Raw genomic sequence first — 57,671 nt, forward strand, 5'->3', positions numbered from 1 at the left:
ACGGCAGCCTCATGGGCGAGTTCACCCGGCCGGTCGATCCGGCGGACGCGGCCGCGGAGGCGGAAGAGGCCGAGGCCGGCGGCGGGCAGCAGTTGGCCGGGGGCGGCCTGTCCCAGGGCGGGCTGCGGGACCGCCACCTGTACCGCCTGGCCTCGATCATCGACGCGTTCCCGGTGGGATCAACGGCGCCCTCCTTCGTGCGACGGGAGCCGTTCGGCGGCAATCCCATGGCGCCTGATTCGGTCCAGCAACATCGGCGGACGCCCCAGCTGGCCGCCCCGCCGTCCGTCCAGGCCCCTCCGGCCCCCGAGCGCCGGCCCGGCTCCCACAGGCTCTCCCTGAGCGTGCCCTCCGCGGCCGAACAGCTGCCCGGCTCCAGTGGGTTGTCGGCGACGGAACAGGGGCCGACGTCGAGCGGGCTGTCCCCGGCGCACGCGACGCGACGTGCGCGGAGCGGATCGGCGCAGTCGCCCACCACGCGCGGCCGCCGGAGTTCGAGTGTGCGCAGCGCCCTGGAGGCGCTGAGCCTGCGGCGGGTCCCCGAGCCGCGGCAGGAGGACTTCGCCGGGTTCCTGGAGCGCACGCTCGCGGAGATGGGCGCGTCCGCCGCGGGCGTCGGCCGTCAGGTCGAGGTGGAGCCGGAGGGATGGCTGGGCCGGGCCAGGCGGGAGCATCCCGTGGCGGCCGCGGCGGACGGTGCGGCTCTTCGCAATACGCTCAGCGGCCTGCTCGGCGGATCCGACGTGGGCGACGCGTTCTCCGACGAGGCGCTGAAGGACATGTTCCAAGGGGCACTGGACGGGGCCGCCCAGTCCGTGGCCGGCCAGCGGGTGGGAATCCGGGTCACCGCCATCGCCCCTCCGGCCGGCAGCACGGAGTCCACCGGGAAACGGACGCGGACCGGTCACGTGACGTGGGCGCCGGAGGAGTCCAGCGACTCGGCGAAGCGTACGGCTGCGGACCTCCTGTCGTCTGTGAAGGTGCCGGTGCACCCCGGGGTGACCCTGTCGGGGGGCCTGGCCGGGGACACCCGGGAGCACGCGGTCACCGCTCGCAGCGGCGGCCAGGAGAAGGTGTCGGCGACCGAGTCGGGGGTGACGGCGGACGTCGGCACCCACGCGGTGACGTTCGAGGTGTCCGTGGGCGCGCACAAGGCCCAGGTGACCGTGCCGATGGAGCTGTCGTGGGCGCGGCCCCGAACCGGTGCCGGCTCGCACGCCGATGTCGCACTGGGCTATCCGCACCTGCGGGCCGGAGCGGGGGGCCGCGAACGCGCCGACGCGTTCAAGTCCGCGCAGCGCGCCGTGGAGAAGCTGCGGTACGCCTTCTTCCACGGTCTGAAGGGCCTGCCGGAAATGGTGGTTAAGGGCCCCGCCGGTCCGTTCGAGTCGCCGGCGGAGCAGCAGAGGTTCGACCAATGGGTGGCGGGCCTGCGCCAGCCCCAGGTGCACGAGGCGCGCGGAATGCTCAGGGAGCCGGCGCGGGCCACGTTCGGCTTCAAGGGCGGCCAGCACGAGGTCGTGGTGGCGCTCGCGCCCCCGCGGAGCACGGCGCCGGGAAGTGCCGCGCTGCGCGGCGAGTTCGCCGATCGCAGCGAGCGCAGTGTGACGTACACGCACACGGACGAGGCGTCGGAGACGGTCCGCAGCGGCCACCGGCACAGCCTGGGCGGCACGCTGGGCGCGGAGACCGGCGACCCGCTGACGAACCTGGCGCTGCCCAGTGTTTCGCTGAAGCTGAGCGGTGAGCGCTTCACCACGGAGGTCGACGACGCGGTCTCCCAATTCCGCACCGAGTTGTCCGCGACGTACCGCGGGGACTTCGACCACTACGAGGCACCGCTGGCCTACGTGGTGTCGGTCGCGGGCGAGTCGTGGCGGCTGGAGGGCGGCGTCACCCTGTGGCTTAGCTCGTCCCCCTCGACCCCCGCCAGCCCGGGGGACCTGCCCGCCGGCCTGGACATGAAGGAGATTCCGGATTACGTCAACGTGCGCCACGAATTGCCCGAGGAGGTGGTGGCCGACATCGCCAACGAGGCTGTGCACCTGCTGAACCTCGGCCCGGCCGCGGAAAGGCGCACCGTCAACGAGTTGAAGAACTTCCTGCGGCGCAAGGGAAACGTGTCGGCGCTGGTGGACGGCGACGAAGGAGTGATGTTCACCCCGTCCGCAGGCGGACGCCGCCTCTATCTGCGCGGCACGGTGGACCGCAAGCTCGGCAGCTACGAGGGCCCGGCCGGCGACCTGCGTCTCGGCAGGGGAGTCGTCACCGGGGCCGCCCGCCGCAGCGGCCGCGGCCACGGCCGGTCCGCCAGCGCCGAGCTGACCTTCGACGGGCTGCCCGGGCCGCTGGAGACCTCGGCGGCCATGCGGTTGTCGATGGACGCTCAGCACACCGACGGGATCGCCGTAGAGGTGGCGCAGGAGCGGTCGTGGCAACCGGGCACGGTGCCCCAGCGTGTCTCCTATCCGATGACGGTGAAGGCGCGGGTGGGAGAGACCTCCCAGGGCGACGACTGGCAGGAGCTGGAGCAGTATGCCGCCCGCCCGCACCAGGTGCGGATCGTCGTTCCCGGGCCGGCCGACAACGTCAAGCACTTCACCGCGGACGTCGAGTCGTCGACCATGGAGACCCCCTGGCGTCCCGCGCGGCCCGAGGACCTGATCCGCGACGGCATCGCGCTGCCCACGTCGGCGGACGTGGAGGTGATGAAGCCGGTCGGGGCTCTGCGGTCGACCGCGGCGGGCATGCTGGACGAGATGCCGAAGGCCGGCGGCTGGCGCGGCAAGAGCGTCCGGCTGGCCGCGCACGGCCTGCTGGGGGAACAGGCCGAGACGCTGAGCGAGGACCACGGGGGCCTGCCCGGGCCCATGGCCCTGGGTCTGTGGGCACGCCGGGACGTCCGCCAGGCCCGGTTCACGGCGACGACGAATCCGCGCGCCGGAACGGACTGGCTGTCGCTGGAGAGCCACAACGACGGCGGTCCCCTCGGCGGCCAGGACGTCTTCGGCCACGTGGGCCTCGGCGAGTTCCTGCGCAATCCCCGCATCACCCGCAGGGACGAGGCCCGGACCTTCCGCCTCACCGAGGACTCCACCACCAAACTGCCCTCCTCGGACGAGCGGTCCAAGGCCGTCGAGGCGAGTGCGACGACCGGCTACACGTTCGAGGCGGGAAACTTCTCGGCGGCCCTCACGGCCAAGGCCCAGGCCGGCTTCACGCATGGCCACAAGGATTCCGCCGAGGACACGGTGCAGACCAGGACCGAGACCACCTTCACCGACCGCGCCTACCGGGTGGTGTTCGACACGACCCGGGTCCTCCAGGCGCGGGCCGACCGCACCTGGAGCGGGCCCCGGACCGGGGAGCACGGGTCGACCGGCGCACCGCACGCCAAGGTCAGGGACGTCCCGGATGCGGTCGTGGTCTGGATCCCCGCCGGCGAACTGGCGTCGCTCGGAGTCCTGCCGGACGAGCAGATCGCCAAGCTGCACCCGGAAGACCAGGACCGCTACCACCGTATGCACGCGGTCCAGCGCCCGTCCGGGCCGGTTCCGAAGCCGGGCCTGCGCAGGGCCCCCACCCTGCCGCTCTGGCAGCCGCCCACCGACATCGGGCACGGCATCGGCACCCCCGACCTGCACCGTCCGGCCGCGCTGACCGACTTCGTCGACGTCCTGAACAAGGCGATGCGGGACTGGCGGGCACAGCAGGATCCGCAGCTCGCACAGGGCGCGCCGCAACAGGTGTTCGTCGACATGGCCCAGCAGCTCGAACAGCAGATCTTCGACCGGGCGGCCTCGGGCGGGCTGCCGCAGATGCTCAACCAGGCGCTCAACGGCGGGCTGCCGCTGTTCGTCCAGGCGTCGAAACAGCACCAGGGAATCACCTGGGAGCAGTTGGTCCTGGTCAAGCTCACTCTGGGCGCCGGACACCACGACTACACGCTGGACGACTACAGCACGAACACGACGTACGCGACGAACACGCAGACGCGCAGGGCGGTGACGAACACGCTGAGCGCCGGCGCGTCGGCCGACGCGGAGCCCGCGGTGTCCGACCTCGGCACGATCGGCGAATTCGTCGCCGAGCAGCTCGCCGGGCAGGTGCCGCTCGACCCCACGGCGGCCGGCACGGTCTCCCGCGCCTGGGGGCCGGTGCGCGAGCAGGGCGATCAGCAGACCATCACCGTCGAGCAGTCCGGGGGCGCCCACCGGTTCGTGCACGCGGTCACCGTGGAGTTCCAGGTGCACACCTGGCCGCATCGAGGCGTCCGCGGCAAGCTCAACCAGGCGCTCGGCCTGTCGGCGGACGAAAGCAGCACATGGTCCTCCAAACCGCGTCAGCTGACCGACGCGACCGACGTGGTGCGCCTGACCGTGCCCATGGAGGAGTACCACGCGGCGGCGGGAGCCGATCCCATCGCCGAGCAGTCGGTGTCGCTGCGCGAGCAGTGGAGCCAGGGCGCCACCCCGGGCTTCCCGCCGGACGCCCTGGTCCTCGTAAAGCCCTTCCAGGCCCCGCGTCTGCACGACTACGTCAGCGGCCTCCTGCTGGACGCCGATCCCGCGCACTCCGGCCGTCTGCAGGTCAGTGCCCGCCGCGCCGAGCCGCTGATGCACCAGACCGACGCGGTCCACCTGACCCACGCCTTCGTGCTCGCCCTCGCGCCGGACGGGCACCACATCACCCTGCACGGCCGGACGTTGAGCGGCGCCACCATCAAAGTGGACCTGTTGGACCTCAAGGTGTACGACACCAGTGACACCACCAAGGTCTCCGGCACCCGGTCCGCGTTCGACCGCACGATCGCGCCGGGCGCCGCGACCGAGCTCTCCGGCAGCCTGGCCGCCTTCCCCGAGGAGCCGGCCTTCCCGGGGCTGCTCCCCGACGCGGTCACGCAGGGGATGGCTGGCCTCGCCGTCGAGGGCGCTCGCACCGGCCGCCGTCCCGGCGCCGTGACCGAAAGAACCAAGGCCGCGCAGGGCGGCGGCCGCACACAGAGCGCGCGGATGCCCGGGTTCTATCTGGTACGTGCCACCGTCCCCACCGCCGTCACTCCCGTCTACCGGCCCAAGGTGCCCGAGGCCAGCCGGCAGCAGCCGCTGACGAGCGCCGCGGACGGGCACGTGTGGCTGTACGCCAACGGCCCCGCGCTGACCGCGATGGGCGTGACCCCGCCCGGCGCCGCCACCTGGCAAACCGGCGAGGCCGTGGAGCGCCGCCTCGTCGACGGGAACAGGCAGTGGGTCGGATCGGCCGTCCTCAACGGGACGGACTACGCGCGGCTGGCGGGGGCCCTGCCGAAGCTGCCCGCGTTCAGGGAGTACATCCAGTGGTCCCGCGACGTGGCGAACCGCAGGACGGCGGTCCGCCGTCCGCTGCCCACCACCGATGCCTGGCTGGTCGGGCACGGCGACACGGTCTTCGACGAAGGCGGGCTGAATGCGTTCGCGGAAACCGTCGCCCGCAAGAAGCTGAAGTCGATGACGGTCGCGGCGTGCACGACGGCGGCGTCCCTGGCCGCCACCGCGCCGGTGCTGCAACGCGTCGCCGACCGCACCGGCGTGACGATCCACCAGTTCGAGAGCGGCTTCGCCATCGTCCCGGGTGGACCGGGCGGCCGCCAGACGGAGATCCACGTCGCCGAGGACGGGCAGGGCAGGCCCGCCTGGTACCGCACGTTCGTGCCCGGTGCCTCCGCACCGGTGCCGGCCGGCGGCAAGGACGCGAAGACCGAGCACGCACCCGCCGGACTGAGCTACCCCGACCCGGAGTTCTGGCTCACACCCGGCACGGCCGTACGGGAGGCGCTTCCCGGCACCGACAGCCAGGAGACAACTCCCAGCACCGGGGGTCAGGCGGAGCCTTCCGGCGCCGGGGGTCAGGAGGCGACCGCCGCAGCGACGGAGACCGTCGGCGCCCCGACCGAGACTGCCGGTGCCTTGCCGGCCCCCGCGGTGACCGAGACTCCCGCCGCGCCCAACCTCGTCGCGGTGTACGGGCAGTACGACCCCGAGAACGCGACCGCCGTCATCGACGGGGAGCCGCTGGACGCCGAGGGCACGGCGGAGTGGATCCGCGAGAACACCTCGTGGCAGGCCGGGCAGCCGGTCGCCCTGCTCATGCCCGCGGCGGCGAGCCCGCGGCCGGAGGACGACACGGTGTTCGCCGAACAGGTGGCGGACCTGCTTGGGGCGCCGGTCGTCGCGTCCCGAGGCGCACTCGAGGACGCCGCCACGTGGACGGCCATCACACCGGAGGAACAGCCGCCGGAGCAGGGCCCGGAGCAGGGCCCGGGGCAGGGGGAGACCCGGCCGGAGCCGTCACCGCATCAGGCGCCCTGGTACATGGAGCGAGGGGCGCTCGGCGCGGCGACCGTTGTCACGGTCCACCCCTGGGCGGACGAGGCCCGACTCGACGGGGCGGCACAGCAGGCCGCCGGCGCGGCGCTCCGGCCGGAGGACGGTCCGGCCCTGCGCACCGGCCTCCAGGACGTGCTCAAGGACGTGCTCGCCACCGAGTCCGAGGAGACCTGGCAGCAACTGCTCAACCGCGGCAGGACGCTGGTGCTGGACGGCAGGCTGGTGTGGCTGCGCCCGGTGCCGGCCGCCCTCGTGCCCGCCGAGCAGCCGGAGGAGGGCGAAGTCCAGGTCTATGGGACGGGCTACGCCACCACGACCACGAGCCTCGAGCTAGAGCATGAGGTCGAGAAGGGCATCGACGCGGCCATGCTGTCGGTGCTCTCCATCGCCTCGTCGGTCGCGAGCGCGTTCCTGCCCGTCGTGCCGAGACTGACCGCGAGCGTTGCCAACACCCGGTCGTCCGGGTGGAAGCGCACCGTCGTCGTGGGCCGCAAGCTCGAAGCGAAGAAGCAGACCCGCTTCGACGGCGGGGTACGCGTCCTGGTGTTCGTCGACGGCGTGGAGCGCGGGAACGCGCCGGTGTTCCCCGGCCTCCTCGCCCTCGACGTACCGAGCGACCTGGCGAGCGCGGACGCGCCGCGCCCGGATGCCGAGGTGCCGTTCACCGCTGGCACCCGCAGCCGCAGGCGCCGGCCCGGCACGGCCCGCGAGGTGCTCAACGCCATCGACCTGATCCCCGTCGCCGCCTCGCTGCAACGGCGGCTGCTCGGCGCCGACCTGTCGGCCACGGCCGTCCGGGCGGCCATGGACTCTGTGCTCGACCTCCTCAACGAACAGGCGGTACGCGACCGCAGCCGCCTTTTCGGTGGCAACGGCATCATCACCGAGAAGGTGTCCGTCCGGGCCGGACGGAACGCCGCCGGGCTGCCGCAGTCGTTCGAAGCACACTTCGTGATCCGCGGGGAAGTCGAGCGGGTCCAGTACCTGGGAGACGTCCAGGCGAAGATCCGCGAGGACTCGGGCAGCACCCTGAACATCACACAGGGCCGGCACAGCACCAGCAAGGCGGCGATCGGCGCCGGCTTCGACCTGACCGGGCTGCACAACCCGGGGGATCACTCCAAGGCATCCTCACGTGCTCCCATGCTCACCGTCACTCCCCTCGGCGGCGGGCGCGACACCGGCCACCGGATCGTCGAGCAGTCCGGCGGGCAGACGGTGCTCAAGCAGAAGGGCCTGCTGAGCCGCTACCTGGCGGGCCAGGCGATCACTGTGGAGATCCGCTCCACCACGCACACCGTCGCACCGGTGCGGGAAGAGGTCGACAGCGAGGTCGCCGTACCGCGTGCCGACGCGCCCGACTTCGAACGGCGGCTGCTCGGCGCGGTCCGCACGCCGGCGCTGCGCGCGGCCGGCCAGACCGACGACGGGCCGGTGAGCGCGCAACCGCACGTGCGGGCGCTACTGCGTGAAGCCGCGCTCCCGCTGCCCGACTCCGCGTACCAGCGGCCCGCCCACCTCGATGCGCCGCTGCCAGCCCCGCACCCCCGTGAACCACTGGCGCTGGCCACCCGGCGCGGGCTCGGCTTCGGCCGGCAGATCGCGCTGCCCGGCGCCGAACTCGTACACGACCAGCTACGCGCAAAACTCGTGGAACTGGACAAGGCGCACACGGGAGGCAGCAGCACCGACTGGTCTCAGGCCGACCTCGACCTCGCCAACTGGTATGGCCGGCCCACCCTGGAGACCGACCTGCCGGCGCTGATGTACGGCATCGACCACACCGTGACCATCGCCGGCCGGAAGTACCAGGTCTTCGCGCAGGCCCATGTGCGCGAGCGGATCGGCGGCGACCCCAAGAGCTATCCGCTGACCGTCGACACCCGCGGCCTGCAAAGCGCCCAGGTGACCGGACACCGCGGCGCCAAGTGGGAGCCGAAGATCGGCGCGGGCGCCTCGCTGCAGCGTTCCTTCGGGGAAGAGGTCCGCGTGCAGTTGTTCTCCCTTCGTGACGAGGGCGGTTACGAACAGGGCCACGGTCACGACGTCGGCGGCACGATGAAGTCCGGCTGGCGGACCACGACAGAGGGGGACATCGACGAGCACGTCTACGACGTCGTGTACGAGCTGGCCGTGCGGCCGGCCGGCGGCGCGGCCGAGCGCTGGTGGATCGACCGGCCCGACCCGGCGGAAGCCTGGTGGGTCCCGCGGCGGCCAGGCGACACCGTCGCCCGCGTCGTCGTCCCGCACGAGCACGTCCCGGCCGAGCCGATCGACCGGCAGACCCTCGAACTGGCCGGCCGCACCGAGGAACTCCTCTTCTGGCCGGACGACGACTTCGTCGACTTCGGCGCCGGCGGCACCTCGGGGGTGGTTCCCGCCTTCTTCCTCCTGCCCGAACTGCCACGGATGGCGGCCAGGATGTACGGCCGGGCCAACGGCCTGCCGGACCGGTGGGCGGAAGACCGCTTCAGCTGGCCCGGCGCGATCACGAGGATGGGTGAGCCCTCCAAACTCGCCGAATTTTTCGCGGCCGAGACCGGTCCCGGCCGGCTGATCGATCTGCCAGTCGGCAAGGACGGCATGAAGCAGGCCCTCCGGCTCCGGCTGCGCGGCTACCGGCCGCGCCCCCTCAGCCCCGCCGAGTCCGTCGAGTTGGAGCACTACGCCCAGGGCAGCGTGGACCACAAGCGCGGCCGGGAACACGGGTGGGGCAACGGTCTGGAGGCGGCCGCCGGACCGCTGGGCCACGTCGGACACGGCTTGCTCAGCAGGCCGGGCGATGGCCACGAGCAGACCAAGCCCGAGGGAGGCGAGCACACCGCGGCCGAGGGCGAGCCGACCGAGACTGGGGACGGGCAGACCGGGACCGAGGGCGGGCAGCAGCACAAGCCGTTCGCGAGCATGGGAGCTCACTTCCAGGCCAAGGTCAAATGGGCCTGGAAGCGGCAGAAAGCGCTGGAACAGGCCGGAGTGTCTGTCTCCCGGGCTGTGTACGGCGGTACCCAGTACGGCTTCCGGATGGACCCGGTGTTCGAGGTGACCCTACTGCGCTGGAAGGGCGACCACGTCACGTCGACCAGCCGCTACCTCCGCGTACGGGAGGCGCTCGACACGCTCGTCCCCGAACGGCTGGTCCACGACCTCGGACTCGCCGCACTGGCAGGGCTCGCACCGCTGGAGACGCCGTCGCCGCACGTGCCGCGCCACGTCCATCCCGCGCTCCTGCCCGGCACCGGCTACCCCGAGCGGCTGCGCGGCGGCGACGTACTCGACTGGCTCAAGACGACACTGACCTCCCGCGGAGTCCTGCCCAAGAAGCGGAACGGCGTCGAGCGGGCGAACCTGCTGCTGCACGAATTGGAGGCGTCCTTCGGCAACGAAGCGCTGCGCGCCCAGTACACGATGCTGCTGAGCGACGCCGGCGTGGTGCGCTGGCTGCCGCTGCCGCGTCCGTTCGGCGCCACCCGGTATCTCGGCATCAAGGTCACCGCACAGGTCCTGCCGCAGAGCTCCGACCGTCCGCGTCCCGAGGTGGATCTGACGCTGCGGGCCCAGGGGCAGGACGTGTCGTCGCGCAAGAAGACCCGGGAGACCAGTTACTCCGTGGGCGGCGAATTCCACGTCCAGGGGGGCAAGGACACCGGTCTCGGGGGCCTGGAAGGCGGCGGCGGCTACCGGTGGGCCACCGAGCGCTCGACCGAGGACGCCGAGAAGACCCAGAAGATCTTCCGCGTCAACCCCGAGAAGTCGCACGAGTTCGAGCATCCGCTGGTCTTCACCGTCCAACTCGCGGTCAGCACCGAACTGCCCGCGATTGCCGTCCCGCTGCGGGCCGCGCGGGCCGGTCTGCTGCATGGCGCCGATCTCCTGCGGTACGGCAGGGAGGCGGCCGACTTCTGGTACGCGGCGCGGCCGCTCGCCTGGTCGGACGAGGCGCGCATGGCTGGCGACATCCGGGTCCTCGTACCCGCCCACCTGGTCCAGGACGGGCCGGCCCCCCGCATCGAACCGGTCTACGGCACCGGCGCCGCCTGGCATGTGCTCCCGATCACGCCGGACCTCTCCTCCGCGGACCGCGACAGGACGCCCACCACCCCGCGGGAGGTGCTGGCGCAGGCGCTGCACCCGTTCGCCTTCCCCGCCGCGGCGGCGGTGCACCGGTGGGCGGCGCTGGCCGCCGCGCCGTTCAGGCCGCCGACTGACCTGTCGGCGGACGGCGCCTGGCGGATCCCGGGCCTGGACTTCAGCACGGTTCGCGGCCTGCGCTACCAGAACTTCACCAGCGCCGCCATGCTGCTCCCCAACGTCCTGGAACTGCTGGCCCACGTGTACGAGGCGCCGGTCGGACGCGACTACATGGTCACCCGTGGCACCGGCAGGGGCAATCTCCGGGCGGGTGACCGCACAGCCCTGGTGGGCATGAGCATCCGCAAGGCGGAGGTGATCGGGCCGAAGGACGGCGCGGTGTTCAAGGCACGGCGGTACGTCCAACTGGACGAGGAGACCGTCAACGCGGTCAAGAACAGCGGCGGCTGGTTCTTCTCCCTCGGTCCGCAGGCCGCCGGCGGCGAGCCCGGAGAGGAAGCCTTCCTCGCCATGGTGCCGGCCGACGTCTCGTTCGACGACTCCACGGAGTTCGAAGGGCGCCGCGACGGCATCGAGATGGACAACCGGATCGAGATCCGCCGGTTCCGCTACTACAGCTTTGACCTGGAGCTCCAGTTCCGGGGGCCGCGCGGCATCCTGCGCGTCCAGGCCCCGGGCGGCCTCTACGGCATGCTCCCGGTGGAGAAGGAGCCCGACGCGACCGGCACATACCGGCTGGCCGACGGCCTGGAGGAGTCCCTCCCGGACATCTTCGGCCGGGCGGCGACCGAACCGCCGGCACCGGCACAGCGCGAGATAACGACCACGGCCAAGCGCGGGCTGTCGCGTGATGAGTTGCTGGGGTTGATGCGGCGAGTGGCCGGCGAGGCGGCTCCGGTCGAGGGTGTGCCCTTGCAGGACTGCGTGCAGCGGTTGGCGGCGTTCCGGGACGGGTTGTTCCCGCAAGGAGTGCGCACGGCCGGTGTGGTGGACGACGCGGTCGTGGGGTCCGCGGCGGTTCGGGCGGGACTGGTGCCGGGCCCGGGCTGGCGGCGGGTGCGCTCGTGGGAGTCGGTGCGGGCGGCGGTGCGGGATGCCGGACCAGGCGCGGTCGCCATGGTGCTGGCACTGCGTCAGGGTGAGGCGCTGGGGCACGGCTTCGGCCTCTACCACGTGGCGGAGCCGGACGGCGGTCCCGAATGGGTGGACCTCCAGGCGCGTGCGGGTCGGGAGTTGCCGTCCGGGCCGGCGGTGGCGGCCAACGACGCGTACGCCGTGGTGGTCGACGCGTCGGGTCGCGTCCTGCCGGATGCGCTGCCGGAGTTCCAGGAGTCCTCGTCCGACGTGCACGCGGTGCTGGACGCGCCGCTCGTCCACGAACACGGCGCGCTGGGTCTTGAGGCGGAGGACGAGCACCGCCATATATTTCCGCCCAGTACGCCACGGGTGAAGAGCAAAAGGATCCTGGCCGAGGAGCCTGGAATTCAGGCTGTGTATGGATACGCTTTCGTGCCCGGCCGAGCCGGGGACCGGCCGGACGACGTCCACGGCACCGAAGACGATGACCGCGAATTGGTCACCGATTACACGGTGCTGGACAGACGGCCGCGGCCGCGCCCGCTCTTCACCTCGGTGGGCGAAAGGAGGCAGACGGCCCTCGAACCCGGCGGCGACAACGGCGCTGGCCTGGTGATGCCCGTGCTGTCGCTCGACGAGGTGCCACAGTCCGACCATCCGGCCCTGTGGGCGTCCGCGGACCGCACCATCGCCTTCAACCCGCTCGGCGTCAGCCGGGAGTTCTACGCGACGCAGCGTGCGGTGGACGCGGCCAACACCGCGCTGCGCGCGCAGGGCGGTGGCGTCCACCTCAGCGTCGATCCTGACATGGCGATCATCATGAGCGGTGAGGACGCCGGTCGCTCGCCGTTGTTCTTGGTGACGCCCGTCTTCCACACGGTGTCGGGTCGCTCTGAGCAGACGACCTGCCGGGACTTCGCCGCGATGGTCGCCGGAGGGGAGAAGGTGTCACACGCTGTCTTCCGTGGACCGGATGCGCAGGCCACCGTGAAGGCGCCGGTCAACGCGCAGGACGGCATGGAGGTGACCGGCACCCATCACTTGGCGGCGTCGCTGACGGAGGTCACGCGCGGCAGAAGCCCGTGGGCGGAGGTGAGCCCCGCATGGGCGGCAGCGCACATGGCGGAGGACCACCGCCCCATGGGTGGGTCCGACGGACCCGGCCCCGGCCGTGACTACGGCCGCGCGCTCGGCTGGGCGGCCGCGGCGCAGCCAGCACGGGATGCCCTGGCCAGGGCCGGACGGCTGGCCGGCTTCAACGAGCACGCATGGGCCGAGGTGGGGGAGGGATACCTCTTCCAGTCGATCAGGTCGTCGGACGAACAAGGTCGACCCGTATGGGGCATCAGCTACGCCCCCGAGCCGCGGCCAGTCAACGGGTTCGGCTATCACTTCGCCGTAGTGGTGCTGGAGAGCGAGGATGGGCGCAACCAGATCGTTCTGGAGAACAGCGCGCGGGTCAGGTCGAGCCGCGAAGCCGTGATGGCGGCGGTGGCCCGGAACGTGGCCGCCCTCTCGGTGGAGAACCTGGAAGCGCTGGAGAGGCGTTTCTCTGAGCTGACGGCCGGTCCGCAGCACGCGGGCCGTGAGACAGACCCGCGCGACCTCGTCCTGCTGATCCAGGCGCTGAAGGCCGCCGTGCACGCGACGAGGGCGGTTGCGGCCGCCGTACCCGGCACGGACGAGTTCGTACTGGCGAAAGCGACACAGAAGGGAGCCCTTCAGCTCGCGCAGTTCAGGACCCACCTGGCGAGAACAGGCATGCGAGATGAGGATGCCTGGTCGTTCCGAATGTACGGGCGACGCCCGGGTGAGACCCCGCACGAGGTCCGGGCGGACTTGCGTCACCCGGGGCGGACACGTTCTGCGAACCTGCTCACACTGGTCGTTCTGCACGGTCATAAGGTGCCCCAACTCCTCGCCGGCCCCTCTTTGAAACCGGACGTGTTCCACCGCAACCTGCAGCAGCTCGCCGCTTCGCTGGCCACCATCGGACTCTGGAACCGTCGGCACGGCCTGCCGCTGCCGGAGACGGTCATCCAGGGAACTGCCCCTCTGTACCCGCTCCTGGCCGTGATCAAGGCGGGCTCGCAGCGACGAGCCGTACGCATCGCCGGACGCGAGGCGGCGAAGGTCAGGAACCAGCTGCTTCGACTGCTGGAACAGGCGCTGGCGGACCGCCAGGACGGTCGTCGGCAGGGCGCGTTGACCGCGCACGACTTTCCGGTGCGGGTAGGCACGGGCCTGCGCGAGTCGACGCCTGGGCAGAGGACTGATGGATGGCAGATCTCTATCGACGTCGACGCCGATCGGTACGCCAAGCCGCTCCCGCCACGGGAACGGCGAGCGTTCCTGTGGCGGTCCACGGACCAGGCCCTGGTGCGGGCGCGCCCGGCCACGCCGGCAGAAGCTCGGGCCACGCGGCCGGCCACACCGGGCGCCGCAGGCCTGACGGCTTCGGCGTCCGAGAGTACGGACGCCTTCTTGCGTCGTGTGTTCGGCGCGCAGGTCCGGGAGCGTGCGGACTATGAACGGCTGCGCGCCGCGGTGGCCACGGTCGAGCGATTGGGGGGAGACACGGCGGCAGAAGCCGTCGACATCGTGGCCCGGCGGGTGTTGTACCTGCCGCGGGACGAACGTGTCAGCTCGCGGCAGCAGGCGGAGCTGCTCGTGCTGGTGGCGCACGCGGAGGCCGAGCAGCGCGCCGGGACACTGGAGGCACTTGGCGCCTTCAACCTGGAGCGCAACCACGGTGTTCTGCGCCCGCAGACCCTGCTGCCAGGCGCGGACGGCTCGAACCTGGTGCGCGACCTGACGGCAGTCGCGCCGCGCGACCTTGACCTGACCACCGTCCGGGTTCTGGGACGCGATGGCTCGCTGCGTCCCCCGACCGCCGCCGCGTGGCCGACCGGGAGCCTGTACGTACTGCTGGCCGACGGCGGTCCCCACCACGTCGACGTGCCCTCCGGGGAACGCCGGCTGAAGGTGCCGTGGTCCGATGTCGCCGAATTGGTAAGGCAGGACCTTGCAGGGTCCGCACGGATGGGACAACCCCTCGTGGAGTTGGGCGGAGCGGCTGCACCCGAGAGGGTGCGCGCGGTGGTCCTGGCGGTGCCGTCCGCCGGAGAAGGGGTGCCGGAGGGCCCACGCGCAGTCGCGGACGCGGCCGGGGCGCCGGCCTGGGCGACGGACGGGCTGGTGAGACTGGTCCGCGATGACGACGGCCTGACGAGCCTCGCCCTCGTCGAGCCCGTCGTGGACACCGGGCGGCTGGGAGGGTGGATCCCGAATCCGCCCGGCCTGCGGTCGACCGGGCCCGAGGGCGCCGTCCGCACGGTGGACGGCCGAGTCGTACCGGACAGCCAGGTGTACACGGTCACCGAGGTCAGCCGTGACGGGCAACGGCTCGTGGGCCGCACCACCGCTCCCGAGACAGAACTCGGCGGCACGCGGGAGGAGACCTACCGTCACCTCTCCGAGGCTGTCGGCTTCGTCCGCGTGGTGCAGGGGCCTGATGAGGATGAGGAAAGCGACCTGCAGCCGCTGCCGTGGGGCGACGACGCCTATTACCTCGGATTCCACATGGAGGAGACGGCCGTCCGTGAAGCCGGGCGAGCAGCCGTCTTCCAGCTGGCCGACGGGACGAGCGCGGTCGTGAACATGGCCGAAACCGCCGGGTACTTCAAGCGACGTGCGAGCTTCCAGGCACTGCCCACCGCACGTCCGCTGGTCGTCAACAGCTGCTTCGTCGCCGCCGATCCCGTCGGCGACAGGCTCGAGATGCCGCGCGCAGGGCAGATCCTGGCGAACGTCCTGGGCCGCGACCTGTGGGCCACCAATGCGTACCTGGGATTCACCACGGTCAACGGGCAGCCGAGGTTCGGGCTGGTCGCGACGAGTCTCGACGACCCCCACGTGTTCGTGACGCGTTTCCTCCCGGAGCCTGACGCGGCGGAAAGGGTTGACCTGGGGCGCCTTGTCTGGCCTACGGCCGGGGTGGACGACGATCAGCTCGCCGAGCGGGTGCTGCGCTGGATCCGGGGTCTGCGGGAAGCCTTCGGCGTGGACACAGCCGACGACGAAACCCTGTTCCTTGACCGGTTGAGGGGGCTGGCGGCGCTGGAGGAGATGCGTGCCGTCGACGGCTATCCCGAGCCGTTGACCTGGGCCACGCTCGACCGGCTCGTGCTCGACTACTTCTTCGGCCACGACCTGCCGATGCCCGCGTTCCCCGAGGCACTCGACCAGGTACTGACTCAGGCACGCGCGCACGCGTCCACGGGGGCGGCCGTGGGGCTCGCGGACTTCTCGGGATTCTCCGGCCTGGAGGCCGCGGAGTCCGGGGAGTCCAGGACGTCGGTACAGGAAGCCACGCACGTCGCGCCCGGAGTCTTTTCGGGGGATCCGGGGGCCGAGGGAGTCGAAGCCGCCGAGGAACGTGCCCGGGAACTGCAGGCGTTCGCCCTTGAACGGGGCATGGCCGAGGAGGACGCCGCGGAGTGGGGTGAGCGCCTGTCACCCGTGATCGGCAGTGCGGATCAAGCCGCGATTCTGGCGGCCAACCTGGAGTTCGGCGAGGCCGTCGCGGCACTGCGCGGCGAAACGGTGCCGGATGGAGCCGCGGTGGTTCGTCCCGCGGTTTCCGGCGCATCGGCGGCCGCTCCGCAGGAACAGCCGGTGGTGTCCGGCTCCGCGCGGTCGCTGTCGATCCAGCCGCGGTTGAGCGACACGTTCACGTTCGACGCACCGGACGGCGTGCCCGCAAAGGCGCTGGAACAGTTGCAGAGTGCGCTGAGCAGCGCGGACCCTAGCCTCGTGACGCAGGGCGAGGAGCTCGCCGACCGGCTCGGCGCCGAGGTGGCCGAGACGGTCCGCTCCCATTGGGCCGCCGAGGGCCGGCACCCAGCGAACGTCCGGCTGGAACTCCACATGCGCAGCGCGCACCACATGGCCGCGGCGATGGTCCTCTCCCGCGTCGTCGCCAACGAACTGGACCACCGCGTGTACGTCACAGTCGACCGGATGAGCCCGATCGAGATCTGCCCGGCGGAGGCCCCGCGCGCGTAGCCGGCGGCCGCGCGTGCACGGGTGCGAGTAGTCGAGGCTCCGTGAATACGCGCAACCAAACCTCTTTCATCCCGTCTCGCAGGTGGAAATGGGCTGGTGGTCAGGGGCGTGGCAGGGCAGGGCCCCTCGCCCCGGTCAGGATACGGAACCAACAGGGCCCCTCGGTCGCCGGTGTGATACTGAACGTCACCAGGCTTCCCGACACCTCGTCGTTCGATGTGGGTGCCGCGCTGGGCGTCCCCGCCGTCACCGCTCACCGTGCGCTGACCACGTCCGAGGACGGCCCCGATCGGCTCGCCCCGGGTGCGCTCCGGCCTGACCGTGCTCGTTGCGGGGGGCGCCGGCGCGGTCGGCAACGCGGCCATCCAGCTCGCGAGGTGGGCTGGCGCCATCGTGATCAGCACGGTGAGCAGCGACGAGAAGGCCACGCTCGCGAAGGCGGCCGGCGCCCAGCACACCATCAACTACCGTGAGGGTGACCCGGTCACGGCCATCCGTGACCTGGCTCCTGGTGGTGTCGACATCGTCGTCGGGGTGGCCCCCGCGCAGAACCTGCGCCTTGACCTCCAGGTGATCCGGCCCCGCGCGACGATCGCGATCTATGCCAGGGAAGGCGGCAGCTAGGTCGCCCTCAGCGTGGGTCAGGCGTTGTCCACCAACGCGCGCTTCCAGTGGGTGCTGCTCTACACCGTCGGAGGGGCGGCACTGCTCGCGGCAGCCGAGGCATCACCGCAGCGCTGGCCGACGGCGCCTTCGGCGTCGGCGAGGAGCACGGTCTGCCCTTGCATCACTACTTGCTCGAGCAGACGTCGGAGGCTCACGCCGCCGTCGAGGGCGGCGCCGTCGGCAAGGTGCTGATCGACGTGTGCGAGACGGCGTGGCCGTAGTACTCCGCGTCAGCGAGATGCAGGCGACAGGCACGCATCGAAAGACGCCGCGGCCTGCCAGGGCTACCGCGGAGGCCCTCGTCATCACCGACGACATGCTCCGGCACCGCGCGAACGGCGAGACAGTCGAGAACATCCAGCCTGGCCTGCTCATTCCCACCGGCCGTCGCAAGGGACACAGCGCCAGCCTCCGCCGGGCGCTGGCGGGGCACGAGAAGGCCCAGGCATACCCCGAGGTCATCGAGACCGCGCACGCCGACTTCGCAGTCCTCCAGCAGCACGGCCGCAACCTCGTGTAGTCACTCAGCGTTACTCGCCACCTGGCGGCTGGGCCTGACCAGGCACGCCAGGGCGGGCGGCGTTCGCCGCCGACCTGATCGGCCGGGACCTCACCGCTCCCTCCCGGGATGCGGCTGGTCGGTGACATGACCGAACTCGACACACTGGAGAGGAAGTTGTATCTGGCGACCTGCATCGATCTCGTGACGTGGGAGATGATCGGCTGGGCGCTGGCAGGCCATCACCGTGCCGAGCTGCCGGTCGCCGCCCTGCGGATGACGGCCGGACGCAGTGGCCTGGAGGACGGCTACATCATGCACATCGACCGCGGCAGCGAAGGCGGATTCCCTTGATCACGGAGGTGCGCGATGCGGCGAAACCAGTAGCAGAAGGTGCCGGAGGTGCCTGCTGGAGCGCGACGGCAGATGGGCGGCGCATCGGGCGGTGAGACTGCCGATGCGTTCACCAGGTCGGTCAGAGCCGTCTCGTGCAGTGCAGTGCCACTCTTGGCGGGCGGATCGCGTCGGAAGCGACAACGGCAGAGGCCGCGGCGCCCGGGCACATGGCCCGGGTGCTGGACCTGTTCGTGGACGTCCTAGACCCGGACGAACTGTGGACGCTTGATCTCCGAGAGCGTGCTCGCCCGCGTCGAGCACGCACAAGGCCAGACGACGAGCGCCCGTCCGGCGGGCCGGGCGCTCTCACGGACCTCGCAGCGCGCGGGGAGGGAGCGTCTGACTTGTTGAATCGAGCGCAGGCGCTCGGTCCGCAGCAGTGCTGAGGGGATCGGCAATCGGGGATGTCAATGGTCTTTGTGCTCCTTTCTGCCCGCAGTGAAGTTTCTACTGGCTTCGACGACTGCGGTGCCGTGCGCCGACTCGATCTCCACCTGCAGCACGGTCGCGACCCGGCCGAACGACCAGTAGAAGCCGATGACTTGCATCGCCTCGAGGATCTCGCGGTTGCTCAGCACGACGCGGACCGCGTCGAAGACTTCGTCGGAGACGAAGGGGCTGCGCACGACCGCGGCGGTGAAGTTCACCACCGCCCGGTCGTCGGCCGACAAGCGGGGCGAGTCGAACTCGAGCCGGTGGATCGCTTCGCGGATCTCCGGATCGACTCCGGCCGACTCGGAGATCGGAACGTGCTGGACGAACTCGTATTCGGCCTGACCCGCAGCCGCCGTCGTCAGGATGATCAGCTCGCGGCTCCGCGCCGGAAGCTGGAGCCCGGTGTACTGAGCCACGCCCTGACGGATGTACTGCTCGATCGTAGAGATCGAATACGACATCATGTTGAAGTTCCGGTGCTCCGGGATTTTCGCGAGGAAGTCCTGGAGGTCCTGGGGGAAGGTCGAGCGGTCGGGGTAGGGCAGACGGGCCATGATTTCTCCATGTCTCGGGTGCGATGACGACTGAGTCGTTTTCGCACACGTCACCGCAGGTCCCGGCACTAGGTGATGCTGCTCAAGACCCCGCGGTCGTCCTTGTGCGTTACTGGCATTGGGCAGGGCCTGCTGCGCTCCCAATGCATTGGGTCGATTCAGTGGTGCCCGAGGAAGACGACTGCGCCCACTGGGTACGCGCGTAGGTGTCAGGAGCGAAGGGTGCGCAGGCCGTTGCGGATTTCGCTGACCAGTGTCTCGGGCTGTTCCAGGGCCGCGAAGTGCCCGCCCTTGTCGGCTTCGCCGTAGTGGATCAGATTGCTGTAGGTGTCTTCGATCCAGCTGCGTGGCACGCGGGGGATGTCCTTCGGGAAGACGGTCGCCGCGACCGGCAGCGTCACCTTCGGGCCGGCGAAGGTGCGGGACTTGTTCTCCCAGTAGATGCGGGCGGAGGACGCCGCGCTGTTGGTGAACCAGTAGAGGGAGATCGTGTCGAGGATGTCGTCGATGCTGAGGGCGTCTTCGGCGAGCCCGTGGTTGTCGGTCTTGGACTGGTACTTCTCGTAGATCCAGGCCGCCTGACCTGCGGGGGAGTCCGCCAGTGCGAATCCGACGGTCTCCGGCTTCGTGCCCTGGAGGTGGTTCGACCCACCGAGTTCGCCGGCGTAGAAGGCGAGGGTCTCCACCGCGTCGCGCTGCTCGGGCGACAAGTTTTCGGGCATCTGCGCCGGAAAGGCGTACTGCGTGTTCAGATGAATTCCGATGAGTCCCTCGGGTCGCATGGCCCCGAGGTCGGTGGTGACGACGCCGCCCCAGTCGCCGCCCTGTGCTGCCCACTGCGTGTAGCCGAGGCGCTTCATCAGCTCCGCCCACGCGCTCGCGATGCGCGATGCGGTCCACCCGGTCTCGGTGGGCTTCTGGGAGAACCCGAATCCGGGGAGTGACGGGATGACGACGTGGAATGAGTCGGCGGCGTCTCCTCCGAACGAGACCGGATCGGTCAGAGGGCCGATCAGGTTCAGGAAGTCGAGGATCGAGCCCGGCCATCCGTGTGTGAGGATCAGCGGCATCGCGTTGCGGTTCTTGGACCTGACGTGGATGAAGTGGATGTCCAGCCCGTCGATCTCGGTCAGGAACTGGGGGTGGCGGTTGAGTTCGGACTCCAGGCGCCGCCAGTCGTAGCGGTGCTGCCAGTGGTCGACCAGGGACCTGGCGTTCTCCACGCGCACCCCTTGCGACCAGTCGCCCACTGTTTCCGGATCGGGCCACCGGGTTCCGGCCAGTCGCCGCTTCAGGTCGTCGATCTCCGCTTCCGGGATCGAGACGCTGAACGGGCGGACCAGGGCTGAGGCGTGCGGCGTCGGTGTGGTCATTGCCTTCTCCTGTTCTCCTGCGCTTCGAGGCGTAGTGCGGCCTTCCACTGCACACAGGTGTACAGCGAGACCCACTGTACATCTGTGTGCAGTGGATCTCACTGTACATGGGTGTGCAAAAATTGTGAGATGCCCGCCAAGTCCTCCCGTGCGCGCTCGATGATCGAGACGCGCGATCGCATACTCGACGTCGCCCTCGCCCTGCTGGGAGAGAAGCCGGACGCTGGGATGGGTGAGATCGCCGCCGCTGCCGGCGTCGTCCGTCGCACGGTCTATGACCATTTCCCCTCGCGCCTCGACCTGGTCCGGACACTCACGGAACGGGCCGTCGCCGAGATGACAGCCGTGCTCGCCGAAGTCAACGCCTCCGACGCGGAAGCGGACGCGGCGTGGGTCGAGTTCATCGCCCGCCTCTGGCCGGTGGCGCACCGGTACCGAGTGCTGCTGGCGCTGCGCCGCGGCGAGTACGGCGAGACGATCCACGGCCTGCTCGGGCCGGTCGACGAACTCCTCGCCGACCTCGTGCAACGGGGCCAGGACGGCGGCGTGTTCGCGCAGTACCTGCCGGCTGCCCTTCTGAGCCAGGTCGCTTACGGCGTCGTGTTCGCCATCGCGGACAGCGACCTGTCGCAAGGGACCCTCGGCGCCCGAGCAGCGACGATCACGAGCCTGCTGATGCTGGGAGTTCCCGAGACACGCGCCATCGCTCTCGTGACCGACCAGCCCTGACCCGCGGCACTTCGAAAGAAGCCGCGGATCGTCCTGGGATGGTTGACTGCCAGAGACTCACCAAGGGATGATCTTGGCCTGGGAACGCTGGCTATGGTGGGCCACTCGACAGAGCGCTGACGCGGTTCTCATACATGCTGCGGGCCTTTCGCTGGGCCGGGATCACCGGGAGGACGCCCTGGCTGCCGTCGAGGAGCTGGCAGCGGGCGAGGAGTCGGCGGTGTACGGCGGGAACGACGGGTGAGGCGCGGCGTGTAGTCCTGGCCGCGCCGTACGGGCACCCTTTTTGGGGTGACCGGCAGGTCCGGAGCGGGAGCGCCCTCCTCGGCGGCGATGTGCTCGGGCAGGCGGTCGGCGATGGCCGTGCGGATCGCGCCGCGGCTGACATGGTGGTCACGGGCCGGGACTGCGGGACGGCGCGCGCCCTTGCTGCCCCTGGCCTCGGCGGCGCGCAGTTCGCAGTAGGCGTCGATCATGTTATCGGGGCGCCTGTGCTGGGAGACCTTCGCGAACTTCCGGGACAAGGTGACCGCGCCACCCCGGGCTGTCGGTTTACCTGCACGACAAAACCGGCCCGTCGAGGCGGGGGCCGAGCTGCGGTTCACCGACCTGCGGTGATTCGAAGAGCCGCATGGTGGCCCCTTCGCCGCGCTGGAGCAGTCGGAGTCGCTGCCCGTGCCACAGCCTCCAGAAGCCTGTCAGCGTGGTTGCCGAACTGCGCGACCTGGGAATCGGCTTCCCCTCCGGGCGAATCCGACCTGATCGAGCACGACGCGTGTTCCACCTCTTCGCCACCTGCGACGTGGCGTCCGAGGCCGAGCAGTGCAAGCCGGACGGCCGCCTCCACCGGCTGCCTCGGCCCGACGTGAATGCGCCCGCCCAGGAAGCGAGTTGGCCGAGCAGGGCGGAAGCGGCGCGGTTGCCGATGCCGTGATTGACCTCTCCCGCAGCCGCCACATAAGATGCCCGCACGCACTCTATTGGAGGGTGGCTTGTCCGCGTCAGCTGCGCTGTCGTGGCCTCTGGCCTGGCCCTTCCGTTTGTGGCGATGCAATGCCACCCGCCACGACTGCTGATGCTGCCGTCGAGAGTGAGCCGAGCCGCTGAGTCATGGGTCGCCGGGCCGCTCGACAAACTTACGGAGACATCATGACCGAACGTGAACGATCCGAAGAACCGGGCGACGGATTGTCCCGTCGCGGCCTTCTCGGCAGGGCGAGCGCCATGGCCGTCGGCGCCGCTGTCGTGTCGACATCCTCGCCGGGCGCGGCATTCGCGTCCGACACCGCTGCTGCGGTGCCGCCCGCCGTCGGCGAACACCTGGTCGACGTACGCCTCAGCGTGAACGGCCGCCCCGTACGACTGCGGGCGGATCCCCGGTGGACACTACTGGACACGCTGCGGGAACGTCTGGAACTGACCGGCACCAAGAAGGGCTGTGACCGAGGGCAGTGCGGCGCATGCACCGTCCACGTGGACGGCCGCCGGGTACTGTCCTGTCTCACCTTGGCCGCCGCGGCGGACGGCAGCCAGGTCAGGACGATCGAGGGCCTGGCCGACGGCGATGAACTCCACCCGATGCAGCAGGCGTTCATCGACCATGACGGCTTCCAGTGCGGTGCCTGCACCTCTGGGCAGATCATGTCGGCCGTGGCCCTGGTGGACGAGGGGCATGCGGCTTCTGACGACGAGATCCGCGAGTACATGTCCGGCAACATCTGCCGCTGCAGCGCCTACCCGTTCATCGTCGACGCCGTCAAGGCGGCCAGCAAGGTGATGCGCTGATGCGCGCCTATGACTTCGCGGCCCCGCGGTCCGTGCGTTCCGCGCTCGACAAAGCCGACGCGGGCTCCGCCTACCTCGCCGGGGGTACCACCCTGGTGGATCTGATGAAGCTGGAAGTCATGACGCCGAGCCGGGTCGTGGACATCAACCGGCTGCCGCTGCGCGGCGTGAGCCTTGACCGGGAGGGGCTGCATATCGGCGCCCTGGACCGGATGAGCGACGTCGCCGAACACCGGTTGGTTCGCACGCACTACCCGGTCATCAGCCGCGCCCTCGAACTCGGCGCCTCCCCGCAGCTGCGGAACATGGCCAGCATCGGGGGCAACCTGCTGCAAAGGTCCCGGTGCGGCTACTTCCGGGATCTGAGCACCCCGTGCAACAAACGCGAACCAGGAAGCGGCTGCACCGCGCTGGAAGGCCAGAACCGCACCCACGCCATTCTCGGCACCAGCGATGCCTGCGTGGCCACCCACCCCAGTGACCTGGCCGTGGCCCTGATCGCCCTTGACGCCGCGGTCCACCTCAACGGATCGGGCGGCCCCCGAACCGTGCCACTGGCGGACTTCTACCTTCTGCCCGGCCAGACCCCGCACCTGGAGAACACGCTGCGCCCCGGCGAACTCATCACCGGCATCACGGTGCCGGCGCTGCGGTGGGCCGTCAACTCCACGTACCTGAAGATCCGCGACCGGGCGTCGTACGAGTTCGGGCTCACCTCGGCCGCGGTCGCGCTCAACGTCCGCGGCACAACGATCGTCGAGGCCCGCGTCGCGGTGGGCGGCGTCGGGACCCGACCCTGGCGACTGCACGCGGTGGAGCACGCTCTGGCCGGCCGCCCGCTCACCGCGGCCACCTACGAGCAGGCCGCGGAGCATGCGACCGATGGCGCCCGGCCGCTGCGACACAACGCCTTCAAGATCCCCCTGCTGCGCCGTACGTTGGTGCGCGCCCTGACCGAACTGGGAGACGCACGATGACCACCACCTCCCCGGTAGGAGCCGAGATCGACCGTGTGGAAGGCCGGGCGAAAGTGACCGGCGCGGCCCGTTACGCGGCGGACCAACGCGTCAATGGCAAGGCGTACGGCTACCTTGTCCAGTCCACCATCGGGCTGGGCAGCATCAGCTCCATGAACACCGCGCAGGCACTGGCCGCGCCGGGCGTGATCGCCGTGTACTCGCCCTTCAACCCGCTCAAGTTGTACGCGCGGCAGGGCGATTCGGCCGAGCGCTACGTCCCCCTCCAGGACGACAAGGTGCGCTTCCGAGGTCAGATCATCGGGCTGGTCGTCGCGGAAAGCTTCGAACAGGCCCGTGACGCGGCCGCCCTGGTCCGCACCCAGTACCGAGAGGAAGGCCACCCGCGGACTTCGGTGGCCGCTGCCGCGCCGGGCACCACCGTGCCCAGCGACGCCGTCGGCTACCCCGGCCCGCCGAGCAAGAACACGGTGCTGGCACCGGGCGTCGCCTCCATCGACGACGCCCTTCGCGACAGCGCGGTCACGGTGGAGAGCACCTTCTATCAGGATCCGCAGAACCACTGCGCAATGGAGCCGCACGCCACGATCGCGGAGTGGCGCGACGGCCGCCTGACGGTGTACGTGGGCGCGCAAGGGCCGCAGCAGTACGCCGCCGCCCTGGCCGGGCGGCTGGGCGTCGAATCCGACCGCGTCCACGTGGTGAGCCCCTATGTCGGTGGCGGCTTCGGCGGCAAGTACAAAGTGTGGAACGACGCGCTCGTCACCGCGGCCGCCGCCCGCGACCTGGGACGGCCGGTCAAACTGGTGGTCAGCCGCGAGCAGGCGTTCATCCTCAACGGGCACCGTCCCGCGCTGCAGCAGACCGTCAAGCTGGGAGCGTCCCACGACGGCGTCCTGAACGCGGTGTGGCACGAGACCGACTCCGAGGACTCGGTGGTCGGCTACTGCCCCAACCTGCCGGCAGAAGTCACCCGCGCCCTGTACAAGACACCCAACCTCCACTTCGACCAGCGGCAAGTCACCCTCGATCTACCACCCATCTCGTCGATGCGCGCGCCCTGGGCGACACCCGGGGCGTTCGCGCTGGAGACGGCGATGGACGAACTCGCCGTCAAGACAGGCGTGGACCCCTTGACGCTGCGCCTGCGCAACTACGCCACCACATCCCCTGAAACGGGCAGGCCGTGGTCGAGCAAACACCTGGACGAGTGCTATCGCGTCGGAGCGGAACGCTTCGGCTGGGCCGACCGCAGCCCGGTGCCCGGTACCCGCGTCGACGGAGAGTGGCTGGTGGGTATGGGCATGGCGAGTGGGATGCTCAGCGCGACGCGCGCTCCCGCGTCCGCACGGGTACGCTTCCGCGACGACGGCACGGTGACGGTGGCCTCCGCCATCTCCGACCTGGGCACCGGCGCCACGACGATGCTGGCCATCGTCGCCGCCGATGCCCTGGGTGTCTCGCTGAAGACCGTCTCCGCCGAACTCGGCGACTCCGCGCTGCCTCCCGGCGTACCCGCGATCGGTTCCATCGTGACGGGCTCTACCGTGCCCGCCGTTCAGGCCGCCGCACGCGACGCGATCACCGCGCTGATCACTCTGGCCGTACAGGACGCGGCGTCCCCCTTCCATGGCAAGAACAGCACCGACGTCCACTACCAGGAAGGCCGGCTGGAAGCCGACGGCCGCTCCGTAAGCTTCGCCCAACTCCTGCGTGCCGTCGGCAACCCCGCGGTCGAGGCCATCGCAACCACCGCTCCTGGGGCCGAAACGACCCGGTACGCCATGGACAGCTTCGCTGCCCACTTCTGCGAAGTGCGCGTCAACCGGTACACCGGCGAACCCCGCGTCAGCCGCTTCACCACCGTCGTCGACGTCGGCCGGGTCGTCAACGCCAAGGCCCTGCGCAGTCAACTCGTCGGCGGCATCATCTTCGGCATCGGCAACGCCCTCCTGGAAGTCAACGCCATCGAGGACAACGGGCGGCTGGCGAACAGCAGCCTCGCCGACTACCTGGTACCGGTGAACGCCGACATCCCGGCCATCGACACCCACTGGCTGGACTACCCCGACACCGTCTTCAGCGAGTTCGGCTCCCGCGGCATGGGAGAACTCACCACCGTCGGGTCCTCTGCCGCAGTGGGCAACGCCGTCTACAACGCCACCGGCATCCGCATCCGCGACCTGCCCATCACCCTGGACAAACTCATCGCCTGAGGCGACCGCAAGGGCACGCACACCGCCATGAGACCTGGGACTGGTCCAACCCGCACTTCAGAGGAGGACACCATGCGCGATCTGGCCATCGACCTGCTCGACTGGCAGCAAGAGGGAGTAACTTACGCGGTCGCCACCGTCGTTTCCGCGCATGGCAGTGCGCCGCGGCTGCCAGGGGCCGCCATGGCCGTCCACCCAGACGGCCGGGTTGTCGGCAGCGTCTCGGGCGGCTGCGTCGAGGGTGCGGTCTACGAGCTGGCACAGGAAGTCCTGACCACGGGCACGCCGCGGCTGGCCCGCTTCGGCTGGACCGAGGACGACGCCTTCGCGGTCGGCCTCACCTGCGGGGGCTCCATCGAGGTCTTCGTCCAGGCAGTTTCCGCGACGGAGCCGTTCTCGTGGGCCCTGCGGGCGAGTGTGACCGGTTCGCCGGTCACACTCGCGCGGGTGCTCAGCGGCCCGCTCGCCGGGACCGCGATCGCCGTGTCCGGCGACGGAACCCATGGCGGCACCGGCGATCCCGGGCTCGACGCTGCCGTCACCGCGGACGCGCGGGCCATGCTGGTCGGCGGCCGCACGAGCACCAGGGACTACGGTCCTCACGGGGCATGCGACGGCGACGAGATCAGAGTCCTGTACGAGCCGTGGATGGCCCCGCCCCGCCTCCTTGTCTTCGGAGCCCAGGACTACGCCGCGGCCGTCACCCGGGTGGGACGCTTCCTCGGCTACCACGTGACGCTGTGCGACGCGCGGGCCATCTTCGCCACGCCCAGGCGGTTCCCGGATGCCCATGAGGTCGTCGTGGACTGGCCGCACCGGTATTTCGCGACGACGGCGACAGATCGTCGTACGGCGGTATGTGTGCTGACCCATGACGAGAAGTTCGACATCCCGCTGCTCGCGGACGCGCTGACGCGTGACATCGCGTACGTCGGCGCTCTCGGGTCCCGGGCCACCCACGCCGCCCGGCTGGACCGGTTGCGGCAAGTGGGGCTGACCGCCCGGGAACTCGTCCGGCTACGTGCCCCCATCGGCCTCGACCTGGGCGCCAGGACACCCGAGGAGACCGCCGTGGCCATCGCCGCCGAACTCGTAGCCTGCCGCCACGGCGGCACGGGCCGACCGCTCTCCGCACTCGACGGCCCTATCCACACCCGGGGGGACACGGGCCCTGACGCCGACCCGTCCGCATTCGCCGGCCACCTCGTCGCACCCCAGGAGCTTTGGCCGTAGGCTCCCGCGAGACAGGGCTGTCGCCGATGTCATGGCCGCTTACGGCCAAGACCCGTCCGGCGAGCGGTTGCCAGCGGCAGGACGATGGTGTCGACGATCTCTTCCAGCGTCGCGGACGGAACGGGACCCATGAGCCGGGTGATCTCGACGCTGAAGAGGTCGAAGGGCAAAGAGCGGATCCGCGGGGTGAGCGCCTCTGGTTCGACCTCACCACGTTCTACGGCGCGTTCCCAGATCTCATCCAGATTTCCGGCCATGAGCCTGATCAGCGTCTGGGGGGATGTCCCCGACTCCTTCGCGAACGTCGCGAGGCGCGTCTGGAACACCGTCGCCATCTCACCACGAATGCCCGACTTCTTCTCCAGGTACTCAAGCAGGTCTCCGCGCAGAGTCCCGGTGCTGGGCACGGTCGAGCGGTTCTGCTCAAGCCAGTGGCGTATGGCGGCGAGCACCAGCTCCCGGCGGTCACTCCAACGTCGGGCCAGCACGGGCCGACTGGTTCCCGCGCGTTCGGCCACCGACTCCAGACTCAGCTCCTCGTAGCCCTTCTCCAGGAGCTCCTCCCAAGCAGCGGCCAGCAAGGCGCGGTCGAGTACCTCACCCCGGCGGCGGGTCCGCTTGTCCGGCACTGCTCCCCCCATGAAACTGACTTGCGTACTTGGTGTTCGCCAGTGAGTCCTCACTATAACCGGCCGTTTCGACGTGGTCGCAGAGTGCGGGCGGGCCGGCCCCGGAGCGATGGTGGGCGGAATGGCGTCGGGTTTTGCGGCCCGTGCCTTGCCACTGGGGCGGCATTCGTCCCTGACGGTGGGGCGTCGCCTCACGCGAGGCGACGCCCCACACCCGCCCGGCGGCCTCGGCCCAGTCGGGCAGGACAAGGAGACAGGTAGGAGGGGTGCTGGAACCGGTTTGCAGGGTGACGGTGCCGTCGTCGACCGCGTCGGGACGTTCATCGGGACCGTTGTACAGGAAGGGCCCGAGCCGGTGTTCGGGCCGTCATGACCGGCGCCGGCCCATACGTAGTCATGCGCTTGCACGTCGAGCGTGAGCGTGTAGCCAGCAGGCAGGCGCAGGCTCGCCGGCCAGATCTCCACGTCCACCTCGTACACCGTGCCGGGCTTGAGACACCTGCTGCGATCGTGCGAACCGCCGGGACAGGTGTGGGTGAAGGGCTCGCTGTGAGGCTCGCAGCCGGCCCTGGGAGCCCGGTATGTGCGGGTCGTTGGCCCCGGTGAAGACGATCTCGGTGCCGTCGGGGCGACAGCGCGCACCGCCAGGAATAGGTCCGTGTCGGCAGTCCCATGCCCGCACGACAGGAAGCGCCCGGGGAAGGATCACCCGCAACCAGCCGACCCCGCGTCAGCGATTCAAGGACGCGGTGCGCACCGCGGCCTGGCTCAGCTTGGCCGCGCTCCTTCGGGCGAACTGGGCTGCCGGGCACCAATCTCGGCGTAAGAAGGGCATGTGTGCAACAGGCCGGACCGGGAGCAGATACGCGAGTACGTGTTCGCGAACCTGTGCCGGTGCACCGGCCGCTCGGCGATCACCGACGCCGCGGCCGCAGCGGGCGACTCCCGGGAAAGCAGAGCAGTGTGACCGAGAGCGGAAGCTCTGTGGACCGGCTGGAGGAGACCGCCGTGCCTACTGATCTGCCCGGATGGGATCCTCGGCGGGCGCGGTGCCAGCGTTCGCGACCGGACTTCGTCTGGGACCCTGCTACGCGGGTTCGGGCTTGTGTCCTCCCAGGGCCTTCACCAGGAGCGCGTGGAGTTGCCGGCGCTCATCCTCGTCCAGGCCTCGACAGCAGTTCGCCCCGGGCTTTGTTTCCGCCTTCCGCTGGATCTGTTCGAGATAGCGCCTGCCGGCCCGGTTGATGGTCTCAATGGCAACAGCCTCTGGTGCAGCAGCCAGGTGGTCTACCCGGAATCCTCATCCAGGTGTGCCCCGCCGCCCACCTGACGGATGGTCATCATGGGTCCGCCGGGCAGGTGTCAGATCTGCTTCACAGCCGGTCGGCCGGGAGGAGGCCGGATGCCGTGCGTCGGCGGCGACGACGCGATGACGACTGTGGACATCGCAGGGCTCAGGCTTCGCGTACCGCATTGCTCACCACACACTTCGCCGGGACCGGACGAAAGCCCGTGCCCCGGCGAAGTGTTGTTCAACTGGCTGTCAGCCCACCGCACTCGCCCTCTGGGCCGCAGTCAGGTCCCAAGGCCGGACTGCCCAACCGTTCCCCCCAGGAGACATGACCCGCTTCGCGTGGCTGGTGAACACCGGCTCCGCGTCGCTGGTGGACATCCGCTTCGCCAGGCCGCCGGTGGCAACCCTGACGGGCGCGGCGTTGTGTGCGGTGGGCGCGGCAGTGGCGTTGTGGGCCGGGGCCGCGGAGGCGACACCGACCGTACCTACGGCGGCCAGAGCGGTTCCGACGATGACGCTGTACATCCTGCGGCGGCTCTGTGTGATCTTACGGTGACTCGACAACGGTCATCCTCTGTCTCGGTCTTGGGCTCCCACTCGTGGCGCGAAAGCCCTTGTGTGAGAGGAGTACGGCGGCGGACACGGACCGGTTGCACGCACCTGGGAAGAAAGTTTTCTTGCCTCACCGTGCAACCCCGCAGGCCCGCTCCACGTACGTACTACATGCGGGGAGCATGCGAGTGAAGGGTCGGCAAGAGTGAGGAAAGCCGTCCGGGAGCGGGAGTTCCGGGAATTCGCCGAGGCTCGGCAGACACAGCTGAGACGCAGCGCCTACCTGCTGTGCGGTGACTGGCACCAGGCACAGGACCTGACTCAGACCGCCTTGATGAAGCTGTACGCGGCCTGGGGGCGGGTCACCCGGGACGGCAACGTGGACGCGTACGCCCGTACCATCCTGACCCGCACCTTCATCGACCAGCAGCGCAAGCAGGGCTGGCGTGAGGAGTCGGTGAGCGAGCCGCCCGATCTGCCCTCCACCGCCTCGGCCACCCCGGAGTTGCGATTGATGATGCAAGAAGCCCTGATGGAACTGCCGCCCCGCTACCGAGCCGTGCTGGTCCTGCGGTTCTGGGAGGACTGGACCGTCGAGCAGACCGCACACGCCCTACGGGTGAGCCCGGGGACGGTCAAGAGCCAAAGTGCCCGCGGACTCGCCCGGCTGAAAGACATCGTCGAGCGCCTGACCAGCGAACGGACCGGCAGGTGAGACCGGATATGGACAAGCACGACAGCGACGCCCTGCACACCGCCTTCGAGATGGTCCTCCGTTCGCACCCGGCGCTGCCGCTGCCCAGCGTCACCGACGCCGCGATCGCGGGCGGTCGACGCATCCGGCGCCGCCGGACCGCGCTTGCCGCTGTGAGCGCGCTGACGGTTGTTTCCACGGTCGTGGTGGCCGTTGCCCTGACTGGAACGGACGCCGAACGCACCACGCCGCCTCTAGCCCCCATCGGCACAACCGGCCCGGCTGCCCCTGCGACGCCCCACCCGACCGCGCCCGCGCCGAAGGACTCCGATGCGGCTTCCCCCTTCCAGCCGACGGCAGGAGCCACTCCGCACCAGAGCCAGAACGACCCGCACGGGACGGTGTCGGTTTCGGGGGGCCGGGGCGCGGCGGCCCGGCGGGTGGGTACCCCGTGACGGCGGCGCATCGCGGCGACGGCCGACAATGGTTGGGACAGATCGCCGGCAACGCAGCGCGATGTGCCGCCGGATGGGTATGGGCAGCTGTACCTGCCCGGCGACGCCGCGCGGGGCCGACCCGGCCGGAGCCCCAGCAGCAGATGGGTGTCGGCCGAACGGCAGGCGTCGGCCAGGATCTTGCGGATCGCCTCCGCGGTCCAGGCCCGGCGGGCGTCGTCGGAGCGGTCGACGTCGAGCGTCGTGGCGGTCAGCCCCGCCGCCGGACGCGTGCCCGAGAACGGCTCAGGCACCGTCGACCACCACAGGGGCACTTCCCGCCCCGATCGCCAGCACGGTCTGGGTGGGCACCTGGCGCCATAGCGGCTCAGGGTGCGGCCAGCCCTGGGAGGCGACCAGGGTTCGGCCGTCGGACGAGCGGTAGTACAGCTGGAAGTACGTTTCTCCGCGCCGCTGGATGACCTCGGACCGTGGGTCGTGTTCCTGGTAGGCATAGAGCGAACCGGAGGTGAGTAGGAGGCAGTTGAGGGACACATAGCCGTCGGCGAGCAGCCGGACGTCGGCGGCCGCCTGCCGTACGGCCTTCGCCGGGGACACACCGGAGTCCATCCGGGTGCGCACCGCCAGGTAGTAGCGCTCGCTGTCGGTCTGGCCCTCGGCGGCGGCAAGCAGGTCGGGGGCGATGGACGGTTCGAGGCAGTCGCGGGGTTGGTAGTCGCCGTTGTGGACGAAGGCGGCGCGGGTGTCACCGAAGGGGTGGGTGTTGCCGGGCGAGACGGGCAGACCCGGGCTGGCCAATCGCAGGTGGATCACGGCCATGTCGGTGACGCAGGTCCTCAGCCACGCGCGCAGCCGGTCGCTGGTGTCGCCGCGCTCGGGTGCCTTGGTGGTGTGGATCGCGCCATTCAGGCCACGGTGGGCCACGCCCCAGCCGTGCTCGTGTTCGCAGGCGAGGCTCAGGAAGGGCTCGATGTCGTCGCCGATCAGTTCGCCGACGGGTGCGGGCTCGTCGGCGACGATGCCGAGGAAGCGACACATAGCGGGATCTCTTTCTGCGCGGGTCGTGGCGGCTCACGGTCGAGAGCGCCCGAACGGGCATGCGGGGGAGTCGATGCCCAGGTCGCGGGACCGCGGGAGGCAGAGCCGGGCCCCTGGGGGAGAAGCAGGGGCCCGGCGCCTGGTGCCGGGCCGATGACCGATGGACCGGTCCGGCCGGCGGTCAAGCGGTCAGCCGGGCGATTTCCGCCCGGCCGACGAGGGGGCGCCGCCCAGACGCCGTTCCACCCCTCCGGCGGTGGCGGCGAGGGCGGTGTTGACGACGACGTAGACAAGGGCGACGACCAGGTACGCCTGGACGACGGTGTGGTCGTACTCTCCGAGCACCTTGGCGGCGTTGAGCAGTTCGAGGAAGCTGACCACGTAGCCGAGGGTGCTGTCCTTCAGCAGCCGCACGGTCTGGCTGATCAGGGCCGGCGCGGTCTGCCTGATCGCCTGGGGCAGGACGACCAGGCGCATCGTGGTCCAGTGGCTCAGACCGAGCGCCTGCGCGGCCTCGGTCTGGCCGCGCGGCAGGGCACGCACACCTGAGCGGAAGATCTCCGCGAAGACGGCCGTGTTGGTGAACACGATCGGCCACACCAGCTGCCAGAACAGCGGGACGTGCAGGCCCAGGTTGGGCAGGCCGAGCAGGAAGGCGTAGATGAGCAGCAGCAGCGGTATCGCGCGCAGCACCTCGACGTAGACCGCCGCCGGCCAGCGCAGCAGCGGGGTGTGGGAGAGCCGGGCGAGGGCCAGCAGGGCGCCGAACGGCAGGGCGATGACGCCGCTGACCAGGGTGACGCGGACGGTCGCCCACAGCGCGGTGAGCAAGTAGTGGATCACCGGCCACTGGCCAAAGATCCTCCACTGGCCGGCGTGTAGTTGGCCGTGGGCGGCGAACTGGTGGACCACCGCCCAGACCAGGGCGGCCAGGATCACCAGCGAGACGGCGCTCGCCACGGCGATCCTCCGTCGGCCGCGCGGGCCCGGAGGGTCGAACAGCCCCTCGTCGGGGCCGGCCAGGCGTTCCAGCAGAGCCTTCGCTCGCCTCGGCGCCGCGGATGCGGGTCGGGGCCCGGGTATGGTGCCACGGTCGCCGGCCACCTCGCCGGCCACGGCGGACTGTCCCTTGGCCAGGAGGGGAGTCATCGGCTCACCGCCAGTTTCCGGTCTAGGGCGCCTGCCAGCCAGCCGACCCACAGCGCGACGGTGACGTAGGCGAGGGCGGCAGCGCCGAAGGTGAGGAGCGGCTGGGCGTACTGCTGATCGAGCAGTTCGGTCTGCCCGGTGAGCTCCTGGGTGACGCCCACTGCGGCGGCGAGCGAGGAGTTGAGCGTCACCGCGATGAGCAGGGAGGCAGCCGGCTGGATGATCGAGCGTGCGGCCTGCGGGAGGACGACCAGACGCAGCGTCTGGCCGAATCCCAGGCCCAGCGCGCGGGCCGCCTCGATCTGCCCGCGGGGCACCGCGCGCACGCCGGCGCGCAGTACCTCGCAGAAGAAGGCCGCCCAGTACAGGCCCATCGCCGTGACGGCGGTCCACTGCAGCGAGTAGACCACCCCGATCTCCGGCAGCCCGAAGACGAACAGGGTGAGCAGCACGAGCAGGGGGATGCTGCGGACGCCCCCGACGTACAGCCGTGAGAAGACGCGCAGCGGTAGGACCGGGCTGATCTGGCACACCGCGAGGGCGGCCCCCAGCAGGGCGGCCAGGACGAAGGTGCAGGCGCTGATCTCGGCAGACACGCGCAGTCCGCTGCCGAAGACCCCGATGTGGTCGACGATGAGTCCCACGGGGATCAGCCCACGGCAGGCGGGGTCGGGACTGCGCCCGGCACCTCGGTGCCCACGGTGGCCTTCCACACCTTCGCCCAGGTGCCGTTTGCCTCCACCTTCCGCAGCCAGGTGTTCACGAACTCCCTGAAGTCCGGCTGGTCCAGGGGCAGTCCGATGCCGTAGGGCTCCTTGGTGAACGTGCCGGCCAGCACCTGGAGGTCCTTGTTGCCTGCTGCGTTGCCGGCGAGGATGCCCTGGTCGAGGACGTAGGCGTCGGCACGGTGCTGGCTGAGCGCCTGGGTGCACTCGGTGTTGGTGTCGAACAGCTGGATCTTGGCCTTGGGGGCGGCCTTCTTGATCGCGGTGGGTACGGTGGAGCCGGACTCGGTGACGACGGTCTTGCCGTTCAGGTCGGCGAGCGAGGAGATGCCCGCGGTCCCCTTGCGGACCTCGATGGCCAGGCCGTCCTGGTAGTACGGACCGGCGAAGGCCACCTGCTTCGTGCGTTCCGGGGTGATGGTGTACGTGGCGAAGACGGTGTCGACCTGGTGGCTCTTGAGCAGCGACTCGCGGGTCTGGGCGGTGACGTTGACGAGCCGGGTGGAGGGCCGGCCGATGATGTATTTCGCCAGCAGTTGCGACATTGCGGCGTCGAAGCCCGCGACCTTGCCGGTGGTCGGGTCGAGCAGCGAGAACAGGGCCGCGGTCTGGGTGCCGCCGACCCGGAGGGTTCCGCGGGCCTTGATCTTGGCCGCGGTCGACTCGGGCTTGATGTCGGTGGCCGGCTGCTCGGCCGCGATGAGGGCGGCGACAGAGTCGGAGTGGCTCACGACGGCGGACTTGGTGCCGCCCCCGCCCGGCACGGCGGAGGTGCCGGAGGAGGAGCAGGCCGTGGCGGCGAGCGCGATCACGGCGAGTGCGCCAGCGGCAAGGGCTCTGTGCCGGGCGGTGTGCGGCAGGGACGCGGTGGCCTTCATGAGGGTCCTTGTCTTGCGTGACGTGACATGACGGAGCGGGAGATGAGGGGACGGGCGAGGAGCTGTGGGACGCGACTCGGCGCGATGTGACCCGGAGTGGCTCGGGACCGCGGAGTCAGTGCTGGAGCACCTTGGACAGGAAGTCCGCGGCACGCGCGTGACCGGGGTCGGCGAAGAACTCCGTCGGCGGGGCGCTGGTGAGGATGCGTCCGCCGTCCATGAAGACCACCCGGTCCGCGACCTTGCGGGCGAAGCCCATCTCGTGGGTGACCACGATCATGGTCATGCCCTCGGCGGCCAACTCGGCCAGGACGTCCAGGACTTCCTGGATCATCTCCGGGTCGAGCGCGGAAGTGGGCTCGTCGCACAGCAGCACGGACGGTTCCATCGCCAGGGCTCTGGCGATGGCGACGCGCTGCTGCTGGCCGCCTGACAGTTGGGCCGGGTGGGCGTCGGCCTTGTCGGCCAGGCCGACCCGGGCCAGCAGCCGTCTGCCCCGCTTCTGAGCCTCGGCCCGGGACAGGCCGCGTACCTGCACCGGTGCGAGCACGAGGTTCTGCAGGACCGTCATGTGCGAGAAGAGGTTGAAGGACTGGAAGACCATGCCCGCCTCGGCCCGCAGCCGGGACAGTTCCCGGCCCTCGGCCGGCAGCGGGACACCACCGACCTCAATGGAGCCCGAGGTGATGGTCTCCAGTCGGTTAATGCAGCGGCACAGGGTGGACTTGCCGGACCCCGAGGGTCCGATCACAGCGACGACCTCACCGCTGTGCACGTCGAGGTCGACGTCGTGGAGCACCTGGACGCCGCCGAAGTGCTTGTTGAGTCCGCGGATGCGGACGAGCGAGGTACGTGGATCCTGGTCGGAGGGCGCCTGGGCGGCGGTCTCCGACAGAGCGTCGGAAGAAGACACGCGGAACTCCTGCGGCAGTGTGCCGGGCTGCGCTTGCCCCGCCATTTCATCTGCTCGAGGAACTGTTCGTCCAACGAGAGTTTTTTCGTACATCCATCAGTTCTTTTTATGATGGCGCGGTGGACGTGCATCAGTTGCGAGTGCTGGCCGAGGTCGCGCGGACGGGCTCCTACACGGCCGCTGCCGTGTCACTCGGCTATACGCAGCCGGCGGTGAGCTACCAGATGCGCCGCCTCCAGGAGGCGGTGGGCGCCCCGCTGGTCGTGCGGACCGGCCGGGGTCTCCAGTTCACCGAGGTAGGGCACGTGCTGGTGCGGCACGCGGACGCGATCTTCTCGGTGATGCGCGCGGCCGACCAGGAGGTGGCCTCCGCGGTGGCGCACGGTGGCGGCCTGGTGAGATTGGTGGCCTTCCAGAGCAGTTGCGTGACGCTGGTGCCGCGGGTGATCGAGGAGTTGAGCACGGCCCACCGCCATGTGCGGGTGACCGTGGAGCAGGCCGAGCCGGTGGAGGCGCGGCGCCTGATCCGTACCGGCGAGGCGGATCTCGGCCTGCTGTGCAACTGGGAGAACGAGGAACTGCCCGATGGCGAGGAGACGATGCTGAGGCTGGAGTTGATGACCGACCGCCGTTTCGTGGTGATGCGCGAGGATCATCCGCTGGCAGCCCGGCCGACCGTGGATCTGGCCGAACTCGCCGACAACAACTGGGTGATGGAGAGCTTCCGGGACCGATTTCTGGCCGCCTGCACCAACCTCGGTTTCGCCCCGCGGGTGGTGGCCACGGTGGACGACGCGCTGGCCATCCAGGTGCTGGTGTCCTCCGGTCTCGGGGTGACCCTGATGAGCGAACTGGCGCTGCACGCCCACGTGATGCCCGGCCTGGTGTGCAGGCCGCTGGACAACTGGCCGCTGCGCCGCACGTACCTGCTCCTGTGGCCGGACATGCTGCGGGTGGCGGCGGTGTCGACGGCGGTGCGGGTGATCCGCGCCAAGGCCCAGGAACTGGCGGCCACCGGCCCGGCGATTTGTCCGTCCCGTACCCGCAGGGCGCCGTAGACCCAGGTCTCCTCCGGTCCGCGGCTGTAGTCGGCCTCGGACTTGATGCGGTGACCGTCCGGCGACCAGCCCGGCGCCGGCGGGAAGGTACGGGGGATCACCGGTCGGAGCTCGTCGGCGCAGACGACGGTCGCGCCGTCGGGCGGGCAGGTGTAGAGCTCGATGATCCTGGTTCTTTTCCCTCGGAGTCCGGATCCTTCGACCGGGTCCAGGAACGGGTGTGCCGCCAGCGGATCCGGCGGACTTGGCTGCTACCGGCTTCGATGCCCATCCGTCCGGTCTCGGCGGCCAGCGTGTCGAGTGGCCCCGGCTTCATCCGCGGCGACCAGCCCGGCGCCGGCCTGCACGGTCAGCCGACCTGGGGGCGGTTGTTTGACTAGTCCGATGATTCTTGAGCGTTCCGCTTCGGTGATCCGCCTCTTCCGGCGCTGGCTGCCCAGGTCCTGCAGCCCCTCCAGGCCGGAGCGGTGCAGACACCGGACGAAGTGTCTTGGGAGTGCACCTCAACTCGTCCGCGATGGCCGGCACTCGTTGTCCAGACCAGCTCAGCTCGACCATCCAGGCCCGCATCACCACATCACGAGGAGCCTTGCGCGTCCGTGCCGGCCGAAGCACGTGCCATTCCTCGCTCTCGCCACGGCTCGCTCGTGCCCGTAAGACCACCGTCCAGCACCCACCCCCGACAGCTTGTGCCGAGACGCAGTGCGCTCGCGGATGTCCGGGGCTTGCCGCTCGGTGTCCGGTAGCGCTTCATGGCAGGGGGAGCGGCGGGGAGGGCGGGAAGACCACCGGGAGGGCGGACAGCGCGCGGTGGAAGGGCCCCGGGCGCCAGGTGAGGTCCTCCGCGGGGGTTTCCAGGCGCATCTCGGGGAGGGCGTCGAGGATTTGGGTGATGGCGGCTTCGGTGATCACCCGGGCCGTGGGCTGGCCGGGGCAGGCGTGCGGTCCGGCGCCCCAGGCCAGGTGGGAGCGGTTCCCGGGGTGGTGCTCGGCGGCGATCGCAGGGTCGTTGTTGCACGCCGTCAGACTGATGACCACAGGCTGGTCGGCGGGGAGCCACTTCCCCTCGACGAGAACCGGCTCCCTGGGGTACGACACGCAGAAGTTGGCCAGCGGCGGATCGTTGAACAGCACCTCGTCGATTGCGTCGCTGACGGTCAGGCTCCCACCGAGCAGGTCTCCGGAGAACCGCTCGTCACTGAGCATGAGCAGCAGGGTGTTGACGATGAGGTTCTGTTCGGGCTCGGTGCCGGACCCGAAGAAGAGAATCACTTGTTCTATCAGTTCCCTGCCGTTCTCGCTCGCGGGGTGGGCGAGGATCCGTGAGGTGATGTCGTCGTCGGGGTTTTGGCGCTTGAGTGAAAGGAGGTCCTCCATCGCCAGGCCGAGCATGGTGTTGCCGCGCTCAGCCTCGGTGCCGTCGAAGATCATGGCTATGGCCTGGGCGATCCGCTGCCCGATCTCGGGCGGGCAGCCGAGAAGCGAGCTCAGCACTTGGAAGGCGAGCGGCATGGCGTACTGGCTGATCAGGTCGGCCTTACCGGCCGTGCAGAAGTCGTTGATCAGTTCGAGGGCGAGCCGCTGCGTGATCCGGTCCAGCGCGTGCAGGTCGACGGCTTCCAGGCTGTCGGAACACACTGCGCGGTGCCGGGCGTGCTCCGCCCCGGCGCTGCGCAGCGCGTTCGGCCGCCATTGGAGCATCGGCAGGATCGGGGAGTCCTGCGGAGCGTTCTTCTGCCACCGCCGGGGGTCGGCTGGGAAGCGGTCCGGGTCGTTGAGGATCCGTATGGCGGTGTAGTAGCCGATGACCAGCGTGGCCGGGACGCCGGGAGCCAGTTCAACCGGTACGAGTGAGCCGTGCCGGGCGCGCATCCGCGCGTAATGGCGGTGCGGGTCGGCGGCGAACTCCGGGATGTGCAGCGGCTCGTGGCCCAGCTGGGAGTGGGCGGGGCAGCCCGGTGGGGGCAGAGTGTTCACAGGTGCTCCGGCTGGCGGATGAGGTGCTCGAACAGGGTGATCAGCGTGTGGAGGGAGGAGGTTCGGTTCCGGGCGTCGCAGGAGATCAGCGGCGTGGCCGGGTCGAGGTCAAGGGCTTCCCGGACCTCCTCCAGCGGGAAGCGCGCGCTGCCGTCGAACTGGTTGACCGCGACCGCGTAGCGCAGGCCCCGTCGCTCGATCGCAGCCAGGACGTCGTCCGACTGCTCCAGGCGCCGGGTGTCGACCAGCACCAGCGCTCCATGAGCGCCGCGGGCCAACTCGTCCCACAAGTAGCCGAACCGGTTCTGCCCCGGAGTGCCGAAAAGGTAAAGGGCGGTCCGCGAGAAGGTGATGCGGCCGAAGTCCATCGCCACCGTGGTGTGCGTCTTCTCCGGTAGTCCCTGCAGATCGTCGATGCCCACGCTCTCCTGTGTCATCGGCTCCTCGGTGCGCAGCGGATCGATCTCCGAGACGCTGGCTACGAAGGTGGTCTTTCCGACTCCGAAGTGTCCGGAGACCAGGAGTTTCACTGTTCGGGTGACGGTGGTCGGCAGGTAGGTGACGTTCTCAGGCGAGCTTACGGAGCCCATGCAGCACCTCTTTCAGCACGGCGATGTCAGGCTGGTTCGCGTCATCGCCCGTGGGCATGGTGAGACGGCCGGTGTCCATCAGCCCGGATACGATGATCTTGATTACCGTGGCGGGAAGGTCAAGGTGGGCGGCGATCTCGGCGACGGACAACGCGCCCTGCCGTCGGCACAGGCCCATCACCCGGCGCTGGTCCGGGTCGAGGTTCTGCTGATCTGCGTTCGCGGCGATGACCAGGGTCACCAGGTCGAGGCCCCGCGTGGGACGGGAACGGCCGCCTGTCCGCACGTATGCCCGCACCAGATCGAGGTCGCGCCGGCTCTTGCTCATCGCTGCGGATCGCCGTCCTCGCTGGGCTGACGGGTCGGGGCGGCCAGCTCCCGGCCGAGCCGCTCAGCCAGTTCGTTCATCCGGTGCGTGATCAGGTCCACCTGGACGTCGGTGTCCGCCACGACGCCCAACAGTGCACCCTCGCCCGCGGCCGTGATAAAGACGAAGCGGTTGTCGAACTCGAGGAGGAGCTGCCGCAGACCGTTTCCTCCGACGGACGTGGCTATCCCGGTGCCGAGCGATCGGAAGCCGGAGAGCGCGGCAGCGAAGCGTTCGGCGTCGTCCACATCAGTGCTGTCCGAATGGGCCATGCGCAGCCCGTCGATGGACGCCAGGACGGCGAAGTGGACCCCGCCGACGTCGAGGTTGCCCAGGGCCCACCCCAGCTTGTTGGCGCGAGTCGGCCCGGTCGGTACGTTCATTGGTGATCAGATCCTTTCTTCTGCTCGGACTCGGTCACGGAGGCGCGGCCGCTGCTGGTTCCCCGGCGCCACGCGGCAGCGACACCCGCGCGAGCGGGAAACGAGCTCAGGGCTGGCCTGGCAGCAGGCTCGGCGTTGGATTCACGGCGGCGGCGCTTGGGCAGTCCGCTCTTGGTGGCGTCGAGCTCGTGGACGGGACTATGCGCCACTTCCATCCTGGACTCTTCCGGCTCTGGGGCGGCGGTGAGCAGCTCGTCAGGCAGGAACAGCGTGGCGCGTACTCCGCCGTACGGGCTGGAGGCGCCTACGGACGCCGTGAACCCGTAGCGGTGCGCGAGGGCTGCCACCGTGTGGAAGCCGATCTGCGGATGGGGACCGAGCTTGTGCAGTTCCACTCGTCCGTCACCGGAGAGTGTCTGCCGGGCCTTTGCCAGCTGCTCCTCGCTCATGCTCACCCCGGCGTCGTCGATGACGACGGTGACTCCGCGGTGCCCCTCCTGGAACGTGACGTCGACGTAGGAGGTCGGCGGTGAGTACCGGGCGGCGTTGTCCAGCAGGGTGGCCAGCGCGTGGACGACGGGCTCCACGGCCCTAGCGGTCACCGCGCGGTCGAGTTCCCGGGATTTGATCCTCGGGTAGTCCGGAATGCGGCCGAGAGCGCCGCGCACGATGTCGGTCAGCTTCTGGACGGGCCAGCGCCGACCGGGCAGGCCGCCGCAGATGACGACGTAGGACTGGGCCTGGCGGACAATCTGCTGGACGGTATGGTCGATGCGAGTCAGCGTCGCGAACATCTCATCGCTGCCGTCGTGCTGACGGAGTGCCTCGCCGACGACCTTGCTCAGGTCCGCGCCCAGGCTCACCACGCTCGCGGTGACCGATCGCACCGCCGCCTGGGTGGCCTCCTGCGCGCGTTCCTCGATCTGTAGGCGGGTCGCCTCCTCGGCCTCACTCCGCACGGTGCGCAGGGCGGCGGCATATTGCTTGACCACGGCCTGCAGATTCTCCGCGAACGCCGTGCGCGCGAGATCGCCCGCCACGCCGATGCCGGGGACGGATGCGTCCGGACGCCCCGTGGAGGCGGCCAAGGCCGGCAGCCCCTTGGAAACGAGGGCGTCCAAGGCGGAGTCCCGGGCGGAGCATGCGGCCTCGAGTGCGGATATGCGTGTGCGCTGCTGCGCGGAGTGGCGGGCGAGGCGTACAACCGCCGTGACCGCGCCCACCAGCGCGAGCGCGCAGCACAGAGCTACTACCTCGGCTGTTAGGAATGTCATCTGATCTCTAGTCGATGTCTGCGGGCAGGTGCATGCGATGCATGTGAGATCCGTGGCGCGGACGGTCGGGTGCCTGGACTGCGCTGCGCTGCACTGGTCGAGCTGTACAGCACCGTGTGAGACGAGGGCGCCCAAGATCCCGCCTGCCTATGGAGATTGACGTCCGCTCACCCCGGCTCATACCGTCCTTCGTTTCTGGACGCCGCTCGTGGTATTCGCGCCGACCGTTCCGGGTGGGCGTAAACGGGCGACGACATGGGCCGTCCGTCTGTCGGGGGTCGAGAGCAACATCGGGATGAGGACTCCGATCAAAGAAGGCCGTGCGACTCGATGGCGTGTGCGATGCCCAATCATGGCTGAACATCCGAGGCAACGGTACGCCAAACACTGGAATTTCAGCGCCAGTCCTGCCGAGCACGGGCATGTGTGATCCCGTGAACATTTAGGGGCGGAGCGGTCTACCTGCCGTTGCCTTGCGATGACCGCCTCGACGAACGTATCCCGCCCACGTAATCCGCTGTCGGCTCGCCCTCCTCCGCATCATCGACCCAAGGCGCCTTTCTGCCTGATTTGCGAGGCCACCGGCATCCCGCTCGTGACGACGCCCACCCGCAGCAACTGCAACGACAACGCCCAGCTCATGCCGCTGCTAGCCGTGATCCCACCGATCCACTGTAAATGCGGACATCCTCGGCTGTGCAAACGTGCATTGTCATCCCGGAGGCCTTCCGCGCTGTAGCAGCGCACAGCAGAGTGAATTCCAGGACGTGCGCTTTCACATTTCCTGTACCGCATGCCGGGCCGACCTCACGGCCAGAAACCTTCCAGGCTGCGCAGCGACGCCGCCCAGCGCGTTCTGCGTTGCGATATGGGTCGCCGACCTGGCTCACGCAGTGAGGAAAAGAATTACGGAACCGATACGGACCTCAGCCTGCTAGGGTGACCTTTGCTGTCACTTTTTCGGTTGTTTCATGGTTGGCGTTGCGTCTCCCCGTACTCGATCTGGCTGAGGTTGCCGGGTCGTTTCTGGATGGCACGGGCTGTAGAAGCCGTCGATGATCCTGTTGCCCGATTGAGCGAGGCTTCCGTGATCGCATGCCGCGCGGCATTCCGGTCCGCGAGTGTGTAGTGCGGGCGACTTCGACGGCTCCAATCGTGTGTCCGGCCGCGGAACTCGGTGGTGGTGCTGTGTCCATGCGGTCGAGTTCGGATGTGGAGGTACCCGCAGTGACACGGGATGTCACCCGGGCGGCATCCCCCAGGGGTGCCTGGCGACGCGGATTGGGGACAGTCTCGGTCCGCTCTTCTTGGACGAGGAGTATCGAGTCCAACACCTACCCCGGCCCCGGCGACCCGCGCCGTTGCCGGCCACCCTCAGACCGGTCTGTACGGGCGTGGCCCGCTACTGTTCGGGTCGGCACCGGGGTACGGCAGGAGGATTGCGAAGTGCACCAGGGAGCGGACGCAACGGGTCCTTGCGTCTCTGGTGGCAACGAACTGGGGAGGGGTAGATGCGTCGCGCGCGCGTCAGGAGCAACCGCCGAGGACGGGGCCGGTCGGCCTTCCTGTGCTCGCTCCTCCCCCGCGGCCTGTCCGGCGTCCAACTCGTCATCTCCGACGCGCACACGGGCCTGGTGAACCGACGCCGCGGTCCTGCCTGGCGCTTCCTGACAACGCTGCCGTACGCCTTGAAGCCGTAAAGGATCGACCTGTCGGAGTGTCGGCTTTTCACTCATGGCGGCGAGGAGATCTGTGGCGGTGCGGTAGCGGGTTATGGCCGGGGGCGGGAGGAGTCCCTTTTAGTAAGCACGGTCCTGCGTCCACGCCCCGGCCGCTGCGTCTGAGGACGGTCCGGATGCGGGCCATCAGCTCGCGCGGGCTGTACGGCTTGGTCATGTAGTCGTCGGCGCCCAGCTCCAGGCCCAGCAGGACGTCGTCCTCGGCGGAGCGGGCGGTGAGCATCACGACGGGGATGTCGGCGTTGTGCCGCGTGATCATGTCGGTGCGGATCAGGTGGCATACCTCGCGGGCTGCGCAGCGTTTGAGGCAGTGCATGTCCTCACGTTTTCCCTTGCCTTCGGAGGTGCGTCGCTCCAGGTAGAGGCGGGTGCGCTCGTCTGGTCTCATGCGCGTGACCACGATGCGGTGCAGTGCGGCGTTGGTCTGCCTGTCTCCGCCGCGATAGAGCCGACGGTGGCTTTTCCTGAGGACTTCTCGACGGGACTGACACCGCACGGGGCGGCGAAGGATGCCTCACTGGCCAGCCGTTCCCTGTCGCCTGCAGTGATCAGCAGGGCCGCCGCGCTGTCGTGTCCCATCCCCGAGCTGCTCCAACAGGTTTCGGTAGCCCTGATCGCTATGGTTATTTGCCTTTCGAGCTCGGTGGCTTCGTGTCGAAGCTGCAAGACGCGCTGCGCCGCCAGCAGCCGCAGCGTGAAGACCACCGTGTCGGCTGCCGGGTTGCCCTCGCGGGGTGTCGGCCAGTTCTGCACACCGGCGGAGCAGCCGCGGATTCGAGAGCGGCTCCAGCTCCTCGCGCAGGGCAGACGGAGCGTTGACCAGCACGGACTTGAGCCGGTTGAGCGATTGAGTACGGGTTTTGACCGCGGAGTTCTTCTCCAGCCGGCGCATCCGCAAGGCTTCCACGTGCCCGTCGCCGCTCTTCGGTAGCGCCCGTGCGATGCCAGACAGCGCGGCCCGGGCGGCAGCCTCGGCATCGACGGCGTCGGTCTTGCCGCGGCGGCGCCGGGTGGATCGGTGGGCTGGTTCACCTCTACCACCACAACCTGCTGGGCCGCGAGGTAGCGGGCCAGGCCCGCACCGTAGGCGCCGGTGCACTCCACTCCGGCCTGCAGCACGGTCCCGCACTGGCGTGCCCAGTCGAGGAGCTGGCGGTAGCCGGCCGCGGTGGCCAGGAATTCCCCGCTGCTCAGCAGCCTGCCAAGGTGGTTAATAACGGCGGCGACGTGTACGTCTTTGTGGGTGTCGACGCCGAGCACCACCACGCGCGGCTCGGCCGCGGCCTCGGACAGCATGAACAGCAGGAAAGGCAGCAGACTTGCCGAGGGTGGTCACGGTGCTCCTGTTCGACGACGTTCCGAAAGTCAGCGCCGGTCGGTGGAGCGGTCAGAACGTGACGGTGCCTTCGAGGCCATGGCCCCTATCGGGACACGCTCCGCCCGGCCCGGTGCCGGTGGGTGTCGCTCCGGCCGGGCTGACAGATCAAATACAAGGCACAAGCGGCCAGTGAGAGTACGAGTCAAGCCGTGGCTGGAACGACACACCGCCATCCTCACAGTGAGAGTATTCGGCCCGTCCGTCGCCGACCCGGTCGCACTCGGCGAGCGTGCCCTCCAGCAGGACGAGGTTCGCGTCGGCCTCGCGCAGGACTCTCAGCAGTCCCAGACGGCGGCGGGCACCGCACCAGGTGCCGAAGGCCGACACACCCGCACGGGAACCGGCTACGTCTACCTGCACACCGCCTTGGAGGACCACTCCCGCCTGGCCCACAGCGAGGACCTGCCCGACGAGATCGCCGCGACGAGCGCCACATTCCCCCAGCGGGCCACCGCCTGGTTCGCCACCCGCGACATCACCGTCGAACGCGTCCTGACCGACGACACCTGGGCCTACAGCAAGAACACCTGGCGCCAGACCTGCCACGAACTGAGCATCAGCCCTGGCTGGATACGGCCCTGGCTGCCCCGAACCGACGGGCTAACGCTTCCACCGCGGCCGCCGCTCACCTCTGCGTGTTCGCGAAGGCGACGATGTTGCCCCCGCGAACACGTTGCGACGGAGTTGAGCATGGACATAAACGACGCCGTCGCCGGGTGACTGACGAACGCGCTGCGCGAGATGGGACAGCCGATAGAACTCCGCCACCACGCCGACGTGTTGAGGACACGTGAGGATCAGGACCGGCAGACCCACTCGCAGATGGAATTACGTACGTTTCCGTACCAGGGCGGCCGCACGTTCTGCGATGGCAAGAACGGTGGTGTGCGTGTTGGCAGTCGGAATGGCTGGAATGACCGAGGCGTCCGCAATACGAAGGTCGGCGATGCCGCGAACCTTGAGCTCCGAATCGACCACAGCGAGGTGGTCACTGCCTATCCGGCACGTCCCGACGTAGTGGAAGTACGTGCCTACACCTACCCGCAGATGGTCGCCGAGAGAGGTGTCCGGGAGGCCCGGCCCCGGCAGGACCTCTTCCCCCTGCCAGGCCGCCATGGCAGGGGCGCATCCGATGCGACGGGCGATCCGCAGGCCCTCTTTGAGTGCTTCGCGGTCGCCGCGGTCGCGGAGATACTCCGGGTCGATCACCGGCGGGCTGCTCGGGTCGGCGCTGCGCAGGCGCAGAGTGCCGCGGCTGCGCGGCGTCATCAAGCCGACCCCGAGTGTGTATCCCCGCTTCGGGGTGGCGAGCGCGGGGGCATTCAAGGGCAAGCTCAACAAGAATATCTGGAGGTCTGGTACACCTACCGTGGGGTGACTGCGTATCAGGCCGAGGAGTTCAATGTGGTTGATACTGCCGGGCACTGACTCGGGGGTGGAGTAGGTAACGCCGGTTGTGGGGTGGTCGTGCAGGTTCCCTCCCACCCCCGGAAGATCCACCACGAGGTCGACACCCATGTCGGACAGATGCGACTCCGGCCCGATGCCCGAGCGCAAGAGCACCTGCGGTGTGCCCACGGCGCCGGCGCTCAGCAGCACCTCCCGTCGGCACGCGACGGTGACGAGATCCGAACCGGTGGAGTACTCGACACCGACGCAGCGGTCCCCGCGGACCAGGACACGGTGCACAATCGCACTTGTGACAACCTGCAGATTCGGTCTCATTCTCGCAGGGGTGAGATAGGCGTCGGCTGCGCTGAGTCGGCGTCCATTCATGATGGCGAGGTCAGGGAAGCCGAATCCCTCCTCCAGCCCGCTGCTGACGTCGTCTGCCTGCGCGTACCCGGCCTGCTGAGCCGCTTCGATCACGGATACGGCAAAAGGGCTCGGCGGGACCGCAGGGGAGACGACTAATGGGCCAGAGGTCCCCCGCAACGTGGCATCACGATGAGGCGCAGACTCCGTGCGACGAAAATAGGGCAACAGAGCGGCGAAATCCCACCCTTTGACGCCCATCGCCGACCATGCGTCATAGCCCGAGCGGTGTCCCCGCACGTGCACCATTGCATTGATCGCTGACGAACCGCCAACGGCCCGCCCGTGCGGCCAAGGCACAGAAACATCCAGAGCAGACTGCGCAACCGTCACATCAGGCCAGCTCGCCTCACTAGCGAGCAGCATGGGCCATGTAGCAGGATCCACCGATTCGAGCGGCGGCTCCCCTCCCGCCTCCAAGAGAAGAACGCGTGCGTCCTGCTCCTCGGACAGTCTCGCCGCCAACACACAGCCGGCACTGCCTGCTCCCACGATCACGTAATCGTACTCCATTGCGGCAGTCCGCATTTGGCCTCCAGTAGCCGAGAAATAGGGTCTCGCCCAGCGCTGAGCAGGAGAATCAATCACGCCCCGGCCGCTGCAGTGCCTCTTCCGACCGCTCCGCCGCTTAGCCTGAGCCTTGAGATAAAGTACCTTCTGAGCTGCAACGATGAGGCTTCTCTAAGGTCCCAGCTGTTCCGACGGGAAGATACTTTCTGCGTGCACACTACCCGGTAACGCCCCGAACTTGTCGTCACCGCCGACGGGAACGGGGCGGTTAGCCACGTCGGCTCGCGGCTGGTCCCGGACCTACTGAGCTCTTCGGGTTGTTGCGGCGTCGGGTGAGTGTGAGTCCGGTGCCGGTGAGACAGTCGTCGATCAGGTCGGGGCGGATCTGGATGTGGCGCATTCCCCGCCGGAGGGTGCGCTCGAGGTGCTCGTCGTTGGTGAGCGTGGTGGTGGGCAGCCCGCCGCGCCGTAAAAGCGACCAGACGCCCTCGACAGATTTCAAGTTCAATGCGTACGAGGGAAGCTGCATGGTTGAGTCGCACTCGGGTGGGACTTCCGGGATCGGGCGCGTGCTCTGCAATGAACGTTCAAGCCGTTGCCCTCAGACTTCCGTGCTCGCCGTCTCGCTGAGCAGAGATCTCGTCGTACATCGTGTTGAGGTTCAGAGCGCCGCTCATCGGGTCTCTTCTTTGTGGATATCCCCGGCTTCAGCCGGGGGAGGAAGCGAAGTTCCTGCGGATCCAGGGCGGACCGGCGTTCGCCGGCCGCTGGCCGACCACCATGGCTCACACGGGAGTTGATGCGGTGTGAGGTGTGGCGGGGCAGGTGAAGCGGGCGTTCAGGTACCGCTTCTACCCCACCACCGAGCAGGCGGCCGAGCTGTCGCGCACGTTCGGCTGGGCTGCGTCCGTCTCGTCTATAACAAGGCGTTGGAGGAGCGCACCCGGGCCTGGTACGGCGAGCAGCGCCGGATCTCCTACGTGCAGTCCAGGGGTCGCACTGACCCGGTGGAAGAAGAGCGGGGAACTGGCCTTCCTGACCGAGGTGTCCTGCAATCCGCTGCAGCAGGCGCTGCGCCATCCGCAGACCGCGTTCGCCGACTTCTTCGCCAAACGGGCGAAGTACCGGCGCTACAAGTCGCGGAAGACGTCCCGGTCGTCGGCCGAGTACACCCGCCGCGCCTTCACCTGGCGTGAGGGGCGACTGACGCTGGCCAAGGTGGTGGAGTCGCTGGATATCGGCTGGCCGCGGCCGCTGCCCGAGGGGGCGGTGACGGTGCGGACCCCGGTGACCGTGTCTCGGGATGCGGCGGGACGCTGGTTCGTGTCCCCGCTGTGTGAGGACGCCATCATGCCCGCGCTCGCCGCCACGAACACCGTCGGCCTGGATGCCGGGATCACCTGCCTGGTGACCCTGTCCACTGGGGAGAAGATCACCAAACCTCGGCATGAACGCCGCGACCGCGCCCGTCCGGCCAGGGCGCAGCGGGAGCTGTCGTGCAAGGCGAAGGGCTCCGCGAACCGGGAGAAAGACCGTCGTCGCGTCGCCAGGGACCCTGCGCGGATCGCCGACTGGCGCCGCCACTTCCTGCACAAGCTGTCGACTCGACTCGTGCGCGAGAACCAAGTGGTCGTGATCGAGGACCTCACCGTCCGCAACCAGCTGAAGAACCGTCGCCTGGCGCGCGCCATCTCCGATACGGCCTGGATGGACCTGCACATGATGCTGGAGTACAAGTGCGCCTGGTACGGGCGCGACCTCGTCGTGATCGACTGCTTCTTCCCCTCCAGCAAGCTGTGCGGCGCCTGCGGCACACGCGTGGCGAAGCTGCCGCTGAATGTCCGCGCGTGTACGTGCGAATGCGGCACCGTGCACGACCGCGACGTGAACGCGGAGCGCAACATCCCGGCCGCCGGGCTGGCGGCAGCAGCCTGTGGAGACGGTGTAAGACCTCAACGGGAGTCCTCCCGGACGGGGCGGTCGTCGGTGAAGCAGGAACACCAGCGGGCGACCGCTGGAATCCCCCGCCTCTAGGCGGGGGAGGAAGTCAACGGCTCACACCGTCAGTTCTGCTGTCGTGGGCGGGTCCGCCCCCTCACGCGCGCACGTGAGCGCGGCCGCCCGGGCGGCCACCGCCAACGCCTCGTCGAGAATCGCAGGCAGTCGACCCGTTTCCGTCGCGGCGTGCAGTGCCGCGCGTGCGGTCTCCGCCTGCGCTCCCGGGCCGCCTCCCAGTAGCCCGGCGCGCAGCAGCCGACTGGCCAGTGCGGCCATGAACGCGTCGCCCGCTCCCACGGTGTCCCTTACCTGGACGTGCACCGGCTCGATGTTCTGGCAGCCGTTACGCCACCAGGCGCGAGCGCCGCTTGCACCCAGGGTGAGGACGACCAGCGCCGGGCCGCTCCGTGCCCAGCGGGCCGCCGTCTCGTCGGGACTCTCGCCGGGGTGGAGCCAGGCGAGGTCTTCTTCGCTCGCCTTCACCACGTCGCTGACAGCGACGAGTTGTGCCACCCGTCGGCGCTCCTGTTCCGCGGAGCGAAGCAGGGCGGGCCTGAGGTTGGGGTCGTAGGAAATGGTGGCTGAGGGCCGCAGGGTGTGCAGGGTGCTGAGGACCTGGTCGGCTCCCGGACCCAGGGCGGTGGCGATGGATCCGGTGTGGACGTGGGCCAGCGGACCGTCGCGCAGTGCCTCCGTGGCGGCCGCCGACAGCGCCCAGGTGATATCGAAGGTGTAGTTCGCGACGCCGGCTGCATCGAGCACGGCGGTCGCCGTGGAGGTGGCGGCGTCGACCACGGATCCCGATACCAGGTCGACCCCACTGCCCTCCAGGTGCTTTCGGACCAGGTGGCCGAAGTGGTCGGTTCCCATACGGGTGGCGAGGCGGACCGGGTGACCGAGCCTGCCCAGGCCGAGTGCCACATTGGCGGGGCTGCCACCGGGATGGCTGCGGAGTGGGCCGTCGGGGACGGCGATGACGTCCACCAGGGCTTCGCCGATGACGAGTACCGGATGTCCGGCGGCTGCCGTGTCTCCTCTGCCGGTCAGGATCCTGGGCGTCGATTCGGTGGCGGCCCGGCCGAGTCCGCTTTCGGTACTCCCGGTCACGGCAGCACCTGGATCTTGCGGCCCTTCCCGGCCTGGAACTGCCGAAGGGCCTCGGCGTAGTCCGCCAGCGGCAGCCGGTCGCTGATGAACACATCCGGGTCGAGCAGGCCGGCGACGAACAGGTCGGCGGCGCGCTCGTAGCTGTGCAGGACCGCCATCGAGCCGGTGATGGTGATCTCCTGGTTGTAGATGCGGTACGGGTCGATGGTGACCCGGGTCGCGTAGTCGGCGACACCGAACTGTAGGTAGGTGCCCCCCTTGCCGACCCGGCCCAGGGCGTCCTGGATGGCCTTGGCATTTCCGGTGGCGTCGATGACTACGTCCCAGCCGCGCGGGCGCTCGATCGCGTCGACGGTGGTCACGGCGTTGCTACAGCCGAGGCTACGGGCGGTGGCGAGCCGGTCCTCGTTGACGTCCACCATGTCGACGATGGCCGCGCCGGTGCGCTTGGCAAGTTCCAGCATCATCAGGCCCATGGTGCCCGAGCCGTAGATCAGCACGTTGCTGGCGAGCGTGGAACGCAGGATGTCGTAGCCGCGTACAGCGCAGGACAGCGGTTCGATGAGGGCGGCGTCCTCGGTGCGGACGTGCTCGGGGAGTTTGACGCAGTTTGCGGCGGGGGCGGCCGTGTACTGTGCCGCACCGCCGGGGACGGAGACACCGATGGCGTTCCAGCGCTCGCACAGGTTGCCGCGTCCGATGCGGCAGTAGTGGCACTCGTGGCAGTACAGAGAGGGATCGACGGCAACCTGGTCGCCGACCTTGAGGTCGCGTACTCCGGCGCCGAGGGCGACGATCTCGCCGGCGAACTCGTGCCCGGGAACGATGGGCAGGGTGGGTGCGAACTCGCCCTGCAGGATGTGGAGATCGGTGCCGCACAGGCCGCAAGCCGAGACCTCGATCACCACCTGTCCGGCTCCGGGTATGGGGTCGTCGACGGTCTCGACGCCGACCTGGCCGGGCGAGCTGATGACGGCGGCTTTCACTTGACTGCTCCAAGGGAGAGGCCCTGGACAAGCTTGTCCTGGGCGGCGAATCCGGCGATGAGAACCGGCAGGGAGATGCAGACGGCGGCGGCGCACACCTTGGCCAGGAACAGGCCCTGGCTGGTGACGAAGCCGGTGAGGAAGACGGGGGCGGTGCCAGCGACGACGCCGGTCAGCACGCGGGCGAAGAGCAGTTCGTTCCAGCTGAAGATGAAGCAGATCAGTGAGGTGGCGGCGATGCCGGGGGCGACGACCGGGGCGACGATCCGAGTGAGGACCGTGGGCAGCCCGGCGCCGTCGATGGAGGCCGCCTCCAGGATCTCGACCGGGACCTCGGAGAGGAAGGAACGCATCATCCACACCGCGATCGGGAGGTTCATCGATGTGTAGAGGATGACCAGCAGCCCGATGTTGTCGAGCAGGCCGGTGTTCTTGGCGATCAGGTAGACCGGCAGGAGGCCGGCGACCGCGGGCAGCATCTTGGTGGACAGGAAGAAGAACATGGCGTCCGACCACTTGCGCACGGGCTTGATGGACAACGCGTAGGCGGCCGGGATGGACAGAACCAGCACCAGGAGCGTCGACATCAGGCTCGCGGAGAAGGAGTTGATCAGCGGTGGCCAGGGGGAGACGCCTGTGCTGGCGCCGAAGAACTGCCGGTAGCCCTGGAGGGTCAGCGACGCCCCGATGCTCGGCGGGTTGGTGGCGGCGTCGGGCTCGCTGTGCAGGGAGGTGAGGACCATCCAGGCGACCGGGAGGAAGAACATGATGCCGCAGAGCCAGGCCAGCAGGCCGAGCGCGCCGCGCCTGCTTCGAGCTGTGAGGCTTCCGGGAGTCGCGATGGAGGTAGCCATCAGCGGGTCTCCTCTCGGAGCAGGGACGAAACGGTCCTGAGCGCGAAGCTGCCCACGAGGAGGGAGGACAGGACGACGATGACGCCCTCCGCGGAGGCCTGCCCGTAGTCATGCCCCTGGTAGAAGGTCTCGTAGACGGTGTAGGGCAGGTTGGCGGTGCCCAGACCGCCGCCGGTGAGCGTGAACACGGCGTCGAAGTTCTGCACCACGTAGATGGTGCCGAGCAGCGAGGCCAGCTCCAGATAGCGGCGCAGGTGGGGGAAGGTGAGATAGCGGAAGATCTGCCAGGTGGTCGCACCGTCCACGCGGGCCGCCTCGACGGCGTCCATGGGGCGACTCTGCAGTCCTGCCAGCAGGATCAGCATCATGAAGGGCGTCCACTGCCAGATCAGGGACGTCTCCACCGACATCAGAGGAATCGACGACAGCCAGTCGGGTTGTGGCGCATTGTCGCTGCCGAACACACTCCACAGCCAGGTCAGCGAGCCGTTGATCAATCCGTAGGTGGCGTTGTACAGGGCGTGCTTCCACAGCAGCGCGGAGGCCACCGGCACCACGAGGAACGGTGTGATCAGCATGGTGCGGACGAGGCCGCGGCCGCGGAATCGGCGGTCGAGGAGCAAGGCTAGTCCCAGTCCCAATATCAGGCTGACCAGGACTACCGTGGCGGTCAGGCTGACGGTTGTCAGCAAAGAGGAACGCAGCTGGGGGTCGGTCACCGCGTCCTTGTAGTTCTGAAGACCCGCGAAGGCCTTGTTGTTCGGGTCGAGGGCGTTCCATCGCATGAACGAGATCGTCACGGTGCCGACGAACGGTAGCTGGGTGACCACGATCATGAAGATCAGGGCGGGCAGCAGCGGGGCCCGCCTGGCCCATGCCCCACGGGACCGCTTTGGGGGTGCTGCCGGGTGGGCGGCTTGCGGTGCCCGGGCACGCTTGGTGAGCGAATGAGTGAGGGTCATAGGTACGTCTCCGCTGGGCCCCGGTGCCCCGATCCCGCGGGGCGGGACCGGGGGGCCGTGAGTGTGGGGTGGATCGGGGAGGGGTCACTTGGCGTCGTACTTGGCGGCGACCTTTTCGGCGAGTACCTGACTGGCCTTCAGTGCCTTCTCGACGCTGGTTTTGCCTGCGATGGCGGAGCTGATCTGCTGGGAAACCTGCGTACCCAGGTCAGTGAACTCGGGGATGCCGACAAACTGGATGCCGGGGGCGGGCCGCGGCTGCACGCCCGGGTTGCCCGGGTCGGCGGACTTTAGCGCGTTCGCGGTAGCTGTGGCGAAGGCCGAGGCCGCAGCGACGTACTTCGGGTTGGCGTAGGTGGAAGTCCGCTTGCCCGCCGGGACGTTGGACCAGCCGAGCTTGGAGCCCACCAGGTCCTCGTACTTCTTGCTGGACGCCCAGGAGATGAACTTCCAGGCGTCGTCCCGGTGCTTGCTCGCCTTCTGCACGCCCCAGGCCCAGGTGTAGAGCCAGCCCGAGCTCTTGGTCTGGCCGACCGGTGCGGGCGCGTAGCCCATTTTGCCGGCCACTGGTGACCCACTGGCTTCGAGCGACCCGGCGGCGGAGGTGGCGTCGTACCACATGGCGACCTTCCCCTGCTCCGTGTCGTTGAGGCACTCGGCGAATCCGGACTGGGGTGCGCCCGCCTCGCCGTGGGAACGGACGAGGTCGACGTAGAACTTGGTGGCCTTTTCAAAGGCGGGGCTGTCGACCTGGGCCTTCCAGTCCTTGTCGAACCAGGTGCCACCCATGGTGTTGACCACTGTGGTCAGCGGTGCCATCACCTCGCCCCATCCCGGCAGACCACGCAGGCAGATCCCCTTCATGCCGGGCTTGGCGCCATCGGCCTTGGCGGCCAGGGCGGCCACCTGCTGCCAGGTGGGGTTGGTCGGCATGGTGAGCCCCTTCTCCTTGAAGATGTCCTTGCGGTACATCAGGAAGGACGACTCGCCGTAGAACGGCTCGGCGTAAATCTGGCCGGACGCGGTCAGAGACTGCCGCATGGCGGGCAGGATGTCGCCTTGGTCGAAGGCGGTGTCCTTCTTCGCGTACGAGGTCAGCGGGGCAAGCCAGCCGTTCTTGGCGTAGATCGGCGTCTCATAGTTGCTGATCGTCGCCACGTCGTACTGGCCGGCCTGGCTGGAGAAGTCCTGGGTGATCTTGTCGCGGACGTCGTTCTCGGGCAGCAGAGTGAAGTTGACCTTGATGCCGGTCTGCTTGGTGAAGTTGTCCGCGGTGAGGTTCTGCAGGTCCGCCATCTGCGGGTTGTTGACCATCAGCACGTTGATGGAGTGCGAGCCGGAGCCGCTCCCGGCTCCGCCGGCGCCCGCACAGGCCGTGAGCAGTGCGCCGCACATGGCCAGCGCGCCGAGTGGCACGGCGCGCCGCAGCATGTTCGTTCTTGAAGTCATGATCGTCCTTTTCATGAAATACGAGGGTGCGGGTGGGGCGAGAAAGGGAGAAATGTGGGATCGGGCAGACGGTCGGCTGGATGGGCTGCGCAGGCAAGGGGGTGCCGTCAGGGCGGCTCGGGCTGAGCCGTTGCCGGTTTCTGGGGAGGGGAAGAGGGATGAGCGAGTCAGACCCGGTGTACGCGGGGGCCCATCAGTGAGTAGCGGTGCCCTTCGGCGCTGGATAGTCCGACGTCGGTGACGATCGCCTCGAAGTCGTCCACCCCGGCGAAGCGGCAGAAGCTGCTCGCGCCGAACTTGCTGTGGTGCCCCATGAAGACCCGTCGACGGGACACGGCCAGCGCCTTGGCCTTGACATCGGCCACCACGGGATCAGGCGTTGTCAGGCCGAGCTCGCGGGAGATGCCGTTCGACCCGAGAAAGGCCAGGTCGATGACGAATCGCTCGAGCATGGCGCAGGCCCACGACCCCACCGTGGCCAGCGTCCTGGCCCGGACACGACCGCCGAGGAGTAATACGGTGACCTGCTGAGAGTCGACGATCGCGGCTGCGGTGGACAGCGACGCTGTGACCACGGTCAGGGGCCGGTCACAGGGGAGGAGGCCGGCGAGGAGCTGGGGGGTGTAGCCCTCGTCCACGAACACCGTTTCCGCGTCACCGAGGAGTTTGACCGCCTCCGCGGCGATCCGGCGCTTGTCCCTGACATGCAGGGTCTCTCGTTCAGGCAGGCCCGTTTCGAAGCCCGCGCCCTCGACGGGATAGGCGCCGCCGTAGGTGCGGCGGAGCAGACCCCTGCGTTCCAGCACGCCGAGATCGCGACGGATGGTCTCCGGCGCGACTTCAAGGTCGACGGCAATGGTGGTGACCTCGACGCGTCCTTGGTGGCGAGCGAGCGCAAGAATCCGGCTCTGGCGCTCCTCGGCGTTCATCGCACTTCCTCACCTTCCGTACCGGTCCGGGCACGGCGTGCCCGGACTTGCCGCACATTTATACCAATCAGCTTTTGCTGCAAAGAGGCCCGCAGCCGCTCTGAAATCGCCCGATGATGTCTGATTCAATTTTGCGAATTCACAGGTCATGGAAATGCTGCACGTTTTGCCCCCATTCGTTGTTGCCCGTACGGGCGGCTTCCAGTGCCCGGTTCGGGCGGACAGCGGACTGTGACCGACCTCATCGCTGCTCGCGCTCCTCCAGGCCAGAATGGCCAGGGTGGCCCGATTCGGAGGTCCGATCGGTCCGCTGAACGAAGTCGGACACGTCGTCGGCGGCCGTACAAGCCGGTCTTCGCCGACTTCGGGCCAGCGTTGCGTACGTACACTCCACGGTCGGGGATCCTTAGGTAATGACGGGCAATGATGTTTGTCCTGGCGAACGTCTTCTGCGGCTGCTGCTTGCGCTGGTCTGGTAAAGACCGATGCAGTGGGAATGCGTCGCACCCGCCCTCATGCAACGTGGTGTGGCTGCGGCGCCGACCCATCTGACCCTTCTGTCGGTCTGACAATGCCCTGAGCTGACCCGTTCCTCCACAGCACAGAAACCGCGCACCCAGTGATCAATACGGGACACACAACCGACTGCCTCTTCGTCATGTCGTATGTCGGCGCCGTGATCGTCCACGGCACGCCGGTATCTATCGTTCAAGGAGGTTCGTGCGAGTGCGCACCGGAGCAGGGCTGGGTCTGCACGGCATGGACGTCATCAACTATGGCCACAGGGGGACGGTGGACGCGGAGTACCGCCGGACGAACGGCCGTGTCCCGTCCTCGTGTTCCACCCACTACGCCGTCGGGGCCCAGCCGTCCTTCGCCCCGCCGACCGCGGAGGGTGGGGTGTACGCGTGCGGTCCACGCTCGATCCGCTGCCCATGGTGGCCATGACAGTCACCGCGGTCGCCATCTCGGCCACTGTCCCGCTCACCGCCGCCTCGGCCTCGCCGTCCGCCAGGGCCTTCTACCGCAACTGCCTCGGCTTCGCCACGCTTGGTCCCATCCTGCTCGTACTGCGCCCTCGCGAAGTGATGCGCGCCACGAGGGGTGAGCGCGGCCTCCTGCGCCGGGAGTAGCCGCGGCCATTGGTCTCCGCTTCCTCCCCCTAGCAACTGCTCTCAAACACGCTCGAACTTTGCTCAGACGAACATAACGTTTACCGCTGCACTGCTGGACGGTCGACCCAAAATACTTTTTTTGCACCAGCTTTAAGGATGCGAGATGACACCAGCTGCTGACTCAATTCGCAAAGCCAAACACTTTACTGACGGCCTGTGGCCTGCCCAGGCGCGAGAGGTCTCCCACATCGGAAACGCCTGCGTGGTCGAAGGGATCGGCGACTTCAACCTGGACGACCTCGACCTGGTGCGTCGCCGATTCCCGGACCGGCTCGTGACCCTCGACGGCGACGTCATCACTGTTTGGCCGCCGCCATCAGCCACCGGGTGAGGCCACACTCGGTCTACCGCCCTCAAGCTCGGCCTTAAGCCTTGCGCATCAGGGCCAGCGACTACCTCGGGGCCGCGACCGCATCCATGCCCCGGCCAGTCCGATCTTCGTCGACGTCACCGGCCTGCCTCCGCTGCTCGTCCAGGTCGGCCCGCACGAGGTCCTGCTCGACGACGCAATAGGGCTCGCCGTCCGCGCCGCCGACCACGACATCCCCGTACGACTCCAGGTCTGGCTCCAGGTACCGCACGTCTTACAAGGGTTCGCTGCTCTCCTCGGCGAAGCCACAGCCATTGAGTCAGGGTGTTGTCGGTGGAGTCCGTGGTACGAGGTTTCTCTGCGTGCTCGCACAGGGCCTGAACGCGGTCTCTGAACTAACCGCTACGCCGGACCGGCTGCCACGGCGAGAATGGCGCGAGCTCGCCCCCGTTCTGCTACCCCGCCATACCCAGGTGGCCGCCTCACGCCGAAGCACCTGACCACCGGACGCGGAAAACAGCGGACCCGCCGACCGCAATGCGGGCGGGACACTGCCTCCCTGGCTCCTCCTCGATGACAACAAGCCTGCCGTGGTGACAACTATCGTGCTTCGGCTCATGTCCGAGAAGACCTCGAAGCCGCTCGACGAAGTCGACGATTTCCTCATTAAGGGAATCAACGCCAAGAATTTCCCGCGGGTCAAGTAAGCAGAACCGTCTTTCCGTGACGCAATTAATGGGGAAAAATGCCCAGTAAGCAGGAGCGTAAAACTGGCCCGGCAACCAACCGGGAAGAGGGCACGGCGTCTGATCCGGAGCAGTCGAGTGCTTCCGCAGCTTCGGCTGCGGAAGCGTCGTCGAAAGCTGCGGATAAAGTCGAAGCCATCGACGAGGTTCTTGAGGAGTTCGATGATCTGACGCTTGCCGAACTCGGATTCCGGAAAGAGGACAAGCTGGATCCCGCCAAGATAGACGAAGCCATCGAGGAAAAGGTCAAGGGGTTCGTACAGAAGGGTGGCCAGT

40 protein-coding genes and 9 pseudogenes (1 of these 49 running past the window's edge) are annotated in these 57,671 nt (G+C 69.1%); 20 read left to right on the top strand and 29 right to left on the bottom strand.

All coding sequences use genetic code 11. The features are described 5' to 3' along the window. The first annotated feature begins 11 nt into the window (after positions 1–11). The 4 genes from AQJ54_RS39180 (at position 12) to AQJ54_RS39195 (ending at position 18,117) form a co-directional block, all read left to right on the top strand. Positions 12–16,598, top strand: coding sequence for a lonely Cys domain-containing protein (locus tag AQJ54_RS39180; RefSeq protein WP_062245889.1), 16,587 nt, complete (start codon positions 12–14; stop codon positions 16,596–16,598). 393 nt (positions 16,599–16,991) lie between these two features. Then, on the top strand, positions 16,992–17,222 hold the full coding sequence (locus tag AQJ54_RS47055; RefSeq protein WP_248845529.1) for a zinc-binding dehydrogenase: 231 nt from the start codon (positions 16,992–16,994) through the stop codon (positions 17,220–17,222). 253 nt (positions 17,223–17,475) lie between these two features. After that, a complete protein-coding gene (locus tag AQJ54_RS39190) occupies positions 17,476–17,784 on the top strand; it encodes a hypothetical protein (RefSeq protein WP_062245896.1) in 309 nt (102 codons plus the stop codon). A gap of 108 nt (positions 17,785–17,892) precedes the next feature. Beyond that, the gene (locus AQJ54_RS39195; RefSeq protein ID WP_062245900.1) at positions 17,893–18,117 is read left to right on the top strand and encodes a DDE-type integrase/transposase/recombinase; all 225 of its coding nucleotides are present in this window, start codon (positions 17,893–17,895) and stop codon (positions 18,115–18,117) included. Positions 18,118–18,566: 449 nt separating this feature from the next. On the opposite strand, the gene AQJ54_RS39200 is transcribed toward AQJ54_RS39195, so the two are convergent. Beyond that, a complete protein-coding gene (locus AQJ54_RS39200; RefSeq protein ID WP_062245906.1) occupies positions 18,567–19,148 on the bottom strand; it encodes a carboxymuconolactone decarboxylase family protein in 582 nt (193 codons plus the stop codon). 209 nt (positions 19,149–19,357) lie between these two features. Then, complete coding sequence (locus AQJ54_RS39205; RefSeq protein ID WP_062245909.1) at positions 19,358–20,521, bottom strand: epoxide hydrolase family protein; 1,164 nt, start codon at positions 20,519–20,521, stop codon at positions 19,358–19,360. A gap of 129 nt (positions 20,522–20,650) precedes the next feature. Here AQJ54_RS39205 and AQJ54_RS39210 point away from each other — a divergent pair, with 129 nt between their 5' ends. After that, the gene (locus AQJ54_RS39210) at positions 20,651–21,250 is read left to right on the top strand and encodes a TetR/AcrR family transcriptional regulator (RefSeq protein ID WP_062245913.1); all 600 of its coding nucleotides are present in this window, start codon (positions 20,651–20,653) and stop codon (positions 21,248–21,250) included. 128 nt (positions 21,251–21,378) lie between these two features. Here the strand turns inward: AQJ54_RS39210 and AQJ54_RS44295 are convergent, their stop codons facing one another. Continuing rightward, entirely contained in the window at positions 21,379–21,726 is a 348-nt protein-coding gene (locus AQJ54_RS44295) for a hypothetical protein (RefSeq protein ID WP_346265478.1), read from the bottom strand. A gap of 673 nt (positions 21,727–22,399) precedes the next feature. Here AQJ54_RS44295 and AQJ54_RS39215 point away from each other — a divergent pair. The 4 genes from AQJ54_RS39215 (at position 22,400) to AQJ54_RS39230 (ending at position 27,461) form a co-directional block, all read left to right on the top strand. Next, positions 22,400–23,035, top strand: coding sequence for a (2Fe-2S)-binding protein (locus AQJ54_RS39215; RefSeq protein ID WP_079070220.1), 636 nt, complete (start codon positions 22,400–22,402; stop codon positions 23,033–23,035). Next, positions 23,035–24,012: an FAD binding domain-containing protein gene (locus tag AQJ54_RS39220; RefSeq protein ID WP_062245917.1), complete on the top strand. Its 978-nt coding sequence runs from the start codon at positions 23,035–23,037 to the stop codon at positions 24,010–24,012. The genes AQJ54_RS39215 and AQJ54_RS39220 overlap by 1 nt, the downstream gene beginning before the upstream one ends. Then, positions 24,009–26,228, top strand: coding sequence for a xanthine dehydrogenase family protein molybdopterin-binding subunit (locus AQJ54_RS39225; protein WP_062245919.1), 2,220 nt, complete (start codon positions 24,009–24,011; stop codon positions 26,226–26,228). The genes AQJ54_RS39220 and AQJ54_RS39225 overlap by 4 nt, the downstream gene beginning before the upstream one ends. 72 nt (positions 26,229–26,300) lie before the next feature. Then, positions 26,301–27,461, top strand: coding sequence for an XdhC family protein (locus AQJ54_RS39230; RefSeq protein ID WP_063806498.1), 1,161 nt, complete (start codon positions 26,301–26,303; stop codon positions 27,459–27,461). Positions 27,462–27,490: 29 nt separating this feature from the next. Here AQJ54_RS39230 and AQJ54_RS47060 read toward each other — a convergent pair whose 3' ends face one another. Next, on the bottom strand, positions 27,491–28,090 hold the full coding sequence (locus tag AQJ54_RS47060) for a TetR/AcrR family transcriptional regulator (RefSeq protein WP_248845530.1): 600 nt from the start codon (positions 28,088–28,090) through the stop codon (positions 27,491–27,493). Positions 28,091–28,489: 399 nt separating this feature from the next. Further along, positions 28,490–28,777 (bottom strand): annotated as a pseudogene (locus AQJ54_RS47865) (CocE/NonD family hydrolase C-terminal non-catalytic domain-containing protein); the annotation flags it as partial. Between the two features lie 932 nt (positions 28,778–29,709). Between AQJ54_RS47865 and AQJ54_RS45865 the strand changes: the two are divergent. The 3 genes from AQJ54_RS45865 to AQJ54_RS46300 all read left to right on the top strand — a co-directional run bounded on the left by AQJ54_RS45865 (position 29,710) and on the right by AQJ54_RS46300 (position 31,085). Next, positions 29,710–29,940: a hypothetical protein gene (locus AQJ54_RS45865; RefSeq protein WP_062245928.1), complete on the top strand. Its 231-nt coding sequence runs from the start codon at positions 29,710–29,712 to the stop codon at positions 29,938–29,940. A gap of 201 nt (positions 29,941–30,141) precedes the next feature. After that, positions 30,142–30,651: a SigE family RNA polymerase sigma factor gene (locus tag AQJ54_RS39245; protein WP_062245929.1), complete on the top strand. Its 510-nt coding sequence runs from the start codon at positions 30,142–30,144 to the stop codon at positions 30,649–30,651. 8 nt (positions 30,652–30,659) lie between these two features. Next, on the top strand, positions 30,660–31,085 hold the full coding sequence (locus tag AQJ54_RS46300; RefSeq protein WP_062245931.1) for a hypothetical protein: 426 nt from the start codon (positions 30,660–30,662) through the stop codon (positions 31,083–31,085). 137 nt (positions 31,086–31,222) lie between these two features. On the opposite strand, the pseudogene AQJ54_RS47065 reads toward AQJ54_RS46300, so the two are convergent. The 6 genes and pseudogenes from AQJ54_RS47065 to AQJ54_RS39275 all read right to left on the bottom strand — a co-directional run. Further along, positions 31,223–31,378 (bottom strand): annotated as a pseudogene (locus tag AQJ54_RS47065) (PLP-dependent cysteine synthase family protein); the annotation flags it as partial. Continuing rightward, the gene (locus tag AQJ54_RS39255) at positions 31,371–32,123 is read right to left on the bottom strand and encodes a class II glutamine amidotransferase (protein WP_062245933.1); all 753 of its coding nucleotides are present in this window, start codon (positions 32,121–32,123) and stop codon (positions 31,371–31,373) included. The pseudogene AQJ54_RS47065 and the gene AQJ54_RS39255, both read right to left, overlap by 8 nt. Before the next feature lie 189 nt (positions 32,124–32,312). Continuing rightward, positions 32,313–33,272, bottom strand: a complete 960-nt coding sequence (locus AQJ54_RS39260) for an amino acid ABC transporter permease (protein ID WP_079070223.1) — start codon at positions 33,270–33,272, stop codon at positions 32,313–32,315. Next, positions 33,269–33,916 carry an amino acid ABC transporter permease gene (locus AQJ54_RS39265; RefSeq protein ID WP_062245934.1) on the bottom strand — a complete coding sequence of 216 codons (648 nt, stop codon included), beginning with the start codon at positions 33,914–33,916 and terminating at the stop codon, positions 33,269–33,271. Before AQJ54_RS39265 ends, AQJ54_RS39260 begins: the two co-directional genes overlap by 4 nt. Before the next feature lie 5 nt (positions 33,917–33,921). Continuing rightward, complete coding sequence (locus AQJ54_RS39270) at positions 33,922–34,875, bottom strand: glutamate ABC transporter substrate-binding protein (RefSeq protein WP_062245936.1); 954 nt, start codon at positions 34,873–34,875, stop codon at positions 33,922–33,924. 115 nt (positions 34,876–34,990) lie between these two features. Continuing rightward, positions 34,991–35,770 carry an amino acid ABC transporter ATP-binding protein gene (locus tag AQJ54_RS39275; RefSeq protein WP_248845548.1) on the bottom strand — a complete coding sequence of 260 codons (780 nt, stop codon included), beginning with the start codon at positions 35,768–35,770 and terminating at the stop codon, positions 34,991–34,993. A 137-nt stretch (positions 35,771–35,907) separates the two neighbouring features. On the opposite strand from AQJ54_RS39275, the gene AQJ54_RS39280 reads away from it, so the two are divergent. Next, the gene (locus AQJ54_RS39280) at positions 35,908–36,846 is read left to right on the top strand and encodes a LysR family transcriptional regulator (RefSeq protein ID WP_062245940.1); all 939 of its coding nucleotides are present in this window, start codon (positions 35,908–35,910) and stop codon (positions 36,844–36,846) included. Between the two features lie 750 nt (positions 36,847–37,596). On the opposite strand, the gene AQJ54_RS39285 is transcribed toward AQJ54_RS39280, so the two are convergent. From AQJ54_RS39285 to AQJ54_RS39305, 5 genes are read right to left on the bottom strand one after another with little or no spacing between them, the layout of a single operon-like run. Further along, the gene (locus AQJ54_RS39285; RefSeq protein ID WP_248845531.1) at positions 37,597–38,823 is read right to left on the bottom strand and encodes a cytochrome P450; all 1,227 of its coding nucleotides are present in this window, start codon (positions 38,821–38,823) and stop codon (positions 37,597–37,599) included. Then, positions 38,820–39,413 carry a GTP-binding protein gene (locus AQJ54_RS39290; RefSeq protein ID WP_062245942.1) on the bottom strand — a complete coding sequence of 198 codons (594 nt, stop codon included), beginning with the start codon at positions 39,411–39,413 and terminating at the stop codon, positions 38,820–38,822. Before AQJ54_RS39290 ends, AQJ54_RS39285 begins: the two co-directional genes overlap by 4 nt. Then, entirely contained in the window at positions 39,391–39,741 is a 351-nt protein-coding gene (locus AQJ54_RS39295) for a DUF742 domain-containing protein (RefSeq protein WP_062245944.1), read from the bottom strand. Before AQJ54_RS39295 ends, AQJ54_RS39290 begins: the two co-directional genes overlap by 23 nt. Next, positions 39,738–40,163, bottom strand: a complete 426-nt coding sequence (locus AQJ54_RS39300) for a roadblock/LC7 domain-containing protein (RefSeq protein WP_062245947.1) — start codon at positions 40,161–40,163, stop codon at positions 39,738–39,740. The genes AQJ54_RS39295 and AQJ54_RS39300 overlap by 4 nt, the downstream gene beginning before the upstream one ends. Beyond that, positions 40,160–41,284, bottom strand: coding sequence for an ATP-binding protein (locus tag AQJ54_RS39305; RefSeq protein ID WP_248845532.1), 1,125 nt, complete (start codon positions 41,282–41,284; stop codon positions 40,160–40,162). The genes AQJ54_RS39300 and AQJ54_RS39305 overlap by 4 nt, the downstream gene beginning before the upstream one ends. Positions 41,285–42,993: 1,709 nt before the next feature. On the opposite strand from AQJ54_RS39305, the pseudogene AQJ54_RS47870 reads away from it, so the two are divergent. Then, a pseudogene (locus AQJ54_RS47870) lies at positions 42,994–43,071 on the top strand (transposase); the annotation flags it as partial. Between the two features lie 181 nt (positions 43,072–43,252). Here the strand turns inward: AQJ54_RS47870 and AQJ54_RS44320 are convergent. The 5 genes and pseudogenes from AQJ54_RS44320 to AQJ54_RS45370 all read right to left on the bottom strand — a co-directional run. After that, a pseudogene (locus AQJ54_RS44320) lies at positions 43,253–43,426 on the bottom strand (response regulator); the annotation flags it as partial. A 134-nt stretch (positions 43,427–43,560) separates the two neighbouring features. Next, entirely contained in the window at positions 43,561–43,755 is a 195-nt protein-coding gene (locus AQJ54_RS47640) for a transposase (protein WP_346265484.1), read from the bottom strand. Beyond that, positions 43,691–44,305 carry an IS110 family transposase gene (locus AQJ54_RS45365; protein ID WP_346265485.1) on the bottom strand — a complete coding sequence of 205 codons (615 nt, stop codon included), beginning with the start codon at positions 44,303–44,305 and terminating at the stop codon, positions 43,691–43,693. The genes AQJ54_RS47640 and AQJ54_RS45365 overlap by 65 nt, the downstream gene beginning before the upstream one ends. After that, positions 44,260–44,472, bottom strand: a pseudogene (locus tag AQJ54_RS47645) (IS110 family transposase); the annotation flags it as partial. The gene AQJ54_RS45365 and the pseudogene AQJ54_RS47645, both read right to left, overlap by 46 nt. Before the next feature lie 262 nt (positions 44,473–44,734). Next, a pseudogene (locus tag AQJ54_RS45370) lies at positions 44,735–44,854 on the bottom strand (IS5/IS1182 family transposase); the annotation flags it as partial. A 45-nt stretch (positions 44,855–44,899) separates the two neighbouring features. Here AQJ54_RS45370 and AQJ54_RS45375 point away from each other — a divergent pair. After that, positions 44,900–45,274, top strand: a pseudogene (locus tag AQJ54_RS45375) (DDE-type integrase/transposase/recombinase); the annotation flags it as partial. A gap of 108 nt (positions 45,275–45,382) precedes the next feature. On the opposite strand, the gene AQJ54_RS39325 reads toward AQJ54_RS45375, so the two are convergent. Together AQJ54_RS39325 and AQJ54_RS45380 are read right to left on the bottom strand one after the other, a co-directional pair. Continuing rightward, on the bottom strand, positions 45,383–46,882 hold the full coding sequence (locus AQJ54_RS39325) for a GMC family oxidoreductase (RefSeq protein WP_107121244.1): 1,500 nt from the start codon (positions 46,880–46,882) through the stop codon (positions 45,383–45,385). A 297-nt stretch (positions 46,883–47,179) separates the two neighbouring features. Next, positions 47,180–47,408, bottom strand: a pseudogene (locus tag AQJ54_RS45380) (IS630 family transposase); the annotation flags it as partial. Positions 47,409–47,692: 284 nt separating this feature from the next. Here AQJ54_RS45380 and AQJ54_RS39330 point away from each other — a divergent pair. Further along, positions 47,693–48,913, top strand: a pseudogene (locus AQJ54_RS39330) (RNA-guided endonuclease InsQ/TnpB family protein). Positions 48,914–48,934: 21 nt separating this feature from the next. Here AQJ54_RS39330 and AQJ54_RS39335 read toward each other — a convergent pair. From AQJ54_RS39335 to AQJ54_RS39360, 6 genes are all read right to left on the bottom strand, one after another. Next, positions 48,935–49,984 carry a carbohydrate kinase family protein gene (locus tag AQJ54_RS39335; RefSeq protein ID WP_248845534.1) on the bottom strand — a complete coding sequence of 350 codons (1,050 nt, stop codon included), beginning with the start codon at positions 49,982–49,984 and terminating at the stop codon, positions 48,935–48,937. Next, the gene (locus AQJ54_RS39340; RefSeq protein ID WP_062245958.1) at positions 49,981–50,970 is read right to left on the bottom strand and encodes a zinc-dependent alcohol dehydrogenase family protein; all 990 of its coding nucleotides are present in this window, start codon (positions 50,968–50,970) and stop codon (positions 49,981–49,983) included. The genes AQJ54_RS39335 and AQJ54_RS39340 overlap by 4 nt, the downstream gene beginning before the upstream one ends. Next, a complete protein-coding gene (locus AQJ54_RS39345; RefSeq protein ID WP_062245960.1) occupies positions 50,967–51,824 on the bottom strand; it encodes a carbohydrate ABC transporter permease in 858 nt (285 codons plus the stop codon). The genes AQJ54_RS39340 and AQJ54_RS39345 overlap by 4 nt, the downstream gene beginning before the upstream one ends. After that, on the bottom strand, positions 51,824–52,786 hold the full coding sequence (locus AQJ54_RS39350; protein ID WP_062245962.1) for a carbohydrate ABC transporter permease: 963 nt from the start codon (positions 52,784–52,786) through the stop codon (positions 51,824–51,826). Before AQJ54_RS39350 ends, AQJ54_RS39345 begins: the two co-directional genes overlap by 1 nt. A gap of 84 nt (positions 52,787–52,870) precedes the next feature. Then, positions 52,871–54,235 (bottom strand): ABC transporter substrate-binding protein, encoded by a 1,365-nt coding sequence (locus tag AQJ54_RS39355; RefSeq protein ID WP_079070226.1) that lies wholly within the window; start codon positions 54,233–54,235, stop codon positions 52,871–52,873. A gap of 167 nt (positions 54,236–54,402) precedes the next feature. Further along, the gene (locus AQJ54_RS39360) at positions 54,403–55,164 is read right to left on the bottom strand and encodes a DeoR/GlpR family DNA-binding transcription regulator (RefSeq protein ID WP_062245966.1); all 762 of its coding nucleotides are present in this window, start codon (positions 55,162–55,164) and stop codon (positions 54,403–54,405) included. Positions 55,165–56,072: 908 nt separating this feature from the next. Between AQJ54_RS39360 and AQJ54_RS39365 the strand changes: the two genes are divergently transcribed. The 4 genes from AQJ54_RS39365 to AQJ54_RS45875 all read left to right on the top strand — a co-directional run. Next, positions 56,073–56,297, top strand: a complete 225-nt coding sequence (locus AQJ54_RS39365; RefSeq protein WP_062245968.1) for a hypothetical protein — start codon at positions 56,073–56,075, stop codon at positions 56,295–56,297. A gap of 145 nt (positions 56,298–56,442) precedes the next feature. Further along, entirely contained in the window at positions 56,443–56,670 is a 228-nt protein-coding gene (locus AQJ54_RS45870) for a hypothetical protein (RefSeq protein WP_159055609.1), read from the top strand. 103 nt (positions 56,671–56,773) lie between these two features. Next, positions 56,774–57,043: an alpha/beta hydrolase family protein gene (locus tag AQJ54_RS44340; protein ID WP_248845550.1), complete on the top strand. Its 270-nt coding sequence runs from the start codon at positions 56,774–56,776 to the stop codon at positions 57,041–57,043. A gap of 351 nt (positions 57,044–57,394) precedes the next feature. Further along, positions 57,395–57,671, top strand: partial view of a hypothetical protein gene (locus AQJ54_RS45875; RefSeq protein ID WP_159055610.1) — the 5' portion only. Its footprint extends 2 nt past the window's final position; 277 of the gene's 279 nt are visible here — the first part of the coding sequence; its start codon is at positions 57,395–57,397; its stop codon straddles the right edge of the window (only 1 of its three bases is visible, at position 57,671).

The organism is Streptomyces griseorubiginosus (assembly GCF_001514195.1).
Taxonomy (GTDB): Bacteria; Actinomycetota; Actinomycetes; order Streptomycetales; family Streptomycetaceae; genus Streptomyces; species Streptomyces griseorubiginosus.

Coding starts and splice junctions, on each gene's coding strand:
- AQJ54_RS45870 (WP_159055609.1), top strand. CDS start 56,443: ATGACACCAGCTGCTGACTCAATTCGCAAAGCCAAACACTTTACTGAC.
- AQJ54_RS39290 (WP_062245942.1), bottom strand. CDS start 39,413: ATGGGCTCCGTAAGCTCGCCTGAGAACGTCACCTACCTGCCGACCACC.
- AQJ54_RS44295 (WP_346265478.1), bottom strand. CDS start 21,726: ATGATCGACGCCTACTGCGAACTGCGCGCCGCCGAGGCCAGGGGCAGC.
- AQJ54_RS39195 (WP_062245900.1), top strand. CDS start 17,893: ATGCGGCTGGTCGGTGACATGACCGAACTCGACACACTGGAGAGGAAG.
- AQJ54_RS39205 (WP_062245909.1), bottom strand. CDS start 20,521: ATGACCACACCGACGCCGCACGCCTCAGCCCTGGTCCGCCCGTTCAGC.
- AQJ54_RS39230 (WP_063806498.1), top strand. CDS start 26,301: ATGCGCGATCTGGCCATCGACCTGCTCGACTGGCAGCAAGAGGGAGTA.
- AQJ54_RS39220 (WP_062245917.1), top strand. CDS start 23,035: ATGCGCGCCTATGACTTCGCGGCCCCGCGGTCCGTGCGTTCCGCGCTC.
- AQJ54_RS39345 (WP_062245960.1), bottom strand. CDS start 51,824: ATGGCTACCTCCATCGCGACTCCCGGAAGCCTCACAGCTCGAAGCAGG.
- AQJ54_RS39210 (WP_062245913.1), top strand. CDS start 20,651: ATGCCCGCCAAGTCCTCCCGTGCGCGCTCGATGATCGAGACGCGCGAT.
- AQJ54_RS39270 (WP_062245936.1), bottom strand. CDS start 34,875: ATGAAGGCCACCGCGTCCCTGCCGCACACCGCCCGGCACAGAGCCCTT.
- AQJ54_RS45865 (WP_062245928.1), top strand. CDS start 29,710: ATGACCCGCTTCGCGTGGCTGGTGAACACCGGCTCCGCGTCGCTGGTG.
- AQJ54_RS39200 (WP_062245906.1), bottom strand. CDS start 19,148: ATGGCCCGTCTGCCCTACCCCGACCGCTCGACCTTCCCCCAGGACCTC.
- AQJ54_RS39180 (WP_062245889.1), top strand. CDS start 12: ATGGGCGAGTTCACCCGGCCGGTCGATCCGGCGGACGCGGCCGCGGAG.
- AQJ54_RS47640 (WP_346265484.1), bottom strand. CDS start 43,755: ATGGGACACGACAGCGCGGCGGCCCTGCTGATCACTGCAGGCGACAGG.
- AQJ54_RS39325 (WP_107121244.1), bottom strand. CDS start 46,882: ATGGAGTACGATTACGTGATCGTGGGAGCAGGCAGTGCCGGCTGTGTG.
- AQJ54_RS39350 (WP_062245962.1), bottom strand. CDS start 52,786: ATGACCCTCACTCATTCGCTCACCAAGCGTGCCCGGGCACCGCAAGCC.
- AQJ54_RS39300 (WP_062245947.1), bottom strand. CDS start 40,163: ATGAACGTACCGACCGGGCCGACTCGCGCCAACAAGCTGGGGTGGGCC.
- AQJ54_RS39295 (WP_062245944.1), bottom strand. CDS start 39,741: ATGAGCAAGAGCCGGCGCGACCTCGATCTGGTGCGGGCATACGTGCGG.
- AQJ54_RS39355 (WP_079070226.1), bottom strand. CDS start 54,235: ATGACTTCAAGAACGAACATGCTGCGGCGCGCCGTGCCACTCGGCGCG.
- AQJ54_RS39255 (WP_062245933.1), bottom strand. CDS start 32,123: ATGTGTCGCTTCCTCGGCATCGTCGCCGACGAGCCCGCACCCGTCGGC.
- AQJ54_RS39215 (WP_079070220.1), top strand. CDS start 22,400: ATGACCGAACGTGAACGATCCGAAGAACCGGGCGACGGATTGTCCCGT.
- AQJ54_RS39225 (WP_062245919.1), top strand. CDS start 24,009: ATGACCACCACCTCCCCGGTAGGAGCCGAGATCGACCGTGTGGAAGGC.
- AQJ54_RS46300 (WP_062245931.1), top strand. CDS start 30,660: ATGGACAAGCACGACAGCGACGCCCTGCACACCGCCTTCGAGATGGTC.
- AQJ54_RS39360 (WP_062245966.1), bottom strand. CDS start 55,164: ATGAACGCCGAGGAGCGCCAGAGCCGGATTCTTGCGCTCGCTCGCCAC.
- AQJ54_RS39260 (WP_079070223.1), bottom strand. CDS start 33,272: ATGACTCCCCTCCTGGCCAAGGGACAGTCCGCCGTGGCCGGCGAGGTG.